At 64.4% G+C, this 44,945-nt stretch carries 34 protein-coding genes and 2 tRNA genes; 30 read left to right on the forward strand and 6 right to left on the reverse strand.

Annotated elements, in window-relative coordinates:
* The first annotated feature begins 282 nt into the window (after nt 1–282).
* From NZM16_RS00280 to NZM16_RS00340, 13 genes are all read left to right on the forward strand, one after another.
* Nucleotides 283–1,341, forward strand: a complete 1,059-nt coding sequence (locus NZM16_RS00280) for a LacI family DNA-binding transcriptional regulator (protein WP_295477699.1) — start codon at nt 283–285, stop codon at nt 1,339–1,341.
* Nucleotides 1,342–1,418: 77 nt separating this feature from the next.
* Nucleotides 1,419–3,719, forward strand: coding sequence for a non-lysosomal glucosylceramidase (locus NZM16_RS00285; protein ID WP_295477701.1), 2,301 nt, complete (start codon nt 1,419–1,421; stop codon nt 3,717–3,719).
* A gap of 653 nt (nt 3,720–4,372) precedes the next feature.
* Nucleotides 4,373–4,837, forward strand: coding sequence for a TOBE domain-containing protein (locus NZM16_RS00290; RefSeq protein WP_295477705.1), 465 nt, complete (start codon nt 4,373–4,375; stop codon nt 4,835–4,837).
* 11 nt (nt 4,838–4,848) lie between these two features.
* The gene (locus NZM16_RS00295) at nt 4,849–6,294 is read left to right on the forward strand and encodes a CehA/McbA family metallohydrolase (RefSeq protein ID WP_295450796.1); all 1,446 of its coding nucleotides are present in this window, start codon (nt 4,849–4,851) and stop codon (nt 6,292–6,294) included.
* A 64-nt stretch (nt 6,295–6,358) separates the two neighbouring features.
* On the forward strand, nt 6,359–9,196 hold the full coding sequence (locus NZM16_RS00300; RefSeq protein WP_295477708.1) for a glycosyl hydrolase-related protein: 2,838 nt from the start codon (nt 6,359–6,361) through the stop codon (nt 9,194–9,196).
* 618 nt (nt 9,197–9,814) lie between these two features.
* Entirely contained in the window at nt 9,815–10,087 is a 273-nt protein-coding gene (locus NZM16_RS00305) for a ferredoxin family protein (protein WP_295450792.1), read from the forward strand.
* The gene (locus NZM16_RS00310; protein WP_295450789.1) at nt 10,084–11,274 is read left to right on the forward strand and encodes a 2-oxoacid:acceptor oxidoreductase subunit alpha; all 1,191 of its coding nucleotides are present in this window, start codon (nt 10,084–10,086) and stop codon (nt 11,272–11,274) included. Before NZM16_RS00305 ends, NZM16_RS00310 begins: the two co-directional genes overlap by 4 nt.
* Nucleotides 11,234–12,070 (forward strand): thiamine pyrophosphate-dependent enzyme, encoded by an 837-nt coding sequence (locus NZM16_RS00315; RefSeq protein ID WP_295450787.1) that lies wholly within the window; start codon nt 11,234–11,236, stop codon nt 12,068–12,070. The genes NZM16_RS00310 and NZM16_RS00315 overlap by 41 nt, the downstream gene beginning before the upstream one ends.
* Nucleotides 12,071–12,177: 107 nt before the next feature.
* The gene (locus tag NZM16_RS00320) at nt 12,178–12,741 is read left to right on the forward strand and encodes a 2-oxoacid:acceptor oxidoreductase family protein (RefSeq protein ID WP_295450784.1); all 564 of its coding nucleotides are present in this window, start codon (nt 12,178–12,180) and stop codon (nt 12,739–12,741) included.
* Nucleotides 12,742–12,893: 152 nt separating this feature from the next.
* Nucleotides 12,894–16,343 carry an FAD-dependent oxidoreductase gene (locus NZM16_RS00325; protein WP_295450782.1) on the forward strand — a complete coding sequence of 1,150 codons (3,450 nt, stop codon included), beginning with the start codon at nt 12,894–12,896 and terminating at the stop codon, nt 16,341–16,343.
* Complete coding sequence (locus NZM16_RS00330) at nt 16,343–17,497, forward strand: (Fe-S)-binding protein (protein ID WP_295450779.1); 1,155 nt, start codon at nt 16,343–16,345, stop codon at nt 17,495–17,497. The genes NZM16_RS00325 and NZM16_RS00330 overlap by 1 nt, the downstream gene beginning before the upstream one ends.
* 286 nt (nt 17,498–17,783) lie before the next feature.
* A complete protein-coding gene (locus tag NZM16_RS00335) occupies nt 17,784–18,803 on the forward strand; it encodes an electron transfer flavoprotein subunit alpha/FixB family protein (RefSeq protein WP_295450775.1) in 1,020 nt (339 codons plus the stop codon).
* Between the two features lie 93 nt (nt 18,804–18,896).
* The gene (locus tag NZM16_RS00340) at nt 18,897–19,727 is read left to right on the forward strand and encodes an electron transfer flavoprotein subunit beta/FixA family protein (RefSeq protein WP_295477711.1); all 831 of its coding nucleotides are present in this window, start codon (nt 18,897–18,899) and stop codon (nt 19,725–19,727) included.
* Nucleotides 19,728–19,916: 189 nt separating this feature from the next.
* Here NZM16_RS00340 and NZM16_RS00345 read toward each other — a convergent pair whose 3' ends face one another.
* Both NZM16_RS00345 and nifJ read right to left on the reverse strand, forming a co-directional pair.
* The gene (locus NZM16_RS00345; protein WP_295450769.1) at nt 19,917–20,930 is read right to left on the reverse strand and encodes a dihydroorotate dehydrogenase-like protein; all 1,014 of its coding nucleotides are present in this window, start codon (nt 20,928–20,930) and stop codon (nt 19,917–19,919) included.
* Between the two features lie 300 nt (nt 20,931–21,230).
* Nucleotides 21,231–24,815, reverse strand: coding sequence for a pyruvate:ferredoxin (flavodoxin) oxidoreductase (gene nifJ / locus NZM16_RS00350; RefSeq protein WP_295477714.1), 3,585 nt, complete (start codon nt 24,813–24,815; stop codon nt 21,231–21,233).
* A gap of 594 nt (nt 24,816–25,409) precedes the next feature.
* Between nifJ and NZM16_RS00355 the strand changes: the two genes are divergently transcribed.
* The 15 genes from NZM16_RS00355 to NZM16_RS00420 all read left to right on the forward strand — a co-directional run bounded on the left by NZM16_RS00355 (nt 25,410) and on the right by NZM16_RS00420 (nt 39,306).
* Nucleotides 25,410–27,362 (forward strand): immune inhibitor A domain-containing protein, encoded by a 1,953-nt coding sequence (locus tag NZM16_RS00355; RefSeq protein ID WP_295477718.1) that lies wholly within the window; start codon nt 25,410–25,412, stop codon nt 27,360–27,362.
* 263 nt (nt 27,363–27,625) lie between these two features.
* Nucleotides 27,626–27,937: a hypothetical protein gene (locus NZM16_RS00360; RefSeq protein ID WP_295450765.1), complete on the forward strand. Its 312-nt coding sequence runs from the start codon at nt 27,626–27,628 to the stop codon at nt 27,935–27,937.
* A gap of 73 nt (nt 27,938–28,010) precedes the next feature.
* Nucleotides 28,011–29,180 (forward strand): phosphatidylserine/phosphatidylglycerophosphate/cardiolipin synthase family protein, encoded by a 1,170-nt coding sequence (locus NZM16_RS00365; RefSeq protein WP_295477722.1) that lies wholly within the window; start codon nt 28,011–28,013, stop codon nt 29,178–29,180.
* Nucleotides 29,181–29,349: 169 nt separating this feature from the next.
* Nucleotides 29,350–30,138, forward strand: coding sequence for a CPBP family intramembrane glutamic endopeptidase (locus tag NZM16_RS00370; RefSeq protein WP_295450763.1), 789 nt, complete (start codon nt 29,350–29,352; stop codon nt 30,136–30,138).
* 318 nt (nt 30,139–30,456) lie between these two features.
* The gene (locus NZM16_RS00375) at nt 30,457–31,233 is read left to right on the forward strand and encodes an enoyl-CoA hydratase (RefSeq protein WP_295450761.1); all 777 of its coding nucleotides are present in this window, start codon (nt 30,457–30,459) and stop codon (nt 31,231–31,233) included.
* Nucleotides 31,218–32,069 carry an AAC(3) family N-acetyltransferase gene (locus NZM16_RS00380; protein ID WP_295450759.1) on the forward strand — a complete coding sequence of 284 codons (852 nt, stop codon included), beginning with the start codon at nt 31,218–31,220 and terminating at the stop codon, nt 32,067–32,069. The genes NZM16_RS00375 and NZM16_RS00380 overlap by 16 nt, the downstream gene beginning before the upstream one ends.
* A 227-nt stretch (nt 32,070–32,296) precedes the next feature.
* Entirely contained in the window at nt 32,297–32,713 is a 417-nt protein-coding gene (locus NZM16_RS00385) for a RidA family protein (RefSeq protein WP_295450756.1), read from the forward strand.
* Between the two features lie 235 nt (nt 32,714–32,948).
* Nucleotides 32,949–33,024: transfer RNA gene (locus tag NZM16_RS00390), tRNA-Ala, on the forward strand.
* 37 nt (nt 33,025–33,061) lie between these two features.
* Nucleotides 33,062–33,283, forward strand: a complete 222-nt coding sequence (locus NZM16_RS00395) for a hypothetical protein (RefSeq protein WP_295477725.1) — start codon at nt 33,062–33,064, stop codon at nt 33,281–33,283.
* Between the two features lie 9 nt (nt 33,284–33,292).
* Nucleotides 33,293–33,544, forward strand: a complete 252-nt coding sequence (locus tag NZM16_RS13935) for a type II toxin-antitoxin system RelE/ParE family toxin (RefSeq protein ID WP_295450752.1) — start codon at nt 33,293–33,295, stop codon at nt 33,542–33,544.
* A gap of 40 nt (nt 33,545–33,584) precedes the next feature.
* Nucleotides 33,585–33,657 (forward strand) — tRNA-Ala (locus tag NZM16_RS00400).
* Between the two features lie 533 nt (nt 33,658–34,190).
* On the forward strand, nt 34,191–34,706 hold the full coding sequence (locus tag NZM16_RS00405; RefSeq protein ID WP_295477728.1) for a metal-dependent hydrolase: 516 nt from the start codon (nt 34,191–34,193) through the stop codon (nt 34,704–34,706).
* 13 nt (nt 34,707–34,719) lie between these two features.
* Nucleotides 34,720–35,646, forward strand: coding sequence for a branched-chain amino acid transaminase (locus NZM16_RS00410; RefSeq protein ID WP_295450749.1), 927 nt, complete (start codon nt 34,720–34,722; stop codon nt 35,644–35,646).
* Nucleotides 35,647–35,732: 86 nt separating this feature from the next.
* Nucleotides 35,733–38,177: a leucine--tRNA ligase gene (leuS, locus tag NZM16_RS00415; RefSeq protein WP_295450748.1), complete on the forward strand. Its 2,445-nt coding sequence runs from the start codon at nt 35,733–35,735 to the stop codon at nt 38,175–38,177.
* 202 nt (nt 38,178–38,379) lie between these two features.
* On the forward strand, nt 38,380–39,306 hold the full coding sequence (locus NZM16_RS00420; RefSeq protein WP_295477732.1) for a DUF3782 domain-containing protein: 927 nt from the start codon (nt 38,380–38,382) through the stop codon (nt 39,304–39,306).
* 154 nt (nt 39,307–39,460) lie between these two features.
* On the opposite strand, the gene miaB is transcribed toward NZM16_RS00420, so the two are convergent.
* Nucleotides 39,461–40,789 (reverse strand): tRNA (N6-isopentenyl adenosine(37)-C2)-methylthiotransferase MiaB, encoded by a 1,329-nt coding sequence (miaB, locus tag NZM16_RS00425; protein WP_295453648.1) that lies wholly within the window; start codon nt 40,787–40,789, stop codon nt 39,461–39,463.
* Nucleotides 40,790–41,248: 459 nt separating this feature from the next.
* On the opposite strand from miaB, the gene NZM16_RS00430 reads away from it, so the two are divergent.
* Both NZM16_RS00430 and NZM16_RS00435 read left to right on the forward strand, forming a co-directional pair.
* A complete protein-coding gene (locus NZM16_RS00430) occupies nt 41,249–41,620 on the forward strand; it encodes a HEPN domain-containing protein (protein ID WP_295453651.1) in 372 nt (123 codons plus the stop codon).
* Nucleotides 41,568–41,954 (forward strand): nucleotidyltransferase domain-containing protein, encoded by a 387-nt coding sequence (locus NZM16_RS00435; RefSeq protein WP_295477735.1) that lies wholly within the window; start codon nt 41,568–41,570, stop codon nt 41,952–41,954. Before NZM16_RS00430 ends, NZM16_RS00435 begins: the two co-directional genes overlap by 53 nt.
* 150 nt (nt 41,955–42,104) lie before the next feature.
* Here NZM16_RS00435 and NZM16_RS00440 read toward each other — a convergent pair whose 3' ends face one another.
* From NZM16_RS00440 to NZM16_RS00450, 3 genes are all read right to left on the reverse strand, one after another.
* Entirely contained in the window at nt 42,105–43,469 is a 1,365-nt protein-coding gene (locus tag NZM16_RS00440; RefSeq protein ID WP_295453656.1) for a cyclic 2,3-diphosphoglycerate synthase, read from the reverse strand.
* 287 nt (nt 43,470–43,756) lie between these two features.
* Entirely contained in the window at nt 43,757–44,500 is a 744-nt protein-coding gene (gene tatC, locus NZM16_RS00445) for a twin-arginine translocase subunit TatC (RefSeq protein ID WP_295477738.1), read from the reverse strand.
* Nucleotides 44,460–44,777 carry a twin-arginine translocase TatA/TatE family subunit gene (locus NZM16_RS00450; RefSeq protein ID WP_295477741.1) on the reverse strand — a complete coding sequence of 106 codons (318 nt, stop codon included), beginning with the start codon at nt 44,775–44,777 and terminating at the stop codon, nt 44,460–44,462. Before NZM16_RS00450 ends, tatC begins: the two co-directional genes overlap by 41 nt.
* Nucleotides 44,778–44,945: the final 168 nt, after the last annotated feature.

Here is a 44,945-nt window from a genome sequence, read left to right on the forward strand (position 1 = left end):
TGATTTGGGAGCGCTCCCAAATAATCTATAGCATAGAACGTCTATTCTGTCAAGGGCTCCCCTGGAGAGGTTCTGAATCCATTCAGGAATATCCTCCGGCATTCCTTGACAAGTAAGGCTGATCAAGATAAGATTAGGCTGTTGAGCGCGGGAGATTTGGTTCTTAGTTTCGGTTTTTAATTAAAAAATCATAATAGATGGAATCTACGGATTGCGGCACTCCTAGGGCTTGTCAAGGGGAACAGGACGTTTATTTTGGGAGCGCTCTCATAGGAGGAGGGAATGGGCTATACCTTAGAAGAGATCGCCCGACTGGCAGGGGTATCCCGATCCACGGTATCCCGGGTGATCAACCACCACCCGAGCGTGCGACCGGAGGTGCGGGAGCGGGTATGGCGGATCATTCGGGAGGTGGGATATCAACCGCACGCGGCCGCCCGTAACCTGGCCACCCGACGCAGCCGGATCGTGGGGGTGGTGATCCCTGAAGCGTTGCCCAAGTTCTTCAGCGATCCCTATTTCCCCGCTGTGTTGCGGGGGATCTCCGACGCGCTGACGGAGCGCAGCTATCATCTGATGCTCTCCCTGCTCTCCCCCCAGCAGGAGGAGGATTTCTACCAGCGGGCCCTCCGGGGCCGTCTGGTGGATGGGATCATCGTGATCTCCGCTCAGATCACTGACCCGCTGATCCGCCAGGCCTACCAGGAAGGCCTCCCGGTGATCAGCGTCGGCCGCTATCCCCAGGAGCCGGGGGTCAGCTATGTGGACGTGGATAACGTGGGAGGTGGGCGGATGGCGACGGATCACCTATTGCGCCTAGGCCGGCGCCGGATCGCCACCATCGCTGGCCCCCAGACCCGAGCCCCAGGCATCGATCGCTTGGAGGGCTATCGCGCCGCCCTTCGGGCGTGGGGGATCGACCCGCCCCCCGAATGGATCGCGGAGGGCGATTTCACGGAGATCGGAGGCTACGTGGCGATGCGCCGTCTGCTGTCCGCCCGCCCCGACGCGGTGTTCGCCGCCAGCGATCTGATGGCCGTGGGCGCCATGAAGGCCATCCGGGAGGCCGGCCTGCGGATCCCCGAGGATATCGCCATCGTGGGCTATGACGACGTGGAGCTGGCCCGGTTCACCGATCCGCCCCTGACCACCGTGCGCCAGCCGATCTATGAGCTGGGCCGCATCGCCGTCCGGCTGCTCCTGAGCCAGCTGGAGGAGGGCGCTCGAGAGCCCCAACAGGTGGTTTTGCCCACCGAGCTGGTGATCCGTGCTTCCTGTGGAGCGCTGCAGGAGCGGGGCGCGCTCGAGCCCCGCGGCGCGTCCCTTTCGGGATGGGATTGAGCCATGTAAGCCAACCCGGGCAGCGCCCCAGCCCATGACTTCCACACAGCCTTCAGCCCATTCGTCCGGAGGCGAATATGGCTTCGATCGCGCTGGAAATCCCGCGTGGTGCGTGGCGTCGCCCTATCGGCCTGCCGCTGGAGAATCCCGGCCGCTCTCTCCCGGAGCCCCACGTCAGCATCGATGACGGTTACTGGCAGGGTGTTCCGTTAGGGGGAATCGGGGCCGGGACCATCGGCCGGACCTATCGAGGGGATTTCGCCCGCTGGCATCTGGACCCTGGTCGTCACCGCTACGAGCCGCTGCCGGCGTGCATGTTTTCGATCTTCGTGGAAGATCAGAGCGGGCGCCTATCCCAGGCCCTATGGACGGAGGCGCCGTCCCGGGAGCTGGCCGCATGGCCATGGCGGTATCCGGTCGGTGCCGGCTTCTACGCCGCCCTCTATCCTCGTTCCTGGTTTGTTTATGAGTGGGAACGTCTCCCGGTGCGCCTGGCAGTGGAGCAGTTCTCCCCGGTGATCCCCCACAACTATCGGGAGAGCAGCTACCCGGTGGCGGTGTTTTTATGGTTCATCGAGAACCCCACCTCTGAACCTCTCCGAGTGGGGATTCTGTTCACCTGGCAGAATCTCCTCGGATTCGGATGGGATCACCGGGTTCCAGGCGGAGGGATCCATCGTTCCCGGGCGGAAGCGCTCGCCAGCGGCCGGATGATCGGGGTGGAGATGATGGGCGGGGAAGGGCCGGCGCAGGAGCCCTGGGATGGGTCCTGGGCCCTGGCCGCGCTGGAGGTGCCCGGCGTGGAGGTCACCTATCGAACCTGGTTTCCCGCAGAGGGCGATGGGGCGGAGATCTGGGAGGATTTCGCCGCGGACGGCCGTCTCGAGAGCGATGCCGGAGCGATCTCCCCTCCCGAAGGCGAGCGGGCCGGGGCGGGGCTGGCCGCCACCTTCCGGCTGGCGCCGGGCGAGAAACGCGTGGTGCCCATGGCCCTGGCCTGGGATCTGCCGATCGTGGAGTTCGGAGCGGGAGATCGCTGGTATCGTCGCCACACGGTTTTCTTTGGGCGTTCGGGCCGAAATGCCTGGGAGATCGTCCGGGAGGCTCTGGAGCGATACCCGGCTTGGCGGGAGGGGATCCAGGCCTGGCAACGACCCATCCTGTCGGATCCCACGGTCCCGGATTGGTATCTGACGGCCCTGTTCAACGAACTGTATTTCATCGCCGACGGGGCGACGGCGTGGGTGGTGGATCCGGCGGATCCGGAGGGGATCGGCCGTTTCGCCCAGATCGAGTGCTATGATTATCCATTCTACGAGACCCTGGATGTCCGCTTCTACGGCTCGTTCCCGCTGTTGATGCTCTGGCCGGAGCTGGAGAAAGCAGTGATGCGGGATTTCATCGCCACCGTTCCCCAGGCGGATCTGACGCTGAGAACCATCGAAGCGAACGGGGGCCAGGCGCCCCGCAAGCTCCCCGGCGCGTTGCCCCACGATCTGGGATCTCCGCTGGAGGCCCCGTGGCGTATGCCGAACGCTTATCGTTTCCAGGATCCGAACATCTGGAAGGACTTGAACAGCAAATTTGTCCTGCTGCTCTATCGGGATTATGTGTTCACCGGCGATCGAGAGCTGGTGGAGTCCGGGTGGCCGGCCGTTCGGATGGCGCTGGAATACCTGAAGCTCTTCGACCGGGATGCGGACGGGTTGCCGGAGAACGAGGGGCTTCCGGATCAAACGTATGACACCTGGCCGATGCGAGGGCCTAGCGCTTACTGCGGCGGCCTCTGGCTGGCGGCGCTGGAGGCTGCCATCCGGATGGCGGATCTGGTCGGAGATCCCGAGGCCCGATCGCGATATGAGGACTGGCTTCGACGGGCCCGCGAATCCTTCGAGGCGCTGCTCTGGAACGGCCAGTATTACCGGTATGATGCGCTCAGCCCGCATCGGGACAGCATCATGGCGGATCAGCTCGCGGGCCAGTGGTATGCCGATCTCACCGGGCTTCCCCCTATCGTCCCGGAGCCGCACATCCTGCAGGCGTTCCGAACGATCTACGATTACAACGTCCGTCGCTTTGCGGAGGGCCGGAGGGGGGCGGTGAACGGAATGCGGCCCGATGGGACCGTGGACCGCTGCAGCAATCAGTCCGCCGAGGTATGGGTGGGGGTGACCTACGCGCTGGCCTCAGCGATGCTGGCGCGGGGGATGGAGGAGGAAGCGTGGCGAACGGCTTGGGGCGCGTATCATGTGACCTATGAGGAGAAAGGCTACTGGTTCCGCACCCCGGAGGCGTGGGATGAGCGCGGCGACTTCCGGGCCAGCATGTATCTGCGCCCCGGCGCCATCTGGGCCATCGAATGGGTTCGACGTCGATGAGACGCCAAGCTTGTCGGAAGGATGGCGTTCGCTCTGCTCCTGGATGGACAGGAGACCCCACTGCCAGCTGGCTGGGTGGTCTCTCTGAATCGTGGCGGTGAAGCCAGGGCTTTGGGAGAGCTCATGGCTCCCCGCTCTCATCCCCTTTCCCCTCGCTCCCGCACGGAGAGAGAGGAAATCGATTTTTTTCTTGGGGTGCGGTCCGCCCTCGGCGGGCCGCACCCCAAGAAAATCCCGCGGGAGAAACGAGCACTACTATTCAGGCTAAATGGATGCGCATGCGTGCGCCATTTGTGTGATAACCAAGGGCCTTGCACGGGCGGCGAGGGTGAGCCATACTACGGTCTCCCGGGCGTTGCGCGATAGCGGGGAGATCATCCCGGAGATTCAGGCTTGAATCTGGGCGATCGCCGAATTCCTGGACCATCGGCCCAACTTGGCGCCCTAGGTTCCACAAGGCCACCTCGCCCTGATTCTCAACGTGGTGGTCATTCCCTCAGTAACTTCTTCCACACACGGAGGTAAGGCGGAGGATCGGTTGGATGGCGCAGGCCCCATGGGTATGGTCTCCTCCGAAAGCTCCTGGGCATCCCCACCATCGATGTGACCCACGACCGGGTAAGGGCTGTGGCCCTGCCCGACCGCATCGGGGGATGGATCGAGGGTGGCGGCTCCGGGTGATCCCCCTCGAGATCTACCGGCGGCCCCGGAATACCTTCGTGGCCACCTTCATTGGAAGCCCACCAATGAATCTGCTTCGCTGCCGCTTCCGATCCGCAGAAGCCGTGCTGGCGCTGGAGGACGGACAGATCATCGCCCCGGGCGAACGGCGAGAGGCATTGCGCCGGGCCTTCCGCGACGGCGAGCGGCTCTGGCTGGGCGTCCGCCCCGAGCATCTCGCTCTGGCTGAAGGGCCCGGCCCCGCCCATCTTGCCGCCCGTGTCTACGCCGTCGAGCCCCTGGGAGTCGAGACGCTGGTGACCGTCCAGACGGATACGGACCGGATCTCCTTGCGCCTGTCGGTCGACGAACCTCCAGTCCTGCGGGAGCAGGTCTGGGTGCGGATTCCCGTCGAAAGGGCGCTGTTTTTCCGGGAGAGCGGCGAACTGGCGCTGTGAGGGGGAATCCCATGCATCTTTTGCTCCACTGGGAAGGCCGGTTCACGCCGGCGGACAAGGCCGCTTCGGACTATGTCCTCCTCTCCTTTGAGGTCCCTCCAGGCCTCGCCCGCCTGGAGGTTCGTTATCGCTTCGAGGGGCAGGGACACCCCGATAGCCCCTGCGTCATCGACCTGGGGCTGTTCGACCCACGGGGAACGGATTTCCTCCGGGCGGAGGGTTTTCGGGGATGGAGCGGGAGCGCCCGGTCGGAGGCGATCCTTACGCCCCGGGCGGCGACGCCAGGTTACCTGCCAGGCCCGATCCTCCCAGGCCGTTGGCACGTGATCCTGGGCCTCTACCGGATCGCGCCGCAGGGATGCCCCTGCGCCGTGATCGTGCAGGGTTCAGAGGAGGAGGGAACGCTGCCCCATCCACCGCCTCCGGAAACCCGTGGAGAGGTGGAGTATTCCAGGGGCGGGGAAGCCCGGTGGTGGCGGGGGGATCTTCAGAGCCACAGCCATCACAGCGATGCGCCGGGGTCCCTGGAGGACCTGGTGGCGGCCGCCCGGCAGCGGGGCCTGGACTTCCTGGCGGTGACGGAACACAATACGGTGAGCCATTTCCCCTATCTCCAGGCCTGGAGCGGCCCGGATCTCCTCCTGATCCCCGGGGAGGAGGTGACCACCTACTACGGCCACCTGAACGTCTGGGGGCTTTCCCGCTGGCTGGATTTCCGGTGCCGGACGGCCGAACAGATGCGAGCGGTGATCGAGGCCGCCCACGCCATGGGCGCCCTGGTTTCCATCAACCATCCCAAGACCGATGGGCCGCCGTGGGAATACCCTGCGGACCTCCCGGTGGATGCGGTGGAGGCGTGGCAGGGGCCATGGCCGTTGCGGAATCATGAATCGCTGGCCTTCTGGGATCGGTTGTTGCGGGCCGGGCGCCGCGTGACCGCCGTCGGCGGAAGCGATAAGCATCAGGACCGGCCCGGCGAGGGCACGCCCTTTTATCAGGTCGGCCATCCGACTACGTGGGTCTATGCGGAGGCGCGAACGATCCCTGCGATCCTCTCGGCCATCCGGGCGGGCCGGGTGGCGATCACCGCCGATGTGGACGCGCCGTGGATCGAGTTGATGGCGGAGCAGAGGGATCAATCCTGGGGGATCGGCGATGAGGCGCTGCCCGGCCCGGTCCGCATCCGGTGCAGGGTGCTCGAAGGGAAGGGCCTGCATCTGCGGCTCATGACCCGGTTCGGCGAGCTGGCCTTTCTCCCCATCGATCGCTCGCCCTTCGAATGGACGGCAGAGCTTGACCTGGAAACGCACGGATACATCCGGGCGGAGCTTCGGGGGGTGCGCCATTTCCTGGGGGAGAAGCCGGAGGATTTGCCGATGGTTGCGATGACCAACCCCATCTGGGGGCGGGCTGTCCACGAATGGGGGCACGAATCCACGAATGGGATGGCGATATGAACAAAGCCCAGGCGAAGTTCCAGCCTTCCTTCCTCCTATCCGCTTCATCAGACCGGAGGCATCGATGACCCTTGAGGCCTTCATCGTCACCCACACCCACTGGGATCGCGAGTGGTATCGTCCTTTCCAGGCCTTCCGCTATCGCCTGGTCCAGCTTATGGAGCAGGTCCTGGAGACCATTGAGGGGGATCCCGCCTTCGCCGGGTTCCTGCTGGATGGCCAGTCGGTGATCCTGGAAGACGTGCTGGCCATCCGTCCGGATCTGGAGCCCCGGATCCGAAAGGCGGTGGCGGAAGGGCGGCTGTGGATCGGCCCCTGGTATATCCTGCCCGACGAGTTCCTGGTGAGCGGCGAGGCGCTCCTCCGCAACCTCCTCCTCGGGATCCGGATCGCCCGGCGGTTCGGGGGCTGGATGCCCATCGGCTACACGCCGGATCCCTTCGGCCACGTGGGACAGCTGCCGCAGATCCTGAGGGGGTTCGGGATCGAGGCGGCGGTCTTCCAGCGCGGCCTCGACGATCAACCGACCCTGCTCCAGTGGGAGGCGCCGGACGGAACGCGGGTGTTGACGGTGTATCTGCGGGACGGCTACGGCAATGCGGCATGGGTCCCCGAGGACGCGGAGGCGCTGGCGGTGTATCTGAAGGCCCAGGCCCTCTCCCTGGCGCCGCACACCCCGGTTCCCATGGTGTTGCTGATGAACGGGACCGACCACCTGTTCCCCCATCCCCAGCTTTCGCGCTGGCTCCAGGTTGCTCAGGGAAATCTGCCGGATTTGCGCCTGCGGCATGCTTCCCTGGAGGACTACGTCCGCGCGGTGCGGTCTGCCCTGGGGGAGAACCGGGAGAACCTGCCGGTGGTCCGCGGGGAATTGCGCTCCAGCAAGCGCCATCCGGTTCTCCCCGGCGTGCTTTCAGCCCGGATGTGGATCAAGCAGCGCAACGCCGCTGCGCAGACCTGGCTGGAGTGCTACGCGGAGCCGCTGACGGCCTTCGCGTATGGGATCTGCGGCCTGGACCGGCGCCCCTTCCTTTTCGAGGCCTGGCGGCTCCTCCTCCAGAACCATTTCCACGACTCGATCTGCGGCACCGGCGTGGATGAGGCCCACGAGGACATGAAGCCGCGCTTCGACCATGCGGAGCAGATCGCCCGGCTGGTGAGCCGCGAGGCGCTGGAGCGTCTCCTGCAGCCAGAGGCGGCGGAGGCGCCCCCGAGGTGGCTGGCTTCGGATCCCGCCTCTCTGGAGCAGACCCTCCTGGTCTATACCCCCGTTCCCGGGCCGAGCCGGGATCCGGTCGAAGTGACGCTCCCCGCGCTTCCCCCGGGATTGACCTATCGCCTGCTGGACGAGGAGGGGCGGGAGATCCCGCTCTTCGAGGTCGAGCCGGGAGTCGGGGACCGGGCGCAGTGGACCGTGAACCCGGAGGAATGGCCTGCGTTCCTCCAGCGGATGCTGTGGATTCACATCGGCCGCTATGCGGCGAAGCGGGTGTGGGTGGACCTGGAGGAACGGCGGATCTGGGCGGAGTGGGCGGATGCTTCGGCCGATATGGATCATTCGATGATCTCGGCGATCGTGCGGGTCGGCCGCCGGCTGCAGGAGATCCACCCGGCGATCTCCGCCCCCTGGACGGTCTCGGCCGCGATGGGAGGCGCCTCACGCTGGGCCTTCCGGGCCCCGGAGCATCGAGGAGTGGGCGTTCACGCGTATCGGCTGCAGATTCTCCCGGGGGAACCCTGGCGGATCCGCCCGCAGGTCCTGGGGGAGCCAGCCGTAGAGAACGAGTTCTTCCGGCTTACAGTGGATCCCCGGGATGGGACGTTCCAGCTGGAGGATCGGCGGACCGGCCGGCGCTGGGCCGGCCTGAACCGGCTGGAGGACGAGGGCGACGCGGGGGATGTTTACAACCATGAGCCTCCTCGGGAAGACCGGCGGATCGATCGGCCGGCGGAGCTGCCCCAGGTGCGAGCCTGGGCGGAGGAGCCCTTTGGGCAGTGCCTGGAAGTGGTGCTCCGCTACGAGATCCCGGCCGGGCTGCACCCGGATCGCAAAGGCCGCTCGGAGGAAAGGGTCTCGCTGCCCGTTACCGTGCGAGCTTGGCTTCGGCCCGGGGTTCCCCGGGTGGACATCGAAACGGCGGTGGAGAACGCGGCGATGGATCATCGCCTGCGCGTGGTTTTCCCGACCGGCCTCCGGACGGAGACCTGGGTCACGGAGGGCGCGTTCGACTGGGTCACCCGCCCGGTCGGCCTTCCGACCGTCCCGGACGAGACGTGGATCGAACAGCCGGTCCCCACGGCCCCGCAGCAGGGGTTTGCCTTCGTCGAAGATCCGACCGGCGGCTTCCTGGTGGCCAGCGCGGGCCTTCCGGAGGTCGAAGCTCGCCGGGATGCGGAAGGCAAGGTGGAACTGATCCTGACGCTGCTGCGGTGCGTGGGTTGGCTGTCGCGGGACGATCTGCGGGCCCGACGGGGGCATGCCGGGCCGCCGCAGCCCACGCCCTCGGCCCAGATGATCGGGCGGTGGACCTTCCGCTACAGCCTGATCCCCTTCACGGAGCGCGACGAGGCAATCCGGGAGGCCCATCGATTCCTGGCGCCGCCGCTGGCGGTCGCCGGGCGGGGGAAGCCGGTCGAGCGGCCGTTCATCGAGGTGGAGCCGGCCGCCTTCGTGCTGACGGCGGTGAAGGCCCCGGAGGAAGGGGAGGGGTGGATCCTCCGCGGCTACAATGCCTCCGAACAACCGATCGAAGTTCGCCTGACGTTCTGGCGCCCGATCCGGGCGGCCTGGCAGGCGGACCTGATGGAGGTTCCCCAGGAGCCCCTCTCGCCGGACGGCTCCCGGTTAATCATCCCAGTTCGGCCGAAAGAGATCCTCACGGTGCGGTTGATCCTGGAGTAGTGCTTTGTCCGTCTTTGATGAGGGGCGAGGGTGGGACTGGAGGCCAAGCGCCTCCAGTCTCGCCCCCCCAAAGATTTTTGGGGGAGAGGCCATCCTCAGGCCGGCTCTGGTTTGCTCCATCCCCACTTCATAACTGGTCAAAGCATCGATGACCGTCACCTTCAAGGCGACTGTCTACTGTCCTACACCAGCTGCACCGTCAGATGGTCACGGGCTTTTTCCCGATCCCGCCGCCACAGCACCGGCAGCCGGGAACCCCGCACCCGCACATCGGCGGCCAGGTCCAGGATGGCGCGCACGGGGCTCGTGCCCCGGGGGCCTTGACCAGCAGGTGCATCCACTTGCACCCTCTGACCATCGTGCCTCTGGCTTCCTTGTAGTCCCAACTGGGAGTCGCCTCACCTCCCCCTTATTGTGACAGAGTTCACACTGATTCGCTGATAAAAATTACTACAATCAGGGTTATCATTTTTTTAAGGTAGAAACTGAAGCGAAGGCGCTCCTTCTTGTCCTCGTTCATGGCAATCGGGCACAGATAAATTAAAGCCCTTGTCGCTTCCATTACGCCCCATCGCTGTCACAAGCTGGCCCGTTACTCTAAACTTCTGGGAGCGGTATATGCGGGTCTATGCGCGGCAGCCGGTGAACCTGACCCAGATTCGGATTCCGCGGGGCCAGGTGTTTCTCATCCCGGACCGCTGTAAAGGCTGCCAGATGTGTGTGGAGTTCTGCCCCCAGCAGGTCCTCCGCATGTCCCACGAGATGAACGCTCGAGGTTACCACTATCCAGAAATCGCGCCCGGGAAAGAGAACGCCTGCGTCCACTGCGAATTCTGCATGATGGTTTGCCCCGAGTTCGCCATCTTCACCATCGAGGTGGATTCCGCATGAAAGGCCGGGGGGTGTTGACGGGCGTGCATTTCATGCACGGCGACCACGCCTGCGCGGAAGGGGCGATCGCGGCGGGCTGCCGGTTCTTCGCCGGATACCCCATCACCCCTTCCACCGAGATCGCGGAGCGGATCGCCCAGCGCTTTCCGGAGGTCGGAGGGGTGTTCATTCAAATGGAGGATGAGATCGCCAGCATCGTGGCGGTGATCGGGGCTTCGGCGGCGGGCGTCCGGGCGATGACCGCAACCTCCGGCCCGGGCTTCAGCCTGATGATGGAGAGCGTGGGCCTGGCGGTCATGATGGAGATCCCGTGTGTGATCGTGGATGTCCAGCGCGGTTCCCCCTCCACCGGCCTTCCCACCCTCCCCGGCCAGGGGGACGTCATGCAGGCCCGCTGGGGCTCCCACGGGGATTACGAGATCGCTGCCTATGCCCCCTGGTCTCCTCAGGAGATGTTCGATCTCACCATCCTGGCCTTCAATGTGGCCGACCGCTTCCGCATCCCGGTAATGGTCATGGCCGATGAGGTGGTCGGCCACATGGTCGAACGGGTGGTGATCCCACCGGAGGACCAGATCCCTCGCTGGGAGCGCAAACGTCCTCGCTACCCGGCTGGCAACGGCTTCAAGCCTTTCCTGGTGGAGGATGAGGATCTGGTCCCCCCCATCGTGCACGCCGGGGAAGGCTATCGGGTGCACTTCACCGGCCTGACCCACGACGAGCGGGGCTACCCGGATATGTCCGCGGAGGCCCATCACCGCTTGGTCACCCGGTTGGTGGAAAAGGTGCGGCGGAACGCTTCGCAGATGATCCGCTACGACACCTATGCGCTCGATGACGCGAAGATCGCGGTGATCTCTTACGGATGCACCGCCCGCTCGGCCCGCCGGGCCGTGGCCGACGCCCGCCGGATGGGGATCCCGGCCGGGTTGTTGCGGCTGATCTCCCTCTGGCCGTTCCCCGTGGATGTGGTGCGGGAGCTGGCCCGACAGGTGGACGTTTTCATCGTCGCCGAGATGAACCTGGGCCAGATGATCTGCGAAGTCGAGCGGCACGTCTGCCAGCCGGTGAAGGGGGTTTTCCACGCGGGCGGGGCGATGATCCCGCCGGACCCCATTCTGCAGGCCATCCGGGAGGTGGCGTTCCATGGCACACGCGTTGGTGGCGGAAAAGCATCCGCTGGATGATCTGATCCGTCGGGATCGGATGCCGCACATCTGGTGCCCGGGATGCGGCATCGGGATCGTGATGCGTTGTTACGCTCAGGCCATCCTGGAGTCGGGCATCCCGGTGGAGCGCCATGTCGTGGTCTCCGGCATCGGCTGCACGGCCCGTGTGCCGGGCTATATGAACCTGGACTCTTATCACGCCACCCACGGGCGTCCGGTCCCCTTCGCCATCGGCCTGAAGCTGGCGAAGCCGGAACTCATGGTGACGGTGTTCAGTGGGGATGGGGATCTGGCGGCGATCGGGGGCAACCATCTGATCCACGCCGCTCGGCGCAATGTGGACATCAAGATCATCTGCATCAATAACTTCAACTACGGCATGACCGGCGGGCAGGTCGGCCCCACCACGCCGCTGGGGGCCAAGACCACCACCACGCCCTATGGGAATCCGGAGCATCCGTTTAACCTCCCCTATCTCATGGCGGCCGCGGGGGCGGTTTTCGTATCCCGATGGACGGCCCTCCATGTCCGCCAGATCAAAGAAGACATCCTGTATTCCTTCCGGAAGCCAGGGTTTACTTTCGTTGAGGTGTTGGCCCCTTGCCCCGTGGGCTTCGGGCGGCCGAATGACATTGAGGATGGGGTGGAGGAGATGCGGATCTACCGGCGTCGCAGCCGCCTGGTCTACCGGGTGCCCGATGAGATGCCATGGGAGGCGCTGGAGGTGGATCTCCGGGAGGAGCGCCCCATCTACGTGGGGCGGTTCGTGGATCGGGAGCGGGAGGTCTTCCAGCCGGTGCGGCTGCGCTCATAAGCGAAAGAGCCACAAAGGGCACGAAGGACACGGGATTTTAATCCAGCAACGGGGTCGCTTCGCCCGTTCGGAATTCGCGCCAGTGGGCTCGGACTCAGGAGGATGGAATGCGAAAGGAGATCCGGATCGCAGGCTTCGGGGGGCAGGGCGTCGTACTGGCCGGGTATATCCTCGGCAAGGCCTTCGCCGTTTACGAAGGCCTGGAGGCCGTGATGACTCAATCCTACGGCCCGGAGGCGCGGGGTGGCTCCTCCAGCTCCAACGTCGTGGTCTCCGACGAACCCATCGATTACCCCTTCGTCCTCGAGCCGGACGTTCTCGTCCTCCTCTCCCAGGAGGCCTACACCCGGTTCCGCCCCACGGCCAAGCCGGATGCCCTGGTCATCATCGAGGAGGACCTGGTCCATCCGTGGCCGGAGGATCGGCCGCTCCGGATCCCGGCCACCCGCCTGGCGGAGGAGCTGGGACGACGGATCGTCGCCAATATGGTGGTCCTGGGGTTCCTGACGGCGGTCTCCGGGCTGGTGAAGCGGGAGTCCGTGGAGAAGGCGATCGAAACCACGCTGGCCCCCCGGCTGGTGCCGCTCAACCTGAAAGCCTTTGCGACCGGCTATGAATATGCGGGAACCCTGACAGCGGTCTCGCCCTCGGCGGGCTTTCTTAAGCGGTAACGGTCCCCGGCGGGGCCCTCCGGCACTGGACTCGTTGTGGAATGAGTGGAGGGCCTTTGGGGCAGGGAGGGGGATTCGAAGATTGGGCAAGTGGGACGGCGTGCCGTGCCCGCATGGAACCCCGGGCCTATTTCCACAGAGGAGTTGTGGCGATGAGCGATTCGGTCCTCATCATCGGCGGAGGGATCGCAGGAATTCAGGCGGCGCTCGATCTGGCCAACGCCGGCGCGCGGGTGGTGCTGGTGGAGCGGGAGCCGACCATTGGCGGGAAGATGGCCGTCCTGGATAAAAACTTCCCGACGCTGGACTGCTCCATCTGCATCGAGGCGCCCAAGATGTCCGAGGTCGGCCTCCACCCGAACATCGAGGTGCTCACCCTGGCGGAGGTGGAACGGGTGGAGGGGCACGCGGGGGACTTCCAGGTGACGATCCGCCAGCGGGCCCGCTTTGTGACCGACCAGTGCACCCGCTGTGGGGAATGTGTGAGCGTCTGTCCGGTGGTCCTCCCCAACGAGTTCGACGCCGGGATGGCGGCCCGCAAGGCCATTTACACCCCGATCCCTCAGTCCGTGCCCGGCGCCTATGTCATCGACGTTGCGCACTGTCTGAACGATCCGCCTCATTACCTTCCGTGTCACCGATGCGTTCAGGTCTGCCAGCCGGGGGCCATCGATTTCCTCATGCCTCCGGAGCGGCGCCTGACCCGCCGCGTGGGTTCCATCATCGTGGCCGTGGGCTATGAGAGCATCGACCCGCGCCTGTTGCGGGAATTCGGATATGGAACGCATCCGGACATCCTGACCGCGCTGGAGTTCGAACGCCTGCTCACTTCGGCCGGCCCCACGGGCGGCGAGATCCTGCGGCCCTCCAACGGTCAGCATCCCCATAACATCCTGTTCGTCCTGTGCGTGGGCTCCCGGGACCGTCGCTTCTTCCGGCATTGTTCCCGCATCTGCTGCATGTATTCCATCAAGCACGCCTACCAAGCTATCGACCACGGCGTCCCGCATGTGACGGTCCTCTATATGGATATCCGGGCCTACGGGAAGGGATTCGATGGCTTCTGGGCCCGGACCCTGGAGGCGGGCGCGCGGTTTGTGCGGGGCCGTCCGGCCCGCATCGGGCCCAACGGAGATGGGCGGATCCGGGTGGTCTATGAGGACACCGAGTGCGGCGTCCGGGTTTCCGAAGATTACGATATGGTGGTCCTGGCCACCGCCGTCTCCCCCCCAGATGGCCTGGCGGAACTGGCCCGGCGGCTGGGGATTGAGCTCGATGAGGATGGCTTCATCCGGGCGCTGGAGAGCGAGGGCGGCCTGGTGCGGACCACCCGGCCGGGGATTTACGCGGCGGGTTGCGTGACCGGGCCGAAGGACATCCCGGACAGCGTCTCGGAGGGAAGCGGCGCGGCCGCCCTGGCGCTGGGGCATCTGACCCGCCGCCACTGGCCGGAACCCCTGAAGGTCGAGCCGATCCAGGATATCGAGACGCCGCGGGTGGGCGTGTTCGTCTGCCACTGCGGCAGCAACATCGCCGGCGTGGTGGACGTGCAGCGGGTCGTGGAGTTCGCGAGGACATTGCCCGATGTGGTTTACGCCACCCATCAGATGTTCTCCTGCGCGGGGAACACTCAGAAGGAGATCGAAGAGGCGATCCGGCGGGAGCGGATCAACCGGGTGGTGGTGGCGGCATGCTCACCCCGCACCCATGAGGTGATCTTCCGGGGGGCGCTCGAGCGGGCCGGTCTCAATCCGTATCTGTTGGAAATGGCCAACATCCGCAACCTGGACTCGTGGGTGCATAAGGCTGATAAAGAGGCAGCCACCATCAAGGCGATGGACATGGTCTGGATGGCTGTGGAGAAGGCCCGGCGCCTGACGCCGGCGGAGCCTTCGCATCTCCCCCTGACCCAGCGGGCGCTGGTGATCGGCGGCGGGATCGCCGGGATGACGGCGGCGACCGCTCTGGCCCGCCAGGGCTTTGAGACCCATCTGGTGGAGCGCAGCCACGAGCTGGGCGGGCTGCTGAACCGCTTGGATGAGCTCTCGCCCTCCGGCCTGAGGGCCCGGGAGCTGGTGGAGGCCAAAAAGCGGGAGTTGCTTCAGAGCGGCGTCCGGGTGCACCTGGGGAAGCAGATCGAAACCATCGGCGGCGTGGTGGGGAATTTCCATGCGCGCCTCAGCGATGGCACGACCTTGCAGGTAGGGGCCGTGGTGATGGCCACCGGGGCGGAGCCTTATACGCCCACCGAGCTCGGTTATGGCTCCGATCCCCGGGTGATCACCAATCTCGAGCTGGAGGATCTCCTTCGGCGCGGGACGGTGGAGGCGGAGCGGATCACCTTTGTGGGCTGCGTGGGCTCCCGGCAGGGGAATATGGGGTGCTCCCGCTATTGCTGCGCCTCCATGATCGGCCAGGCCCTGCGCTTGCGGCGCATGGGCAAGAAGGTGCGGGTGCTCTATCGGGAGATCCGCACCTACAGCCGCAACGCCGAGGAGCTTTACGAGCAGGCGATGCGGGAGGGCGTCCAGTTCTTCCGCTATGACCCGGATCGGCCGCCTCAGGAGGCCATCACCTTCGAGGACGGTCATTTGATCTTCTATGATCATCTCCTGCAAACCTATCTCCGCCTTCCGACGGATCTTCTGGTCCTCGTGATCGGCCTGCGGCCGTCCGCGGATGGCCTGGCCGAGCAGCTCCGGCTCTCCCGCAGCGAAGATGGCTTCCTGATGGAGTTGCATCCCAAGCTGGGGCCGGCGGAGACCGCAGTCCAGGGCATTTACCTGGCGGGCACGGCGCAAGGTCCTAAGGATGTCCGGGAGGCCATCGCGCAGGGGCTGGCAGCGGCTGCCAAAGCTGGCGCCCTGCTCGCCCGGGGCGTGATCGAGAAGGAGCCGCTGACCGCCCGGGTGGATCTGGAGAAGTGCATCGGGTGCATGCGGTGTGTGAAGGTCTGCCCCTTCAACGCTATTGAGGCCACCGGGCCGGTCAAGGTGGGGAAGGTGCGGATCCTGGAAGCCGCGTGCATGGGTTGCGGCACTTGCGCCGCCGAGTGCCCGGCGGACGCCATCACCATGCCTTTCTTCACCAAGGAGCAGATCCTGGCTCAGATCGATGCGGCCCTGGCCGAGCGGCCCGAGGAGAAGTGCATTGTCTTTACCTGCAACTGGTGCTCCTACGCCGGAGCGGATCTGGCTGGGATCGAGAAGCGGCAGTATCCGCCTTCCTCCCGGATCATCCGGACGATGTGTTCTGGCCGGTTCGAGGAGGACTTCATCGCCCGCGCCTTTGAGAGGGGAGCGGGCGCTGTCCTGGTCACCGGTTGCCGGCTGACGGAGACCGGATCGGATTGCCATTACAACTACGCCAACCGCCAGACATGGAAGCGGTTCCAGTACTGGCAGCGGAAGTTCACGCGGATGGGAATCGAGCCGGAGCGGCTGCAGTTGCGGTGGATCTCGGCGGCGGAGGGCAAGGAGTTCGCGGAGAAGCTGAAAGAGATGGATGAGGTCGTGCGCCGCTATGTTCGCAAGCTGCGTGGGGAAGTGGTCCCGGCTCCGGAGCGAGCCGCTCAGCCTGCTGAAACAGTGGGAGGCGAGTGATGCAAGCGCTGATGGTCCTCACCCCGGATGAAGCCCTGTGGGAACGCCTGTTCCAGGAGACGCAGGGGGCGATGGCCCTCTGCTATCAGTGCGGGGTCTGCACCGCCGCCTGCCCATGGGGGCTCGTTCGCCATGAGCCGTTTTCGGTGCGGACCATGATGCGGCGGGTCCAGGTCGGGGTGCTGAATGGCGATGAGAGCCTCTGGCTGTGCGCCGCCTGCGCCCAATGCGAGGTCCTGTGCCCTCGTGGCGTCCCGGTCGCTGAGATCTTTCAAAGCCTTCGCGAATACGCCTGGGAACAGCGCCGCGTCCCCAAGGGCCTGCCCTCCGTGCTCTGGTCAGTTTACTGGAACAACAACCCCTGGTTCCAGCCGCCCTCCTACCGGATCCGATGGGCTCGCGATCTGGAGGTCCCCCGGTTCGATCCGGAGCAACACGAGATCCTCTATTACGTGGGCTGCACTTCGTCTTACGATCGACGGGCCCAGAAGGTCGCCCGGTCCATTGTGCAGCTCCTCCGCGCGGCTGGCGTCCAGTTCGGCACGCTGGGGAACGATGAACCCTGCTGTGGGGAGGCGGTGAAGAGCCTCGGGCATCGTCCCTATTTTTATGAGATCGCCCAGAACAACGCGAAGCGGTTTGCAGATGCGGGGGTGAAGGAGCTGATCACCACTTCGCCTCACTGTTATGAGGTGTTCCAGAACCACTACCCGCGCTTTGAGGCGGAATTCCGGCCCCACCACTACACTCAGTATCTGGCCCGCTTGCTCGAAGAAGGCCGCCTCCGATTCTCGCGGGAGGTCCCCTTACGGGTGACCTATCACGATCCGTGTTACCTGGGTCGACGGAGCGGTGAATACGAGGCGCCGCGTCGGGTGCTGGATGCCATCCCGGGCCTGGAGCGGGTGGAGATGGCTCACTTCGGGCCGGACGCCCTTTGCTGTGGAGGCGGGGGCGGGCGGATGTGGCTCGAGACCCGGGCCGGGGAGCGCTTCGCCGATCTCCGGGTCCAGGAAGCGCTGGAGACCGGCGCCCAGGTGATCGTCACCGCCTGCCCTTTCTGTATGGCCTGCCTGGAGGACAGTCTGAAGGGATTGGGCATTCAGGGGGTGAGGGTGATGGATGTGGCGGAGATCGCGGCGATGGCGGTGTAGCAGCGATTGGAAATCGCTCTTTTCGGGCGGTTTGCGCCGGGGGTCGGCCTGTGCCGACCCTCTTCCTGGGTATCGCATAGATGGGTCGGTGCAGGCGGATCTCTGGCCGTAGGCTCTGAGGGTCGGCTTTCTTGGGGGTTGGTTTCCAGCGATTGGAAATCGCTCTTTTCGAGTGGTTTGCGCCGGGGGTCGCTCTTCCTGGGCATTCCATAGACGGGTCGGCGAAGGCCGACCCCTGGCGCTAAGCCCGAAGCGGACGACTTCAGTCGTCGCTACGAGGTGGACCATGGCAGCCTCTCTCTACGGTCCGAATGAAGCGCAACCAGCGCTCTGGATTTACCTGGAGCATGAGGAAGGAAACCTGGAGCGGGTCTCGCTGGAGTTGCTCTCCAAAGCGCGGGATCTGGCGGATGCAGCCGGCTGGCGGGTGGCTGGCCTGCTGTTGGGCCATCGGGTGGATTCCCTGGTGGAACAGGCCTTCGCCTGGGGAGCCGATGAAGTCTGGGTGGCCGATCATCCGTTGCTGGATCCCTTCCGGGTGGAGACCCATACCGCTATGGCCTTCCAGGCGATCCTGCAGGGCCGCCCCAGCATTTTCCTCTGTGGGGCCACGCCCAACGGGCGGGATCTGGCGGGGCGCCTGGCGGTCCGACTGCGGACCGGGCTCACGGCCGACTGCACGGATCTGCGGCTCGATCTGGAGCAGGGCGGCGTGCTGATCGGAGAGGTCACCGGGTTCGGCGGCGGGGTCGTCGCCCTGATCACGATGCCTCACCATCGCCCCCAGATGGCCACTGTGCGACCAGGGGTCTTTCCCCTCTCCCGTCCCCCGTCGGAGCGGACCGGCGCGGTGGTCCCGATAGAAGGAGATCTGCGGCCGGAAGATCTCCGCACCCGGGTAGTGGAGCGGGCCATCGGCCGGGGGGTGGATCTCACCCAGGCCCCGGTGCTGGTGGTCGGGGGGCGAGGGATCCACGGTCGGTTCGATCTGCTCCAGGAGCTGGCCGCGCTGCTGGGCGGGGAGGTGGGGGCGACCCGGCCCCCAGTCGATGAGGGCTTCATCGGCCGGGAGCGGCAGGTCGGCCAGACCGGTGTGGTGTGCCGACCGAAGGTCGCTATCGTGAGCGGCGCCAGCGGGGCCTTTCAGTTCGTGGTGGGGATCCAGAACGCCGGGACGGTGATCGCTATCAACACGGATCCGGAGGCGCCGATCTTCGAGTTCGCGGATTACGGCGTGGTGGGCGATGCCCTCCAGGTGATCCCAGCCCTGATCGAGGCGTTGCGGGCGGAACGGGTGGCCGTGTAGGGCCGTCCGCAAATGGGGCGCGGATGCACGAATTCGCAAGGAAGGAGCCGCCGCCCGACAGAGAAAGATCCATCATGCCGAAGGGAGGAGAGAATGGAATCGTTGGGGATGAGCCGGGATGGACATGGATGGCATTTCGTGGTCTGTATGAAGGTGGTGCCCAAGCCCGAGGAGGTGCGGGTGGATCCGGAGACCCGGCGGCTGGATCGGGCAGGAGCCCGTTCGGAGATCAACCCGCCGGATATGAACGCGCTGGAGATGGCCCTTCAGCTGAAGGATCGTTTCGGCGGACGGGTCTCGATCGTCTCGATGGGGCCTCCGTTCTTCGAGCCCTATCTGCGGGTGGGCCTCGCCATGGGGGCTGATCATATTTACCTGCTCAGCGATCGCAAATTCGGCGGGGCAGACACCCTGGCCACGACATATACGCTGGCCCGGGGGATCCAGAAGCTGGGCCCGGTGGATCTGGTCTTTTGTGGGGAGGAGTCCTCCGATGGGGCGACCGGGCAGGTGCCGCCCGGTCTGGCGGAGTGGCTGGATTTCAATCAGATCACCTTGGTGAGGCAGATCGAGCTGGACCCATTGCGGCGGGTGGTGCGGGGGCGACGGGAGCGAGCGGGCGGGTATGAGATCCTGGAGGTTCCCTTGCCGGCGGTGATCTCGGTCAAGACCGGTTGCAATGAGCCCCGTTTTATGGATTACCGGCTCAAGCCATGGGCCTTTGCTCCGGAGCGGGTTACAGTGTGGAACGCGGCGGACCTGGAGGCAGATGAGGCCTTCATCGGGACAGCCGGATCGCCCACCTGGGTCTCGGGTCTGGCCCAGGCTCCCTCTCGGGAGCGGAAGCGGATCCGGCTGGAGGGCAGCCCGGAGGAAGTTGCCCGCGTGCTGGCGGAGCGCTTGCGGGAGCTCCTGGGAGCCTGATCAGACTTGTTGGAGGATTCGTGGGAAGGAGCTTTTTGGGGCCGGGGAGGCCGCCGAAGGCGGCCTCCCCGGCCCCAAAAGTCGATTTCTCCCCTGGGGGAGGGACGCGCCCTGGATGCCAGGACGCATGGAGGACAAGAAGCAGGAGGGGCTGCGAGGGCTACCCAATCCCCCGATTCCCTTCCTCTTTTATCCCCTGCTGGCGATCTTCCATTCGAAGGAGCTCAGCACCCGCATGTAGTTCGCCCGTTCGTAGGCGGCGGGGTTGGCCACCCGCTGGCGGGACATGCTCCCCTGCATCTGCCGGATCGAGACGTATTCGTGCTCCTCCATCCAGCGCCGGATGTCCTCCAGGAGCTGCCGCACGTGCTCCGGGCCGCGGCGCAACAGGACAGAGGCCATGGTGACGGCCTTGGCGCCGACCATCATCGCTTTCAGCACATCCTCCGCCGTGTGTACTCCACCCGTGATCGCCAGATCCAGCCGCACCTGGGGGTGGAGGATCGCCACCCAGCGCAGGCGCTCCCGAAGTTCGTGGGAGGAGCTGAGCACCAGGTTGGGCACGACTTCCAGGGTTTCGAGATCGATATCCGGTTGATAAAACCGGTTGAACAGCACCAGCGCTTTCGCTCCCGCCTCCTCGAACCGCCGGGCCATATAGGGCAGGGAGCTGAAATACGGGCTGAGCTTCAGGGCCACCGGGATGCGCACAGAGGAAGTCACGTCCCGCACCAGTCGGATGTATCCCTCCTCAACGGCCTGGCTGGTCTCCTCCGATGAGGTGGGCAGGTAGTAGAGATTCAACTCCAGAGCATCGGCTCCCGCTTCCTCCATCAGACGGGCATACCGGATCCATCCGCCCGTGGTGACTCCGTTCAGGCTGGCGATGACCGGGATGGAGAGGTTGGCCTTCACCCGGCGGATATGCTCCAGGTAACCCTGAGGTCCCATGTTGTAATCCTGGAGGTCGGGGAAGTAGCGCAGGGCCTCGGCGAAGCTCTCCTCGCCGTAGGAGAGGCCGTAGTCGAGTATCTCGCTCTCCCGGGTGATCTGCTCTTCGAACAGCGAGGGCAGCACCACTGCGGCGATCCCCGCCTCCTCCAGACGGCGAAGCGTCTCCAGATCCTCGGTCATGGGGGAGGAGGAAGCGATCAGCGGGTTTTTCAGGCGGAAGCCCATGTAATCGGTGGACAGATCGATCATTGCGAAGGCCCTCCCAGTAGGGTCATCCCGATATCGGCAGGCCCGGGGATCCGGTGCGGGGCCGGGCCAGCGCGGGGGCGAAGGGCATGGCACCCGATGCCGGGTTTGCGCAGGGGCGACCCCCTGGGGTTGCCCCCCGTGATGGCCCGAATGGGGCAGACACAGGGATCTACCTCTGCGGGCGGGCACGGGGGCCTGCCCCTACGAAAGGCGCGATGCGCCATGTTGTTTGGTAGGGGCAACCCCCCGGGGTTGCCCCTACGTAGGGCCGATCGGATCGCCCCAGTCCCCATGGTCGCCCTATGCGCCGCGCCCGTTGCCGCTCCGTCCGTTGAGTTGCATCTCGGCCAGCGCCTCGTAGATCCGCCAGCGGAACCGGATGTCGGCTTCGGCTTCCTCCAGTAGCTCCTCTGCGATCTCCGGCCGGCTGTGGAGCAGCACTGTGAAGCGCGTCTCGTTATACATATACTGGGACAGCGGCAGGCTCGGCGGCTTGGAGTCGATCTGAAGGGGGTTAAGGCCCTCCCGCAGCCGCCGCGGGTCGTAGCGGATCAGCGGCCAGTAGCCGGTGAGCACGGCCCGCTTCTGCTGCTCCATGCCGTAGCGCATGTCGTAGCCGTGAGCAATGCAGTGGCTGTAAGCGATGATCAGCGACGGGCCCTCATAAGCGTCGGCCTCCAGGAAAGCCTTGAGGGTGTGGGCGTCATTGGCCCCCATGGCCACCCGAGCCACGTAGACGTTGCCATACGTCATCGCCATCAGGGCGAGGTCCTTCTTGGGGCCCCGCTTGCCGCCGGCGGCGAACTTGGCCACCGCCCCCCGCGGCGTGGCCTTCGACATCTGGCCGCCGGTGTTGGAATACACTTCGGTGTCCAGCACCAGGATGTTCACATCGTAGCCGGAGGCCAGCACATGGTCGAGGCCGCCGTAGCCGATATCGTAGGCCCACCCATCACCCCCGATGATCCACACGCTCTTGCGCACCAGGGCGTCCGCCACAGCCAGCAGACTCCGGACCTCCGGCGAATCCGGCAGCTCCCGCAGGCGGGCCTTAAGCAACCCCACCCGTTCCCGCTGGGCCCGGATCCCCTCCTCGGTGGACTGATCGGCGTTCAGGATCTCCTCCGCCAGGGCCTCGCCGATCTGGACGCTGAGCCGCCGCAGGAGCTCCTGGGCGTATTCCCGCTGCTTGTCCAGGCTCAAGCGCATCCCCAGGCCGAACTCCGCGTTGTCCTCGAAGAGGGAGTTAGACCACGCCGGCCCGCGCCCATCCTGGTTATAGGTCCACGGCGTGGTAGGGAGGTTGCCGCCGTAAATCGAGGAGCATCCCGTGGCGTTGGCGATCACCAGCCGGTCGCCGAACAGCCGGGTGAGCAGGGAAAGGTAAGGGGTCTCCCCGCAACCCGCGCAGGCACCCGAGAACTCAAAAAGCGGCTCCAATAGCTGCGCGTCCTTGACCTGATGGACATTTAGTCGCAGCCGGTCCACTTCGGGAAGCCGGAGGAAGAACTCCCAGTTCCGGCGCTCGGCCTCCCGCAGCGGCGCCTGCGGCCGCATATTGATGGCCTTGCGGCTCACGTCCGACTTATCCTTGGCCGGGCAGACCTCCACACACAGGGCACACCCGGTGCAGTCCTCAGGGGCCACCTGGAGGGTGTAGACCATATCCTTAAACTCCCGCCAGCGGGCGGGGGCATGCTGGAAGGTGGGCGGCGCGTCGGCGAGAAGCGCCGGATCGTAGACCTTCGCCCGGATCACCGCGTGGGGGCAGACCATCACGCACTTGCCACACTGGATGCAGATCTCCGGCTCCCAGACCGGGATCTCCTGGGCGATGTTGCGCTTCTCCCACTTCGTGGTGCCGCTGGGCCATGTGCCATCCGGCGGGAAGGCGCTCACCGGCAGGAGATCGCCCTCCCCGGCGATCAGGCGGGCGGTTAGCCGCTGCACAAACTCCGGGGCCTCCGCCGGGACCGGCGGGCGGCGGTCGAAGGTGCTGGTGATACGGCCGGGGACTTTCACCTCGTGAAGGTGTTGGAGGGCGGCGTCCACAGCGGCGAAGTTCTTCTCCACGATGGCCTCACCCCGCTTCCCGTAGGTCTTCACGATGGCGTCCTTGATCTCCGCGATCGCCCGCTCGATGGGCAGGATGGGGGTGAGCGCGAAGAAGCAGGTCTGCAGGATGGTGTTGATGCGCGGCCCCAGCCCGTGCTCCCGGGCGATCCGGTAGGCGTCGATCACATAGAAGCGCAGGTTCTTCTCGAGGATGGCCTGCTGCACCGAGCGGGGCAGATGATCCCACACCTCGTCCGGGCCGTAGGGGCTGTTCAGCAGGAAGATGCCCCCGGGCTCGGCGGCCTGGAGCACGTCCATCCGCTCCAGGAAGTGGAACTGGTGGCAGGCCACGAAGTTGGCGCGGCGGATCAGGTAAGAGGAGCGGATCGGGCGCGGCCCGAAGCGCAGGTGCGAGACCGTCACCGAGCCGGATTTCTTGGAGTCATACACGAAGTAGCCCTGGGCGTAGTAATCCGTTGTGTCGCCGATGATCTTGATGGAGTTCTTGTTGGCGCTCACGGTGCCGTCGGCCCCCAGGCCGTAAAACACCGCGCGCACCGTGTCCGGGCTCTCGATGAAGAAATCCGGGTCGAACGCCAGGCTGGTGTGGGTCACATCGTCATAGATGCCCACCGTGAAGTGGTTCTTCGGCCGGTCCTTCGCCAGCTCGTCGAAGACCGCCTTGACCATGGCTGGGGTGAACTCCTTGGAGGAGAGCCCGTAGCGCCCGCCGATGATCCGCGGCATCGCCCGGAAAGGCGCGATGCCCGAGGTCATGGCTTCCGCCACTGCGGTCACCACATCCAGATAGAGGGGCTCCCCGGCGCTCCCGGGCTCCTTCGTGCGATCCAGGACGGCGATCGCCTTCACGGTGGAGGGCAACGCCCGAATGAAATGTTCTACCGAGAACGGCCGGTAGAGGCGGACCTTCACCACGCCGACCCGTTCGCCGCGGGCGTTGAGGTATTCCACTGTCTCGTGGACCACCTCCGCCCCTGAGCCCATGATCACGATCACCCGCTCCGCCTCCGGGTCCCCCACGTAATCGAAGAGATGGTACTGGCGGCCCACCAGGCGGGCGAGGCGATCCATGGCGTTCTGGACGATGGTCGGGCAGGCCAGGTAATAGGGGTTCACAGCCTCCCGCGCCTGGAAATACGTATCCGGGTTATGGGCCGTCCCCCGGATGAACGGGTGATCCGGCGAGAGCCCCCGGGCGCGGTGCGCACGGATCCACTCCTCGTCGATCATCGCCCGCAGATCGTCCGGGGTGAGCAGTTCGATCTTGTTGACCTCGTGCGAGGTGCGGAAGCCGTCGAAGAAGTGAAGGAAGGGGACCCGTGCCTCCAGGGTGGCCGCATGGGCGATGAGGGCCAGGTCCTGAGCCTCCTGAACAGAGCCCGAGGCCAGTAGAGCGAATCCGGTTTGCCGGGCGGCCATCACATCGCTGTGGTCGCCGAAGATCGAGAGGGCATGGGTGGCGATGGTGCGGGCCGCCACGTGGATCACCAGGGGGGTGAGTTCCCCAGCGATCTTATACATGTTGGGGATCATCAGGAGCAGGCCCTGGGACGCTGTGAAGGTGGTAGCCAGAGCGCCGGTCTGGATGGCGCCGTGAATGGTGCCGGCCGCCCCACCCTCGCTCTGCATCTCAATCACCTTCGGCACAGTGCCCCAGATATTGGGACGCCCTTTAGCCGCCCATTCATCGGCCAGTTCGCCCATCGGCGAGGAAGGGGTGATGGGGTAGATGGCGATCACCTCGCTGAGCTGATAGGCCACGTTCGCCGCGGCCTCGTTCCCATCCACCGTAACCATCGGTCGAGCCATCGTCAACCTCCATCCGTCGCAATCTCCATCGGCCCCGCAGGGTCCGAGAACGCTCCTCACAATTCGTTTATCGCAGTAAGTATATACCCAGAGGGGCTTGGGTGAGGATGTCAACCGTCAGACAGGAGGGATGCCTTTGATCAGGTGAAGCCAACTGAAAGGCGTTTGGGGATCGAGAAGTCTGACTTCAGCCAGGGGTGTTCAGTCAAAGGCTGGGCGGTGGTCCTTTCCTGGTCAGGAGTCAGGACATAGAAAGCCGGTTGGACGGGGGGTAAGGGTTCTCGCCCCCCACAACCCTCCCTACGGCCCAAGAGGCCATGGGGAGGGAGGATAAAAGGCTCCCCGAGGAAGCGAAAAAGATCCCGCTTGGCTGCTGACTGAAAGATGTGTTTCGGGGTTGGGGGTGCGGGATCGGAGGCCTTCAGCCCTCGGCCCCGCACCCAACGATTTCGTTCCCCCTCCTTCCCGCGGCCCTCGGGCGCGGGAAGGAGGGAGGGGAAGGGCGTAGTCGATCGACTGAAGCATAGCCGCGAGTTGCGTTATGATGGGAGGAAACCCCACTGAACGGCATCACCCCCGCGCTTCGGAGGAGTCATGAAACACATCCTGTTGGGATTGGGCTTAAGCCTTCTGATCGCCCTGAGCGGGATCTGCATCCGCAGCAGTCTGCCCTCGCCGATCCCCTCCACGCCGACATCGACGTCCCCTGCGGTTTGGACCCAAACGCCATCTGCCTCAGCGCTCCCCGCCTGGGGGGAGGCTTCAGAAACCCTTCAGATCTTGCTTCAAACGGATTTGCCCATCCGGGATCTCCGGGATCTGGCGATTCGATATCGCGGGCTGTCACCGGAGACCCCGGAGACGGCCTGTCATCGGGAGGGGGACCTGCCGGTCGGCGCGCGGCGGGCTTTCCTGGTCTCCAACAACGATACCAGTGAGACCTTTACGGTGACAGCGGTTCTGTGGGTGAAGACGCCGCATCTTTACCTGTGGGTGGAAGAGGATCGCCATGTGAATCCGGCGGATTTAGAAGCCGCGGCGGCAACCTTCGACCAGCGGATCTATCCGACGGTCCGTTCCTTCTTTGGAAGCGAGTGGACGCCCGGGGTGGATTGCGATCCCCGCCTGGTGGTTCTCCACGCGGCCGGGATGGGCGGCGTGGCGGGCTATTATGCCAGCAAGGACGAGTTCCCGAAGGCGGTGCGCCCGGATTCCAATGAGGCGGAGATGTTTTACATCAACCTGGATGCGGTGCGGGTGAACTCGGCGTTCTACAACGGGGTTCTCGCCCACGAATTCCAGCACATGGTCCACTGGCACAACGATCGCAACGAGGAGACGTGGCTCAACGAGGGGGCCTCAGAATTGGCCGCCTTCCTCAGCGGCTATGGCGGGGGTGGATTTGAGCTTTCCTTCCTCGCCAGGCCGGACACCCAGCTGAACACATGGGCACCTCAAGAGGAGGGCAACGCGGAGCACTACGGGGCGGCGTTCCTGTTCATGGAGTATTTCCTGGAGCGCTTCGGAGAAGAGGCCACCCGGCGTCTGATCGCCCATCCGGAGAACGGCCTGGCCGCTGTGGATCAGGTGCTGAAGGGGATCGGCGCGGAGCTGGATGCAGATGCCTTCTTCCTGGAGTGGGTGGCGGCGAACTTCTTGGATCACCTGGATCTTTCCGACGGCCCCCGATATCATGCCCTGCGACTTCCAGCGCCCAATCGGGCGGCGACGGTCCGTCACCTGCCCCAGGAGATCCGGGATGCGGTCTTCCCTTACGCTACGGATTACATGGAGCTCCCTCCAGGCGAAGCTCTGCGTCTGATTTTCCAGGGAACGCCCACGCTTCCGCTCGTCCCCGCTTCTCCTTTCGATGGACATCGGTTCTGGTATGCTGTGCGGGGCGATGAGGGCAATCCGCGGCTGACCCGCGCGGTCGATTTGCGAGGGGTGAGCCGGGCCACCCTGCGCTATCGGATCTGGTATGATCTGGAAGAGGACTGGGACTACGCCTATGTCAGCGTTTCGACCGATGGCGGTCAGCGCTGGACGCTTCTGCGCACCCCCTCGGGGACCGATACGAATCCCCATCATAACAACCTGGGGTGGGGATACACGGGGGTGAGCGGCGGGGACGACAGGCCGCGCTGGATCACCGAGACGGTGGATCTCACGCCGTATGCTGGCCAGGAGATCCTTCTCCGGTTTGAGGTCGTGACCGATGACGCGGTGAATCGTCCGGGGGTCGCCCTGGATGCCCTGGAGATCCCGGAGATCGGGTTCTGGGATAGCGCGGAGACGGACCTGGGGTGGCAGGCGGAAGGCTGGGCGCGGGTCACCCCACAGGTTCCGGTCCGTTTCGCCCTCCAGGTCTTGCGGATCCGCCGGGATGGGACTGTCCGGATCGAGCGTCTTCCCATCGGGGAAGAGGCGAAAGGGGAGTGGATCCTGGAGGGCGGCCCGGATCGCCGTGCGGTCTTGGCGCTCTCGGCCCTCGCCCGGTTCACCACGGAACCAGCGCTCTACACCCTGCGGATCGAGCGGCCGTGAGCGGTTGAGACGAGGCGCTGATGAGGTGGAACGGCCCCACCCCTCGCGGTATCCCCCTCCCCACGGCTCAAAGGGTCGTGAGGGGGAGGAGAAGGGGGGAGGGGCCATTGCCCCTCCGAATGGGCTTTCGCTCTCCAAATCCCTAATTTCATAACAGGTCAAAACAGTAGTCGGGCATATCCGGTGCCCGTTCTGTTTTTGGGAACACCGAACGGGTCCTGAGATGCCAAACTACAAACAAACTGCGAACGAGGAGATGCGCGATGGATCCCAACCCGGAGGCATGGCTGGAGCGCATTCTCGAAGACGAAAGCTGGCGGAGTGGCCTGACGGATGAACAGGCCGGACGCCTTCTTCAGTGGGCTCTCGACCGGGCTGGCCCGTATCCGGAGGAGACCGGTGAGGCCCTGCGCCGGGCGTTGCGCAAGATTCGGCGGGCTGTGCAGGCCTGCGGGGAAGAGGCCGAGACGCTCCTATCGGAATGGGAGATCTCGATGCCGCCGGGGTGGATGAGCTGGACCATTGACGAGCGCCTGGCATGGGTGCTTCAGGCGCTGAGCTCCTGGAGGCCCTGAGCGATTCATTTCGACAGAGCGGGGCAGCAAGGGCATCGCCGCCTCGTTTTCGATTCCCAATAGGGAGGAAGCCATGTTCCCCTCTCGTCCACGGCCAGCCCGCAAAGGGAGGTGGCGGTCTCTGCGCCGGACTCCCTCCCTCGTGGGCCTGGTGAGCTTGTTGCTGCTCGCAGTGGGGATTTTTGTCGTCCAGCGTTGTCTGGCTTTGCCGGAGGCCCCGTCGACGCCTGCCCCGGAGGGACGGGCCGGATGGTATGAGGTCTTTTTCACCACCCCGCGCTTCCCCGATGATCCCGATCTTCATCGAGGAGGCGTGGTGGATTCCCTGATCGCCGCCATCGACAGCGCCCGCCAGACCCTGGATGTGGCGGTCTATGACATCGATCTGATGCCCGTGGCGGAGGCCCTGTTGCGGGCCCGGGACCGCGGCATCCGCGTCCGCGTGGTCACAGAGACGGACAACGCCGACACGAAGGCGATCGCCCGTCTGCGGGCAGGCGGCATCCCAGTGGTGACCGATGAGCGGGAAGGCTATATGCACAATAAATTCATGGTGATCGACGGCGAGCGCGTATGGACCGGCTCCATGAATTTCACGGATAACGACGCTTACCAGAACAACAATAATGCGGCGCTGATCCATTCCCCAGACCTTGCTCGGAACTACGCGATCAAGTTCGCCGCGATGTTCGAGCGGCGGGCTTTCGGCCCGGCCCGTTCCTCCGGCGATACTGTTCCCCAATTGACCATCGAGGGGATCCCGGTGGAAAATTACTTCGCGCCGGAGGATCCCACGGTGGAAGCCATCCGACAGGTGATCCAGGGCGCCCGGGAGCGGATCGTGTTTATGGCCTTCTCCTTCACGCACCCTCAAATCGGCAACGCCTTGCTGGAGCGCGCCCAGGCTGGGGTGGAGATCCATGGGGTCTTCGAGACGGTGGGGGCGGAGGCACCGGCCAGTCAGTTCCGTCGTCTCCGACGGGCCGGGATCGATGTCTTAAAAGATGGCAACCCTTACAATATGCATCACAAGGTGTTCATTATCGATCGCCGGATAGTGCTCTTCGGCTCGTATAATTTCTCCCGGAATGCAGCGCAGGACAACGATGAGAACTTCCTGATCGTAGCGGATCCCGGCATGGCGATGCGTTTTGAAGCGGAGTTCGCTCGGGTCTATGAGCAGGCACTGAACCCGCCCCGCGCCGGATGGCCGGGCGTGGAATGGGTCTTCGCGTCCCGGTAACACTGCTTGTGATCCTATAACTCCTCCCCCTTCCTGCCGCCCTTCGGGCGGCAGGAAGGGGGAATCGAGTGCGGGCAGGAGTTGCGATGATCGTCTCCGCCCCCAAAGCCCGCTTCCCGGGGATTTTGGGGGCGAATCCGCACATCCCCTTCTCAGGAGCATTCCGGCAATGGCGGCGACACAGCCCTCCCGTTCCTCGCCTGAGGAGCTGGAGCCAGCCCCGCCCTGGGGCATCGGACTGGCTCTGACGGCCCTGGCCTATTTCCTGATGGTCCAGTTCATGCTGGGCGTCCTTTTCTTTTTGATCTACTGGGTGCTGCTGGAACCTGCCCAGCCTTTTGAGATGGCTTTCCAGCGCGCAGCGGCCAGCGGGCGTTTCATGGGGCTGGCCAATGGCCTGATTTATCTGTTCATCCTGCTCACTGTGATGGCCGCCCTGCGCCTGTGGGTGCGCCAGCCGCTGGGCCCAGCCCTCCGCCTGGTTCCTCCGGTCCGGATCCCCCTGTGGGCGACGCCGTTCCTGGCCCTGGGCCTGGGGGTCGCCATAGATGCCGTGACGATGGCTATGGGGCGTCCGGTGATCCCGGAGAACATAGCTCCCTTGTTTCAGGGACAGGATCCGCTGGGATGGGTCTCGATGGGGTTCCTCACGGTGGTCGTTGGGCCGCCAACGGAGGAGTTGCTTTTCCGGGGCTTGCTGTATCCTGCTCTCGCGGCGCGAGTGGGCCCGATGTTTTCCATCTATCTGGTCTCTCTGATCTTCGCGCTTTTTCATCTCTTCACTTACGGCGGCACGGCCGACCAGTGGTTTTGGATCGCCCAGGCGTTCCTGGTGGGCCTGGCGCTGACTGGCCTGCGGGCCCGCACCCGCTCGTTGTGGCCTCCCATCGTGATGCACATGACATTGAATCTGTATGCGACGGTGGAGGCCATTTTCCTTTTGAACTTCCGGGCGTAAACCAGACCCACCCATCAATCTGGGGAATCGAGAACCGGGAAGGCCGCCGAAGACGGCCCCGCCCGGCCTCAAAAGTCCCTCTGCTGGGATTATTGCTTTGATCCGTTATGAGTTCGAGATTTTAAAGAACGGAAGCCTGTGGGAGGGACGATGGCCTCTCTCCCTTTCTCCCCTTTCCCCACGGCCCAGAGGGCCGTGGGGAAAGGGGGAGAAAACATCGTTCGAGGGCGGGGGCGGAGCCATTCCACCTCGTCTGACCAGCTCCCAACAGCGTAATGCCTATCCATACAAATCAGTGTGCCTGGCGGAGGGAACCCCATGGCGAGCTACACGTCGATCCTCGTGGAGACTCTCGAGAATGTGGGGCTGATCCGCCTGAACCGGCCCCAGCAACTGAACGCGCTCAACAGCGTCCTGATGGAAGAGCTGGCCACCGCTCTGGAAGCCTTCGACCGGGACGATCAGATCCGGTGCATGGTGATCACCGGCAACGAACGGGCCTTCGCGGCCGGCGCCGATATCAAAGAGATGGCGGAGGCCAGCGCCGTGGAGATGTTGCTTCGGGACAACATCGCCCGGTGGGATCGGATCCAGCGGATCCGGAAGCCGATCATCGCCGCGGTGTCGGGCTGGTGCCTGGGCGGAGGTTGTGAGCTGGCGATGGTCTGTGACATCATCATCGCCTCCGAGACGGCCGTCTTCGGCCAGCCGGAGATCAACATCGGCGTGATGCCGGGTGCCGGAGGGACTCAGCGCCTGACCCGGGCGATCGGGAAGTCGAAGGCGATGGAGATGATCCTGACCGGGCGCTATATGAGCGCCCGGGAGGCCGAGGCCGCCGGGCTGGTCTCCCGCGTGGTCCCTGTGGAGTCCTATCTGGAGGAAGCGATCCGCTTGGCGAAGGAAATCGCCGCCCGCCCGCCCATCGCCGTCCGGCTGGCGAAAGAAGCCGTGAACAAAGCCTTCGAAACCAGCCTGCGGGATGGCCTGGAATACGAACGGCGGCTGTTTTACTTCCTGTTCGCCACGGAAGACCAGAAGGAAGGGATGCAGGCCTTCATCGAGAAACGAAAACCCGAATGGAAAGGACGCTGAGCCCGGTGAGCGCGCCGATCGGTTTCCGAACCCTCGCGCTGGCGCTGGAGGCGGTTCGCTGGAATTCGAACGGCCCCGCTTTGATCCTGGTGGCCCCGGAGACGGAACATCGGGTGCGGGGCGGCGTCGCGACCGTTCTCGGCGCGGTTCAGGCGACGATGCAGGGGAACGTCTGGATCACCCCCGCGTTCACCTCGCGGACCATGGTCTACCCGCGGGTGGGGCCGCCGGATAACGGCGTGGTCTATCTGGCCATGCAGGCGGCGAATTCCCGGGCGACGTTCTTCCACATCGATTTGCCGGCGGATCCCGAATGGGGGCCGTTCCCGGAGGCAGCTCGGCGACTCCCCGGAGCGCGGCGCAGCGAGCATCCGGTCCTCTCGTTCGTTGCGGTAGGCCCTCAGGCCGAGACGGCGGCCGCGGCGCAATCCATCCTGGATCCCTGGGGACCCATCCGCTGGCTGCACGCCGAGGATGGGGATGTGATCCTGGTGGGGGCTGATCATACGATGAATGTGGCCATTCATTACGTGGAAGCCCTGGCCGGGCGGAAGACCTTTGTGCGCTGGGCATTGATGGATCGACGGGTGGTGGAGCTGCCAGGCTTTCCGGGATGTCGACGGGGCTTTGGGGCGGCAGCCCCGTTGCTGGAACCCGCGACTCGCCGGGTTCACCTGGGCGATTGGTTCCTCCAGGGCCTGCCGCTGGAACGGATGGTCCAGATCCTGCTGGACCTGCTGCGCCGGGATCCGATGGCGTTGCTTTGCGAGGATCCGCTTTGCCTGCTCTGCCATGCGGTCCGACAGCACGTGCTTTACGGCGCTCGCCCTGCCTGATGGACCGTTGCCTCCTGTCATACAAACCGGAGCGCGTCGGGCTTCGTCTCGCAGAATCGTTTCGGCCTGGGTAGCGCGTTGGGCAGGCGGGACGGTTCAGGCCGCCTGGGGTGACCTGGGCTACCCCGACCCAGATAGGAGTTACGCTGTTGGCTTCTCCATAGGGGCTTGTCGAAGCATCAGGCTCCTTCGTCCCTTTCGATTTCTGGCGCTCAGGAGGGAGACCAATGGCCCGGGAAGTGATTTCCACAGACCAGGCTCCAGCGGCCGTGGGGCCTTATTCCCAGGCGATCCGGGTGGGGAATCTGATTTTTACGGCGGGGCAGCTGGGGCTGGTTCCCGAAACCCGCCAGCTGGCAGGGCCCGACATCGAAAGCCAGACCCGGCAGGCCCTGGAGAACCTGCGGGCGATCCTGGAGGCGGCGGGGTCTTGCCTGCGCCATGTGGTGAAGACGACGGTGTTTCTGACAGATCTCTCCGAATGGCCCCGGATGAACGCGATTTATGCTGAGTTCTTCCCGGAACGCCCTCCCGCTCGCTCCGCGATCGGCGTGGCCGCCCTTCCGATGGGCGCGCGGGTGGAGATCGAAGCAGTGGCCGAGGTCTGTGATTGCCCCTCGCCCGATGCCTGCGGGTGCGCGTAAGGAGGAGGCGGGCTTTGTCTCTGTCTTGCCATCCCGTGACGCGGGGTGATGACGCGGGGTGGCAGGAAGCGGAGGTATCGCCCCTGGATTCCGGAGGCGGGCAGGCCTGGGGTCGTTAAACGCGGTCTGGCCTCACCTCGGGCAAGATAAGCAACCGGATGTTTGGCGAACCATCCCGTCTTCCCCTACACCTTGACAGGGCTCATGTCCCCAAGGTAAAATAAAGTTTGCACGTGGGGCCGTAGCTCAGCTGGGAGAGCGCTCCTCTCGCACGGGAGAGGTCGCCGGTTCGAATCCGGTCGGCTCCACCAGGATGTTTAAGAATCGAATCTTGTATTGGAGGCCAGAGTGGGCGTTGCGGAGCTGTTGCAGGCTGCAGAATTCGTTGTGGATGCCCACGGGAATAAGAAAGCCGTGTTGCTGGATTATAAGGTCTGGGAAGAGCTGTTGACCTTGCTCGAAGACTGGGAGGATGCGGAGGAAATGCAGCGCCTTCGCGAGGCTGGCGAGGAAGCGCTCCCGTGGGAAGACGCCAAAGCCGAACTGCGTGCCAGGGGAAAAGATTTATAAAACCAAGAAATGTATCGCATTCTCATCCTGCGGAAAGCGATCAAAGATATTGATGATCTGCCCAAAGAATATGCCCGTTTGATCGCCGAACATATTGACCGGTTAAGAGAGAACCCTAGGCCGCTAGATGTAAAGAAGCTTCGAAAAGCCGGAGGTTATAGTTTACGAGTGGGAGTGTATCGGATCCTTTATGATATAGATGACGATACCCTCATCGTTACTATCTATCGGGTGAAGCATCGGCGCGAGGCTTACCGTTGATCTGATTCCCTAGGTGAGTTTTGCCTTCGTGAAACTGTGTGGGCCCGTAGCGCAGCTGGGAGCGCGCCTCAATGGCATTGAGGAGGTCACGGGTTCGAATCCCGTCGGGTCCACCTTTCGAAAGGGGCGCGAAAGCGCCCCGTTGTTTTACCCCCAGCTGGGTTTGGGACAGCTGAGAACCTTCCTTTACCGCTCAAAGAGCTGCTTTTAAGGAGAAGGATGGGAAATTTAAAAGGCGGGCGGAATCGCCGAAAGCGGCCCCGCTTGCGCTCCTATTCCTCGGATATGAGGGCCGAGCCCTTCGTCCAGAGTCTGCTTTACTGAAAGGCGATTCCATCGAAAGGCGAGGAAGGGGAGTAGTAGGCCATCCCCCAGCGAGCGGCCGGGTGGTGCAAGGCCGCAGGGCCCTCGGGGAGGGCCCGGGGGCGCTTTGCTCCCAAAGGCCGAACTCGCCCTGGAGCTGCCGGGGTGAAGGCGAGCCTCGCTAAAGCTCCGGCCGGGCTGCGCCCGTTATCGTGCCCGAGCGCACCGGAGGCGGGAGAACTTCCTTCCGGTGAATCAGGGTGGGACCGCGGAGGAACCCCCCTTCGTCCCTGACGGAGGGGGGTTCCTTGTTTTTGGGAATTCACAAGGGCTGGGAGGTTCGATGACGTTGATGGCCCATGCGGCGGCAGGCGTGGTGGCCGCTTACATGATCCAGCGCGCTACGCATCAGCCGTTCCACCTGGGGATCGCCGGGCTGGCGGTCTTTCTCAGCGGGCTGCCGGACCTGGATCTCCTGTGGGGATGGTGGCGTCGGCGGCGCGCGGGGGAGGAAGGCCATAACCCTCACCATGCCCTCTGGACGCATACGCCGCTGTTCTGGGTGATCTGGGGGGGGATCCTGGCATGGGGATTCCATCTGCCGCTGGGGCTGGTGATCGGGCTGGCCCTGGTGCATCTCGTGCTGGATAGCATCGGGACCGATGATGGGATCATGTGGCTCTGGCCCTGGCGTCGGCGTCAGTATGCCCTGTGGCCCCGGAATCTCCACGCCGCGGGGGCCCGCGGGCTGGCTTTCTATCGTCGATACTATCGACAGCCTCTGCTTCTGCTGATCGAGCTATCGCTGCTCACCGTGGCCTCGATGATCCTGGGCTGGGAGATCCTTCGAACTTTCTGAGGGAGGAGCCCGGATGGCGCCAAGAAGCGAGTGGATCTGGTGGAACGGTCAGCTGGTGCCCTGGGATCAGGCGACGATCCATGTCACGGCCCACGCCCTGCATTATGGGACCAGCGTGTTCGAGGGGATCCGGGCCTATGAGACGCCTCGTGGGGCAGCGATCTTCCGGCTCCGGCCCCACCTGGCCCGGCTCTTCTTCTCCGCCCGGCTCCTGCGCTTCGAGATCCCTTACACTGAAGACGAGCTGGCGCAGGCCGTAGTGGAGACGGTGCGGGCGAACCGCCATTCCTCCTGTTATATCCGCCCTCTGGTCTTTCGGGGCGCGGGGCCGCTGGGCGTGGATGGCCGCTCATGCCCGGTGGAGGTGGTGATCATCACCTTTGAGTGGGGGAAGTATCTCGGCCAGGAGGCCCTGGAGAAAGGCGTGGACGTTATTGTCTCCTCATGGCGACGCATGGCGCCGGACACGTTCCCGGCCCTGGGCAAGATCGGCGGCCAGTATGTCAACTCACAGTTTGCGGCGATGGAGGCGCATGATCTGGGATATGCGGAAGCCATTATGCTGGATGCCTATGGCTACGTGGCGGAGGGCAGCGGGGAGAATCTCTTCCTGGTCAAGGACGGTGTGCTTTACACGCCGCCTTTGCATCAATCGATTCTGCTTGGCGTAACCCGCGATACCGTGCTGACTCTGGCCCGAGAGCAGGGTATTGAGGTGCGGGAACAGCCCATTCCGCGGGAATGGCTGTATGCAGCCGACGAGATCTTCATGACGGGCACGGCGGCCGAGATCACGCCGGTGCGTTCCGTGGATCGCATCCCGATCGGCCGGGGGGAACCCGGCCCGATCACCCGTCGGCTCCAGGAGCGCTTCTTCGCCATCGTGACGGGCGAGGCCCCCGATGGATATGGGTGGTTGACGCCTGTAGGATCTGCATAGGGGAAACGCCATCTCAGAAAGTTGCCCGTGGCGGTCTTTCGACTCCGCGGCCCGAAGGGCTTGAAAAGAGAGGAGGTATAGGGAAAATGGAGCGCTATGATCCGCAGGTCATTGAGCCGAAATGGCAGCAGCGCTGGGAGGAGACCGGCATCTATCGGGCGGTGCGCGACCCGAGCCGCCCCAAGTTCTACTTCCTGACGATGTTCCCCTACCCCTCGGGGGACCTGCACATGGGCCACTGGTTCGCCATGGCTCCCAGCGACGCGGTCGCTCGCTACCTGCGCATGAAGGGCTATAATGTCCTCTTCCCCATCGGCTTTGACGCCTTTGGCCTGCCAGCGGAGAACGCGGCCATCAAGCACAACACCCACCCGAAAACGTGGACCTACGCCAACATCGAGCGGATGCGCCGGCAGCTGCGCAGCATGGGGGCCTCCTTCGACTGGACACGCGAGGTGGTCACCTGCGAGCCGGAGTATTACAAGTGGAACCAGTGGTTTTTCATCCAGTTTTTCAAGCGCGGGCTGGCCTACCGCAAACGCTCGGCGGTGGACTTCTGCCCGAAGTGCAATACCACCCTGGCCCGGGAGCAGGTGGTCTCTGAGGACGGCGAGCGGGTCTGCGAACGCTGCGGGACGCCGGTGATCAAAAAGGAGTTGGAGCAGTGGTTCCTGCGCATCACCGCTTACGCCGAGGAATTGCTGGACCACAGCCGGCTGGACTGGCCGGAGCGGGTCTGCACGATGCAGAAGAACTGGATCGGCCGCAGCGAGGGGGCGGAGATCGTCTTCCCCACCGAGGGCGAGGAGTCCATCGTGGTGTTCACCACGCGGCCCGACACGCTGTTCGGAGCAACCTTCATGGTGCTGGCCCCCGAGCACCCGCTGGTGCCGAAATTGACAGCTCCAGACCGCCGGAAGGAGGTGGAGGCATACATCCAGGAAGCCCAGCGGCGCACGGAGATCGAGCGGCTATCTCTGGAACGGGAGAAGACGGGGGTCTTCATCGGCGCGTATGCCCGGCACCCGCTGACGGAGGAGCGATTGCCGATCTGGATCTCGGACTATGTGCTGATGGAATACGGGACCGGGGCCATCATGGGGGTGCCGGCCCACGATCAGCGTGACTTCGAGTTCGCGGTGAAGTTTCAACTGCCCATCCGGGTGGTGATCGCCCCGCCGGACTGGAAGGGCGAGCCCCTTTCCGCTGCCTACGAGGGACCCGGGACGATGGTGAACTCCGGCCCCTTCGACGGCTTGCCGAGCGAGGAGGGGAAGCGGGCGGTGACGGCGGAGCTGGAGCGGCGGGGTCTGGGCCGGCCGGCGATCTCCTACCGGCTGCGGGATTGGTGCATCAGCCGCCAGCGCTACTGGGGCACTCCGATCCCTATTATCTACTGCCCGACGTGCGGCATGGTCCCGGTGCCAGAGGACCAGCTGCCGGTGCTGCTGCCCGAGAGCGTCAACGTGTTGCCCACCGGCGAGTCCCCGCTGAAATACCTGGAGGACTTTGTGAAGACCACCTGCCCGCAGTGCGGTGGGCCGGCGGAGCGGGAGACCGACACCATGGACACCTTCGTGGACTCCTCCTGGTATCAATATCGTTATCTGAGCCCGCATAAGGAGGACGCTCCGTGGGACGAGGAGGAGGCCCGTTACTGGCTGCCGGTGGACCTGTATACGGGCGGGGTGGAGCACGCTACGATGCACCTGCTCTACACCCGGTTCTGGACCAAGGTCCTGCGGGATATGGGGATGGTCTGGTTCGATGAGCCGATGATCCGCCTGCGCAACCAGGGCGTCATCCTGGGGGAGGATCGGGAGAAGATGTCCAAGTCGCGGGGGAATGTGGTGGCCCCGGATGAACTGGTGATGCGCTATGGGGCGGATACGGTGCGGGCGTATCTGATGTTCGGCTTCCGATGGGATATGGGCGGTCCATGGAGCTCCACGGGCATCGAGGGCGTGCACCGCTGGCTGCACCGCGTATGGAACCTGGTCCTGGAGCCCGCCAGCGTCGAGGGGATACCCACCCCTGAGCAGGTGGCTGCGTTGCGACGTTGGACCCATCGGACCATCCAGCGGGTGAGCCGGGATCTGGAGGATTTCGAGTTCAACACCGCCATCGCTGCGCTGATGGAGTTCACCAACTACCTGCAGGACGCCAAGGATACCCCTGTGGTTCACCACGAGGCGTGGGATGAGGCCATCCGGACCCTGATGCTGTTGCTGGCACCGTTTGCGCCGCATCTGGCGGAGGAGCTGTGGGAGCGCGTGGGGTATCCGTATAGCGTCCACCAGCAGCCGTGGCCCCAGTGGGATGAGGAGCTGGCCAAAGCGGACACCATCACCCTGGTGATCCAGATCAACGGCCGGGTGCGGGATCGGGTGGACGTGCCGGCCTCCATCACCGAGGAGGAGGCCAGGCGCATCGCGCTGGACCGGGCCAACGTCCGTCGCCACTTAGGCGACCGGCAGCCCCAGCGCATTATCTACGTGCCGGGCCGGCTGATCAACATCGTGGTGGAATGAGGAGCAAACACTTCAGGGATAGCTTAGGAAAGCAAAGAGCAGCCCCGAAATGGGGGATTTGGAATATAATTGGGTTGCCTGCTCCTTATTCTGGCGCTACCGATCGGCCTGAGGGGTCTGATGGGGGAAGGAAAGCGGAGCTATCCCCCGCTTAATGGTGCCGCGGGTCTAATGAAGGCTGATGCTGGGAGGGAAAGTTTAAATGTCCATCACGCTCGATGATCTTCCAACTCTGCTGGCGTTGCTAGATAAGCATCCCGAATGGCGGGAGGCTCTGCGGGCGGTTTTGCTTTCTGAAGAGCTGCTGAAGATGCCTGAGGAGCTTCGACGTCTGGAGGGGGTGATCGCCAAGATCCTGGAAGCCCACCGCTTGGGCGAGGAGGCTCTCGCCGCCTTTCGGATGGAAAGTGAGCGGCGATTTATGGAGCTGGCCGGGGCCCTCACTCGTTTAAGCGAAATGCAGAATCGCTTGTCTGAGGTGCAGGCGCGGATGGAGGAGCGGATGACGCGCCTGGAGGAGCGGGTGGGGCGTCTGGAGGAGGCGGTGGCCCGTTTGATTGAGGTGCAGGCGCGGATGGAGGAACGGATGACGCGCCTGGAGGAGCGGGTAGGGCATTTGGAGGAGCGGGTGGGGCGTCTGGAGGAGGCGGTGGCCCGTTTGATTGAGGTGCAGGCGCGGATGGAGGAACGGATGACGCGCCTGGAGGAGCGGATGATCCGAATGGAGGAACGGATATTGCGGCGTCTTAATGCGTTTGGAGCTCGTTGGGGGTTGCGCAGTGAGCGAGCGTGGCGGGAAGGGATGCGGGCCGTGCTGGAAGAAGCGGGGTTCGAAGTAGAGCGATGGACCGACTTTGATGAGCGGGGAGAGGTCTTCAACTTCCCATCTGATGTAGAAGTGGATGTGGTAATTCGAAATGGACGGGTTCTAGTGGTGGAGCTGCGGACTTCGGTCAGCCGAGAGGCGCTTCCCACCATGGAACGAAAGGTGAGGTTCTACGAAGGCCGAACGGGCCGCAAGGTAGACCGAAGGATTCTGGTGACCCCATGGTATGATCCAGGCGTAGATGAGCTGGCTCGCCGGCTAGGATGGGAGCTCTACGGTGAACCGGAGGAGATCCAGGAATAAGTGCTTCCTTGCTTCAGAGTTTCAGGGATGGGGGCGGGATTGATAAGCCCGCCCCCATCTTTTCCGTCTCTTCGGGAGTTTGCGTAGCCATGATCTGCTGGGCCTCCACGCATGGAGGTGCAGCAACTGGGGTATACTTGCCCTGGTCCTTGATCTATAGGAGAGGGGCTCCCTGGAGGGACCAGGCGCCCGCCGACAGGATGCGAACCTGAACCAGCTGGCCCCGCCAGTCGCGGTCGCCGTCCTCAAAGAACACCAGCTTGTTGTTCCGAGTCCGCCCGAACCACTTCCCCTTCTCGTTGCGATCCTCCACCAGGATCTCCACCGTCTGCCCGATCAGGGCCTCGTTCTTGCGGCGGGAGATCCGTTCGTAGAGCTCCTCCAGCATCCGGAAGCGGCGTTCCTTCTCCTCGGGCGGCACGTCGTCCGCCATGGTGCGCCAGGCCACCGTTCCCGGCCGGGGGGAGTATTTGGCGATGTGCACCACGTCGAACTCCAGCTCCTCCACCAGCCGGTAGGTGTCCATGAACTGCTCTTCGGTCTCCCCGCAGAAGCCCACAATGATGTCCGTAGCGATCGAGGCGTTCGGGATGCGCTTCCGGATCTTCTCCACCACCCGCTTGTAGTCGGCCACTGTGTAGCCCCGGCGCATGCGGGCCAGCACCTCGTCGTTGCCCGCCTGGACAGGGATCTCGATGTGCTCGCAGACCTTGGGCAGCTCGGCCACCGCGTCGATGATCCGGTCGGTCATGAAGCTGGGATGGGAGGTCAGGAAGCGGATGCGCTGGATCCCTTCCACCTCGTGGACCACCTGCAGGAGATCGGCCAGATCTGGGCCGTCGGGGATGTCTTTGCCGTAACGGTCCACGATCTGGCCCAGCAGGGTCACTTCCTTCACCCCCTGTTCGGCCAGGGCGCGCACCTCAGCAGCCACCTGGCCCACCGGGCGGCTCCGCTCGGGGCCGCGGCGGTAAGGGATGATGCAGAAGGTGCAGCCGAAGGAACAGCCGTGCACAACCGGCACATACGCCGTCACCTTCCGGCCGCGCTCGGAGAGGGGCAGCACGAGCTCCTCATCCTGGAGGGCGTAGCGGATCATCCGGTCCATGTCTTCCTGCGCCCGCCCCTCATCGATCCGCCGGGCCAGAAAGTTCACCAGCGGCCGGGGGTCCGCCGGCGGCATGAACACATCGACCCAGGGGAAGGCCCGTCGCAGCCCCTCGTTTCCCTTCACCCCGACGAGGCAGCCCATGACCGCCACCACCCGGTCGGGCCGTCGCTCCTTCAGGGGGCGGACCATATGGAGCCACCCATAGGCCTTCTCCTCAGCCGACTGGCGGACCACACAGGTGTTCACGACCAGCACATCGGCCTGCTCAGGCCGTTCTGCCATCTGATACCCGAGTTTCTCCAAGGCCGAGGCCAGCCGCTCGCTGTCGGCGACGTTCATTTGACAGCCAAAGGTGTGAATGTAATACCGCATCCCTGCGCTTCCTGTCCGGATCCCCCGGAAGGGCTTTGAGCTCCAGGAAATGATCGATTCGCTCATCATTTTAGGGGGATCATCGGGCTCCCGTCAAATCGGAAAGCAGCGCCGGTGTGCCCCAAATCAATCCGGCAACGCTTACTTGGGAGGGATTGCGCTCCCTATTCGCGCCATCGATTCCTCTCCCCCCAGGCCCAGAGGGCCTCGGGGAGAGGAAATCCAGGGGGACCCTTGCCGTAGTGTCTCCATTCGTCAGCAGCTCAGCGCTACCTCGAATCCGCGGGACGATATTCCGGCTTCTGGATCCGCGTCTTTTCCGCAGAGATGGTGCGCCTGCCGATTCGGCGGGCCAGGAGGCCCGCTGGCTCTGTGAAGAAGATCACCAGGACCGGAAGGAGGCGGCCGGATACGATTCCTCTTGAGGGGTGGTGGACGATTCGATTCGCTGGAGGATCTATGGCCAGCCGCTGGAAGGACGGGTATGAACATCCTCAACATTCAGCATGGATACTTAATGAATGGGCCTGTTTCACCCTTCAGCGATCCGTGGAGAAGATCATTAAGGCCTTGGGGCTGGCGCTGGGGCTGACGCTCTGGGGGCATTCTCTGACCGAGATGCTGAAGCTGATCGAGCAGCGCATCCCCGTTCCGCCCGAGATCCTGGATGACGCCCGATCCCTGGACTTTTATTACATCCCGCCTCGCTATCCCAACGGGTTTCCATCCGGAAAGCCCGCGGATTATTTCACGGAAGCTCAGGCGCGGGAGGCACTGGATGCGGCGGATCATATCATCGGGTTCTGTGAAAGCCATCTTCCTGGATCGTGATGCGCTGCTTCGACGGTTGCGGGAGGTCGCCGTTGAGGCCCTGGAGGCTTTTCCAGAGCTCCAGGAGGTGTGGCTCATTGGCTCCCTGGCTGCTGGGACGGCCACGGGCACCAGCGATGTGGATCTGCTGCTTCAGGTGAAGGAGATCCAGGGGAATCCCCTGGAGGCCGCGAAGCCCTATTACTTTTTCTTCTCCCGTCGCCTGGAGATCGCCCTGGATCTTCTGCTGGCGGGCCCGGAGCTCTCCCCCGGCCTGGAGGCGGCTCTGGCAGGGGGCGTTCGGCTAGCCATGCGAGGTGAAACGCGCGATTCCGGGCTGGAAAAAAGGCCTTGATCGGGCAAATCCTCGGTGTCTTTCCCCTTCCCGCCGCCCGAAGGGCGGCGGGAAGGGGAGAAGGGGACCCGGCCCTCTCCATCGGGTCCCTCCCAGCGGAATGAGGGGGACGACCCAGGGGTTGCTCTCCCCGACAGGAAGGGACTATCGTTAGGGCTCCATACGCGGTGCAGGAGCCTCCGGTGGGCGTGGGCCGCGCCCCAGGCGCTCCGCCAGCACATCCATCAGGGTGGGGCGGCCGATCTCCTGGATCTCATAGCGCACCCTCATGATCGGATGTCGCACCCTCAGAATGCGGCTCAGATCCACCGGGGTGGCCGCCAGGACCAGATCACAGGGCACCCGGTTGATCGTCTCCTCCAGTTCCCGGATCTGCTCGGCGCCGTAGCCCATGGCGGGGAGCACCGGGCCTGTTTGCGGGTAAAGCCGATAGGTTTCCTGAATGCTCCCCACCGCATAGGGGCGGGGGTCGATGATCTCGGCCGCGCCGAAGCGGCGGGCGGCCACCACCCCTGCCCCGTAGGCCATCTCTCCATGCGTGAGGGTTGGCCCATCCTCCACCACCAGGAGCCGCCGGCCGCGGATGGCTCCTGGATCCTCCACGAAGATGGGCATGGCCGCCTCGATCAGGATCGCCCGCGGGTTGGCTTGGAGGATGTTCTCCCGAACCTGGACGATGGCCTCCGGAGGGGCAGTGTCGATCTTGTTGATCACCACTACATGGGCCATGCGGAGGTTCGCCTCGCCCGGATGATACCGCAGCTCATGGCCCGGACGGTGGGGATCCGCCACCACAATGTGGAGATCCGGGACGAAGAAGGGGAAGTCGTTGTTCCCCCCATCCCAAAGGATGAGGTTCCCCTCGGCCTCCGCGGCTCGCAGGATCTGTTCATAATCGACTCCTGCATAGACCGTGAAGCCGTTGGCGAGGTGGGGCTCGTATTCCTCCCGCTCCTCAATGGTGCACTCATAGCGGTCCAGATCCTCAAAGGAAGCGAATCGTTGCACGATCTGTTTGCGCAGGTCGCCGTAGGGCATCGGGTGGCGGACGATCACGGGGTTCCATCCGAGCTCTCGCAGGAGACGGGCCACCCGGCGGGTGGTGGGGCTTTTGCCGCTGCCGGTGCGCACTGCGCCGATGGAGACCACCGGCTTGCGGGATTTCAGCTGCGTGGCCTTCGGGCCCATCAACCAGAAATCCGCCCCGGCGGCGTGAGCGATGCTGGCTCGATGCATCACATACTCATGGCTGACGTCGCTGTAGGCGAACACCACGCGATCCGCCTGGAAGCGGCGGATCAGCTCAGGGAGCTCTTCCTCGGGATAGATCGGAATGCCGTTCGGGTAAAGCGGACCGGCGAGCTCCGGCGGATAGAGACGCCCTTCGATGTTTGGGATCTGGGCGGCCGTGAAGGCCACCACCTCGTAGTCCGGGTTGTTCCGGAAGAACACGTTGAAGTTATGGAAGTCGCGCCCGGCGGCGCCCATGATGATCACCCGGATGGGATTGGCCATGGTGAAATCCTCCTTTTCAGCTATTTTGGGGTTGTTCGGGGGTGGGGCTGGGGCCCTTGCCCCCAGCCCCACCCCCGAAAGATGTTTTCTCCCCCTCCCCACGGCCTTCCGGGCCGCAAGGAGGGGGAGAAAGGTGAGGAGGAGCCATCGCCCTTCCGAGCGGTCTTCCGCATCTTTCAAGCTCGAACTCATAGCTGCTCGAAACGCGCTGTGAGGATCTCCCTTGCGGCTTAGAAGGATCCCTCCTCGAGGTCCTTTGGGCCTCATAGCTGAGGATTCCGAAATCCCTAATCTGCGAGGGCCGCCAGCAGCACGCTGAGCAAATAGAGGGCGATTAACGGCACCATCACGATGGACATGTTCACTGGATCCACCGTCGGCGTGATGGCGGCCGCCAGGATGGCGATCATCAACACGGCGAAGCGCCAGGCTCGCAGCAGCTGACGGGCCGTGATCAACCGGGCCTTCGCCAGGGCGAAGAAGGCCAGGGGCATCTCGAAGCTTAACCCCAGCCAGAACATCAGGGAGACCACAAAGGAGAGATAGCTGGAGGGGCGCGGCTCGGTGCGGATGCCGGCGAAGGTGGTCAGGAAGGGGATGGCCACCGGCATCATCACGAAGTAAGTGAAAGCGGCCCCTCCCAGGAAGAGCATGGTGGCCAGCGGCACCAGCAGAAGGATGATGCGGCGTTCGTGGGGAAGCAATCCGACGTAAACGAACGCCAGGATCTGATAGGTGATATACGGGAAAGCCAGGGTGAAGCCGGTCAGCAGGGCCACCCGCATATAGGCAGCGATGCTTTCGGTGACGTCGATCGAAACCAGGCCGGCGCGGCCTCCAACAGGGGCGGCCAGGAAATCGATGACCCGATCCGCCACCAGCAGCCCGATCCCCGTCCCGATCCCCAGGGCGATCAAGCTGTGGATCAGTCGCTGGCGCAGCTCCTCCAGGTGCTCCAGCAACGGCCGGGGCTGATCCTGCGCTGGCGCCTTAACGGTCTTCCGGGCGGTCGGTCGTCGAAGGATTCGCATCCGCAGTCCCGCTTAAGGACGGCAACTGATAGGTGGCAGCCTCCGGCGGGAGAGTGACCTTCGGCTGATCCTGGACGGCCCACTCGACCTCCCGGCTCGCCTCTTGAACCTCAGCCTCCCATTCCCGCCGGAACTCCGCGTAAAGGAGCTGGGCCTGGCGGATCCATCGGCCCAGCTGATAGGCCAGGCGGGGCAGATCCCGCGGCCCTAACAGGATGAAGGCCAACAGGAAGATGAAGGCCAGTTCCATCGGACCAATGCCAAACAGGCTCTCCATCAGAGGATCCTTTCACGGATTTGAGCGAGTTCTGCCAGGTTAGTCATCGCTCCCTGCTCTCTGCCTGAGGGAGGCGATTGCTCTGTCCATTTTTGATTTGGAGGTTTCCGGGGGCAGGGCTGGAGGCTGAAGGCCCCCAGCATCGCCCCCGAAAGATATTTTCTCCCC

It is taken from the genome of Thermoflexus sp. (assembly GCF_025055495.1).
GTDB lineage: Bacteria > Chloroflexota > Anaerolineae > Thermoflexales > Thermoflexaceae > Thermoflexus.

Coding starts and splice junctions, on each gene's coding strand:
- NZM16_RS00280 (WP_295477699.1), top strand. CDS start 283: ATGGGCTATACCTTAGAAGAGATCGCCCGACTGGCAGGGGTATCCCGA.
- NZM16_RS00365 (WP_295477722.1), top strand. CDS start 28,011: ATGTTCCCCTCTCGTCCACGGCCAGCCCGCAAAGGGAGGTGGCGGTCT.
- NZM16_RS00320 (WP_295450784.1), top strand. CDS start 12,178: ATGCGAAAGGAGATCCGGATCGCAGGCTTCGGGGGGCAGGGCGTCGTA.
- NZM16_RS00335 (WP_295450775.1), top strand. CDS start 17,784: ATGGCAGCCTCTCTCTACGGTCCGAATGAAGCGCAACCAGCGCTCTGG.
- NZM16_RS00355 (WP_295477718.1), top strand. CDS start 25,410: ATGAAACACATCCTGTTGGGATTGGGCTTAAGCCTTCTGATCGCCCTG.
- NZM16_RS13935 (WP_295450752.1), top strand. CDS start 33,293: ATGTATCGCATTCTCATCCTGCGGAAAGCGATCAAAGATATTGATGAT.
- NZM16_RS00325 (WP_295450782.1), top strand. CDS start 12,894: ATGAGCGATTCGGTCCTCATCATCGGCGGAGGGATCGCAGGAATTCAG.
- NZM16_RS00435 (WP_295477735.1), top strand. CDS start 41,568: ATGCGGCGGATCATATCATCGGGTTCTGTGAAAGCCATCTTCCTGGAT.
- NZM16_RS00370 (WP_295450763.1), top strand. CDS start 29,350: ATGGCGGCGACACAGCCCTCCCGTTCCTCGCCTGAGGAGCTGGAGCCA.
- NZM16_RS00405 (WP_295477728.1), top strand. CDS start 34,191: ATGACGTTGATGGCCCATGCGGCGGCAGGCGTGGTGGCCGCTTACATG.
- NZM16_RS00330 (WP_295450779.1), top strand. CDS start 16,343: ATGCAAGCGCTGATGGTCCTCACCCCGGATGAAGCCCTGTGGGAACGC.
- NZM16_RS00430 (WP_295453651.1), top strand. CDS start 41,249: ATGGCCAGCCGCTGGAAGGACGGGTATGAACATCCTCAACATTCAGCA.
- NZM16_RS00360 (WP_295450765.1), top strand. CDS start 27,626: ATGGATCCCAACCCGGAGGCATGGCTGGAGCGCATTCTCGAAGACGAA.
- miaB (WP_295453648.1), bottom strand. CDS start 40,789: ATGCGGTATTACATTCACACCTTTGGCTGTCAAATGAACGTCGCCGAC.
- NZM16_RS00310 (WP_295450789.1), top strand. CDS start 10,084: ATGAAAGGCCGGGGGGTGTTGACGGGCGTGCATTTCATGCACGGCGAC.
- NZM16_RS00290 (WP_295477705.1), top strand. CDS start 4,373: ATGGATCGAGGGTGGCGGCTCCGGGTGATCCCCCTCGAGATCTACCGG.
- NZM16_RS00440 (WP_295453656.1), bottom strand. CDS start 43,469: ATGGCCAATCCCATCCGGGTGATCATCATGGGCGCCGCCGGGCGCGAC.
- leuS (WP_295450748.1), top strand. CDS start 35,733: ATGGAGCGCTATGATCCGCAGGTCATTGAGCCGAAATGGCAGCAGCGC.
- NZM16_RS00420 (WP_295477732.1), top strand. CDS start 38,380: ATGTCCATCACGCTCGATGATCTTCCAACTCTGCTGGCGTTGCTAGAT.
- NZM16_RS00380 (WP_295450759.1), top strand. CDS start 31,218: ATGGAAAGGACGCTGAGCCCGGTGAGCGCGCCGATCGGTTTCCGAACC.
- NZM16_RS00315 (WP_295450787.1), top strand. CDS start 11,234: ATGGCACACGCGTTGGTGGCGGAAAAGCATCCGCTGGATGATCTGATC.
- NZM16_RS00385 (WP_295450756.1), top strand. CDS start 32,297: ATGGCCCGGGAAGTGATTTCCACAGACCAGGCTCCAGCGGCCGTGGGG.
- NZM16_RS00345 (WP_295450769.1), bottom strand. CDS start 20,930: ATGATCGATCTGTCCACCGATTACATGGGCTTCCGCCTGAAAAACCCG.
- NZM16_RS00285 (WP_295477701.1), top strand. CDS start 1,419: ATGGCTTCGATCGCGCTGGAAATCCCGCGTGGTGCGTGGCGTCGCCCT.
- tatC (WP_295477738.1), bottom strand. CDS start 44,500: ATGCGAATCCTTCGACGACCGACCGCCCGGAAGACCGTTAAGGCGCCA.
- NZM16_RS00295 (WP_295450796.1), top strand. CDS start 4,849: ATGCATCTTTTGCTCCACTGGGAAGGCCGGTTCACGCCGGCGGACAAG.
- NZM16_RS00450 (WP_295477741.1), bottom strand. CDS start 44,777: ATGGAGAGCCTGTTTGGCATTGGTCCGATGGAACTGGCCTTCATCTTC.
- NZM16_RS00305 (WP_295450792.1), top strand. CDS start 9,815: ATGCGGGTCTATGCGCGGCAGCCGGTGAACCTGACCCAGATTCGGATT.
- NZM16_RS00375 (WP_295450761.1), top strand. CDS start 30,457: ATGGCGAGCTACACGTCGATCCTCGTGGAGACTCTCGAGAATGTGGGG.
- NZM16_RS00410 (WP_295450749.1), top strand. CDS start 34,720: ATGGCGCCAAGAAGCGAGTGGATCTGGTGGAACGGTCAGCTGGTGCCC.
- nifJ (WP_295477714.1), bottom strand. CDS start 24,815: ATGGCTCGACCGATGGTTACGGTGGATGGGAACGAGGCCGCGGCGAAC.
- NZM16_RS00300 (WP_295477708.1), top strand. CDS start 6,359: ATGACCCTTGAGGCCTTCATCGTCACCCACACCCACTGGGATCGCGAG.
- NZM16_RS00340 (WP_295477711.1), top strand. CDS start 18,897: ATGGAATCGTTGGGGATGAGCCGGGATGGACATGGATGGCATTTCGTG.